This window comes from Sinomicrobium endophyticum (assembly GCF_052983315.1).
This window is the reverse complement of the sequence record NZ_JBRKIS010000022.1, coordinates 230,685-274,457: the sequence shown is the minus strand read 5'-3', so window position 1 is coordinate 274,457 and position 43,773 is coordinate 230,685. Positions and strand designations below refer to the sequence as shown.

Sequence of the window (43,773 nt, the reverse complement as noted above, 5' to 3'; positions counted from 1 at the left end):
CCACCAGGAACAACTCCGGGTTAGGAATAGTGTTCTGGAAGGCGCAAGGGAGCTTCGTAAGGGCCATCCTCGGCTGGGTTGTAGGAAGCTCTATGCGGAGCTCAAGCCTACCGGGATGGGTCGGGACAAGACCGAGGCCTTATTGCTGAGTCATGGCTTTAGGTTAAAGCGCAAGCGCAACCGTTACCGTACCACTTATGGGGGGAAGCATTGGTATCCTAATCGGATCACTGATTTACAACTAACCGGGATCAACCAGCTTTGGGTGAGTGATATTACCTATATCGCTGTATCGGCTAAGAAGCCTTATTACCTGACCTTGATCCTGGATGTGTACAGTAGGAAAATCAAAGGCTGGAGTTTGTCAGCCACCCTGACCGCAGAGGATACTATAGTTGTAGCTTATAGGGAAGCCCTGGCCACGACTGCTAAAACCGAACGGAAACAACTCATATTTCATTCGGATAAAGGCAGCCAATACGTTTATAAGCGATTAGCTGAGTTACATACAGAAAATCAGGTACAGCCTAGCATGGGCGGTAAAGCCTGGGAGAATGCTCATGCAGAATCTTTAAACGGCATATTAAAAAATGAATATATCGATTTTGACCACTCCCATATCAGTTTAAAACAAGGGAGAATATTGATAAAAAAAATCGTAGAAAAGTACAATTATCAACGTCCACATGGTTCACTAAAAAATATGAAACCTGTAGAATTTGAAACCTTTGTTCAGGGGTTAACCCCTGAACAAAAACCGAGATTTAAGATTAATTATTAACCAGAAAAAAGGCAACCATATTCAGGCATGCCCATATAACCAACCTTCAACTTGGCACCTGCAACCTGAAAACCTGTAACCCCGCAGGAATTTTTAGCTAACACTCAAATATCGGAATTATGAAACACGCCACATTAGCAGGGTTCTCCTGCTGGTGCCCCATTACTATTGCCTTAATTTTACTTAGCCTACCGGTGTCCCTTAAAGCATCACTACCTTTTCAATCTTTCACTCAACACCAAATTACCGGGACGGTAACGGACGGTAACGGGAAGCCTTTGGGTGGTGTTAATATCATCATTTCCGGAAAACGACAAGGGACGATTTCTGATTTTGACGGAACGTATACTATTATGGCTTCTCCTCTGGATACTTTAGTATATTCCTTCGTTGGATTTAAGACGTTGGAGGAAAGGGTAGGAGGTAGGCTTACTATTGATGTGGTGATGGAGGAGGATGTTACCGCTTTGGGAGAGGTCACGGTGAATGCGGGGTACTATACGGTAAAAGAGAAGGAACGGACGGGGAATATATCCCGGGTTACCTCTGAAGAAATCGAGTTGCAACCGGTAGTAAGCCCTATACAGGCTCTACAGGGCCGCATGGCCGGTGTGGAAATTTTACCGGGAGGGAGCCAACCGGGAATGGCCTCTACGATTCGCATCCGGGGACAGAACAGTTTGCGTGCAGAAGGTAATTTTCCATTGTATATTATAGACGGGGTTCCCCTGAATTCCACTCCGATGGAAAGCAACAGCCTTTTGGGGAGTACGGGTATAGATCCTTTAAACAATCTGAACTTATCCAATATAGAAAGTATCGAGGTATTAAAAGATGCCGATGCTACGGCAATTTATGGCTCCCGGGGGGCTAACGGGGTAATTTTGATCACTACCAAAAGAGGGCAACAACAAAAGACGGAAATAGAAGCCCGGATATATGCAGGTATGGCTACAGTGCCAAATAGGTTAGATTTGCTCAATACGGAGCAATATCTGCAAATCCGGAAAAAAGCTTTTGAGAACGATGGTGTAGTACCCGATGCATCCAATGCTTATGATTTGGTCTTATGGGACCAAAACCGGTATACCGATTGGCAGGATTTCTTTTTTGGTGGTACTTCATACATTACGGATGTTAATTTAGCGGCCTCCGGAGGTAATGAAACCACTTCTTTTAGAATAGGAGGTTCTTACCATAAGCAAGGAACAGTATATCCCGGAGATTATGACTATAGCAAGCTAACCGCGGGATTGCATCTCAACCATACTTCGGAGAGCAAAAAACTGGGCATTGACCTTTCGGTAAATTATGGGATGGATACAAACAACCTGGTAGGGAATGTGAATGTATCCTCCAATGTATTTATGTTGCCACCGAACGCTCCTGCTGTTTTTAATGAAGACGGTAGCTTGCATTGGGTAGCATGGAACGAGGCAGGTGCGGACAATCCTTTAGCCGGCTTTTATAATACCAGTAAGACACAGGCAGGTAATCTGGTGTCCAACCTGGGAATTTCTTACCAGCTCTTATCCGGGCTTAGCCTCAAAACTAATGTAGGGTATTCGTATTTCCATAGCCAGGAATTGATGAAAATGCCTAAAAGATCATACAATCCTTCGAATTGGGGAAATATAGACCATAGGTCCCTACATCTACAATCCGACAGGAAATCCTGGATTATAGAACCCCAGTTGGTATATAGTACGAAGATCGCGGAAGGAAAATTGGATGCACTGTTGGGAGGAACTTTTCAGAAAAGTAAAAACAGTAGTTTAGGTGTACAGGGTGTAGGCTATGTAGCCGAATCGTTAATCGGCAATTTAGATGCCGCAGAAAGTATGGTCAATGGAACCAGCCAAAACACCGCGTATGCATATAGTGCCCTGTTTGCCCGTTTGGGCTATAACTGGAAGCAAAAATACTTTATAAACCTTACCGGGAGAAGGGATGGCTCCTCCCGTTTTGGACCAGGTAAGCGTTTTTCAAACTTCGGTGCCGTTGGTGGTGCCTGGATATTTTCGGAAGAACCTTTTATTCAGAACAATATACCGTTTTTAAGCTTTGGCAAATTACGGGGAAGTTATGGTACTACCGGGAATGACCAGATCGGGGATTACGGTTACCTGGATGCTTATGAAGCCACACCCGGCCCTGGTGGATTATATCCTACCGGGCTTTCCAATCCCGATTATTCCTGGGAGATTAATAAAAAGCTGGAAGCAGCCATAGAACTGGGTTTTCTTGCGGACCGGATAAATCTCGGTTTGAGCTGGTACCGCAACCGTTCTTCCAACCAGTTGGTAGGCTACCCGCTCCCGGGGCTTACCGGTTTTCCTACGGTCCAGGCCAATTTACCGGCTACCGTAGAAAATACAGGTTGGGAGGTGGAAGTGTCTTCCCTGAATATCCGGTCTGAAGATTTCCGTTGGCAAACCTTTTTTAACATCAGTTTTACTGAAAATAAACTGGTTAGTTATCCTGATATTGAGCAATCTTCCTATGCCAATACCTACCGTGTGGGACATCCGCTCAATATTTCACTGCTGTACAGGTATGAAGGTGTTGATCCGGAGACAGGCTTTTATAGTATAGCCGATATCAACGAAGATGGCCGGCTGGATTATGAAGACCGCGTGGTGATTTGGGACCGGGGCCGGAAATTTTTCGGAGGAATAAGCAACAACATAAGCTATAAGAATTTTTCCCTCCAATTTTTATGGGAGTTTGTCAAACAAGAAGGGAAGATAAGTTCGCTTATGGAGGCAGGTCCGTATGGGAATTCACGTATGGAGGTAATGCAGGCGCTTCAAGAGGGAAGCAAGTTTCAACGGATTTCACAATCTTCACAGGCTACTACGGCTTATTCTAATGTCTTAAATACCGTTTTCCTTGTTGAAGATGCCTCCTTTCTACGGTTAAAAACACTTTCCCTGGGATATTCGATTCCCGCTGAAGTGTTACAAACCACAGGGATAAAAGGGTGTAAACTTTTTCTGAATGGTCAAAACCTGATCACGCTTACCAATTATAGTGGAATGGACCCGGAAAGGCCCGGCCCGGGAACCTCATTTGCCGGACTACGTACGATAACTTGTGGGGTGCAACTAAACTTTTAAAAACATGGATATGAAATTATCAATATATATTAAACGGTTCGTAATCATAATGGTTTGTTGTTGCATGGTTTCCTGTGAAAGTTTTGTAGAAGTAGACGCACCGGATCATAAAATAGTGAGTGAAGCGGTCTTTGACGATGATGCTATGGCCATTAGTGTTATGACTGGTATATACAACCAGTTATTCAGGGCTTTTTTCAGTAGTGGCGGATCGGATAGCGTTACTGCTCTGGCCGGACTGTCTGCCGATAATTTGCGGTGCATAAGGACAACAGACCCTACCCGCCTGGAATTTGAACAAAACGAAATTTTGCCCAACAACCCCAGGAACCTTAATGTATGGACCAGCGCCTATAATATCATTTATATGACAAACTCCTTATTGGAGGGATTGACAAATTCCGGAAAAATTACGGAAGAAATCCGTAACCAATTGGAAGGAGAAGCCAAATTTGTTCGTGCCTTTACTTATTTCTACCTGGTTAATTTATACGGCGGAGTCCCTTTGGTATTAACTACCGATTATAGGGTAAATGCGTTGGCTGTAAGGGATACGGAAGAAGAGGTTTATCAGCAGATTATAGAAGACCTGGAAGATGCCATGGATAAATTAGAGGAGAACTATATAAATGGGGAACGCACCCAGGTCAACACTTTTGTTGTTATGGCATTACTGGCAAGAGTAAACCTTTATCAGCAAAATTGGGAAGAGGCAGAGAGACTAAGTACCCAGGTGATTTCCCAGGCAGGTACTTATGAAATACTGGAAGATCCTGACCAGGTTTTTCTGGCCAATAGCCATGAAGCCATTTGGCAGCTATCTCCTGTTAGCAGGGGGAGTGCTTCAACGAATACTAATGAGGGGAGTATTTTTATTATTAATCCCAGGATAACAGCTTTATCACACCTAAAATTGTCAGACGATATCGTAGGGACTTTTCAATCCCCGGATAAACGTTTATCGCATTGGGTGGGTTTTCATGAGGGACTGGCTGTCCATTATGCCTATAAATATAAGATAAGGAACAGTACAGCAGATATTACCGAATATTCCATGGTACTTCGATTGGCAGAACAATACCTGATACGGGCTGAGGCCAGAGCTATGCAAGGCAAGCTAAAGGAAGCCATAGCAGACCTGGATGTGATACGAAACAGGGCAAACTTAGATCTAATATCAGATATCAATCCGGGAATAGATCAAGAGGCTTTGCTGGAGAAAATCATGGAAGAAAGAAGGAAAGAGTTTTTTACGGAATGGGGCCACCGGTGGCTGGACTTAAAGCGTACCGGAACTGCCAGCGAAGTCTTAGGAACGGGCCATCGGTTATGGCAGGATACCGATATACGGTATCCCATACCGGAAGAAGAGCGGATAAAAAACCCGAATCTCGGCCAAAACAATGGGTATTAATTTAATCATAGTACAATTAGCATATGGACGCTCTATATAGATTGCTCATTTTTGTTACAATTATCGTATGTTCTTTTACACCTGCGATGGCACAATCGGAGCCTGGCCCTATGGCCGACACTTTACTCCTGGATAACAGTATAAGACATGGACGTTTACCTAATGGTTTTACGTATTACATGAAATCACTAACCAAAGATCAACCCAAGCTGTATTTAAATTTTTACGTAAAGGCAGGGTATAACCAGGAGGATAAAGGGCAGCTCAACCTGGCCCATGCCCTGGAACATCTGGCATTTGAAACCACGGAAAATTTTCCTTTAGGATTATTTAATACCCTGGAGGTCGGGTTGTATCGCTTTAACGGAAGCACCGGCTCAAAAGGTACGAATTATAATTTTGATGTGCCGATAAACAATGTAGCGATTTTGGATACCGCTTTTCTATGGTTTAAAGATATTGCTACCGGGCTTACCTTATCCGATACCGATATTGACCATATCAGGGAAGAGTTACGACAGGAATTCCTGCTAAAGAACGGCAAAGATTTAAATAAGAGATTTGCAGAAGCAAATTTGCAAGCTGCGTTATTTCCGGGAAGAAAAAGCCGTGACCATTTTTTTGAGCACCTAAAAGCATTTAAGCCAGAAACATTAAGGCGTTTTTATAAGGATTGGTATCGCCCGGATTTGATGGCGTTAAGCGTCATCGGAAACATAAAGGACCTGGATGCGATGGAAAGGAAAATAAAAGAAACCTTTTCCGATATTCGTCCCCATAAGAATCCGAGGATACATGTGGATTTTGATTCCATCTATTTTGAACGACCGTCTCAGTATGTTGTTGTGGAAAAGCCAACAGGGGCAACTTCATCCATGCACAATGGTGATGTTGAAATTCAATTATTTTTCAGGGCCCCGGATGTGGCCGAAAAAATGCATACGTTGGATGGCATTAAAAGGTTAATCCGGTTACAACTGCTGATCGCCTTAGTAAGTGAACGTCTTAACGTAGCTACACATGCCTATAACTCTTTTTATGCAGGTGCTTTCGATCCGTACACATATGGTGACTTCCCTCCGACATTAGGCATTAAGATCAATGCAGAGCATTATGAAACAAGGACAGCATTGCAGCAGACAATACAAGTATTGCACCAACTCCAAAAATATGGTGCTCTTGAACAGGAATGGACTACTATTAAAAAAGAACGGCTTCAATCCATAAACAATACGGACAGTGCGTATGCCAAATATTGGGTCAATGAAATAGGGAACCAATTTTTACATGGACAAGCCCTACCATCTAATAAACAAGCCCTTTTAAAAAAGTGGCTATCTGATCTTTCTTTAGGAGATTTTAATGATTTTGTTCGTGAGTTTCTCTCCAAGACGCCGGAAGATATCGGCATCATAGTCCCTACCGGGGATTAAGCGTTGTCCTATGGAGAGCAGGAAATACGCTCCCGGATAAAAAATGCTTTTAAGAAACCGGTACACCCTTACATGCTACCTGAAACACCTACTGTGTTGATGCCCGTTGAGAAGACTGTGGGACTAAAGGAGAAAGGCTATATAGATAAAGGCATAGGAGAATCCGGGGCCAGGGAACTGGTTTTGGATAATGGCATACAGGTGGTCTTAAAATCCTATATACCATCTCCGGGGGTATATAGTGATAAGATTATGCTGCATGGCTTTAGCCCGAAGGGAGCCTCTTGTGCTTCCAAAGAAGATTATTATGCTGCCCTGCTGGCTCCGGGTATTGTGAAAAATGCCGGGGTGGGGGCTATGGACAAGTTTATGTTAAAGCGTTTCCTTTCAAACACCAGTATTTCGGTTTCTCCGTATATTGGATATTACGAAACGGGAATAACAGCAAACGCTGCCTTGAATGATGTGGAAAAAATGCTGCAACTGATTTATCTCTATATTACTACCCCACGTAAAGACCAGGAAGCTTTTAAAGACTGGAAACTGGAAGAACAAAAGTCCTATTATAATTCCTCCTCTAACATCATCCAGGCAGATTTTTATAATGCTATTGGAGAAATTACCGGGGACAGTTCGGTGAGAAGAAACCCTTTGAGCAGTAAAAGAGCCCTTCAAGGAACAAAACGTTTTAGAGGTATAAAGCAAGCCAACCTGGATAAGGCCTATGAAGCATACAAAAGTCTCTTTGGTCATGCCAAAGATTTTACATTTTTAATCAGTGGAGCGTTTGCTATGGATTCCGTATTGCCTTTAGTACAGAAATATTTGGGGAACCTTCCCGATATATCCGATTCACCTCAGTGTAGCCAGAAGCCGGCAAATACCGACGCCCCTTCTAACGGCCTCTCATACCATGAAATACCGCCCCCGGATTATCAAATGCATAATACCAGTTATAGTTTGCGCTTTATGTCAAAAGCATCTGATATGGATGATTGGCGGGAGGAGATAAAAATACGAGCTTTGGGTAGAATTGCCATGCTAAAAGCCTGGTCACTGCGCTTTGAAAAGGGATATTCGTTATATGACCTAAGTGCATCCGGACAGTTAAACAAGGATAAATCACGATATGAAATCAGTATTAACTTTAACTGTGAATTGAAGGAATTGCCATTACTGCGAGGGGACAGCAAAAAGATTATTCACCAAATAAAATCAGGCCAGGTAACACGGGAAATACTTCAAAAAACATTTAAGGAACTAAAATCTGCGTATAATCAAACAAACGCCACGACCCCAAGGGAAATGCAACATAGACTTTATAACCATTATCGTTATGAGTTGTCCTGGGTCGATTCTGTTGAAGCTGAAAACTATATTGAATCGTTAACCCTTAAAGATATTATGGATGCCGCTAATGTATACTGTAAGGAGGAAAACTTATTTGAATTTGTAATGAAAAATTAAAAAAACGTTTTGCTGAAGGCCACTTTCGGATATTTTTATAAACAATATCCCGCCAGGAAAATTCTTGACGGGATAGTTAATCAAAATTAAAGGTCAATAATGTTGCCATCACCTACTTTTGCAGTTTGAGGGTCCTCGGCATCATAAACCTGATGAACCTGGCCATCAATTCGAACCTGGCAAGGTTCATTTCCTTCACCACAGTTCAGTTCAACATCTAATGGTTCAAATTCACCATCTACCAAAATATAATCGGTAGTGGGGTCGCTTAATGTCATGGTGGCAAATGCCATTCCAATGGCCAATATAAAGGCCGACATCGGTAAAATCAATTTAAGACGTTTCATGACTAAAAAAAATAAAAATTACACCTACTCTATCAGGTTTTCGGCTTCCCCTGTATGTATTGCGCAATACATTTTTTATACTCGGATAATATTCATTTTTCCGGGATTGATATAAGCAGTCCCCTGAACACAGTAAAATTAGAACCGGGTTTTACGACACGAAAGAAAAAAACGGTAAAAATTCTGCAAACCCGGTCAAAACCTTTCCGTTTTTTTCCTTTTTATGTTAAAGTTTAGCTTTACTTGTTTTTCAGGTATCGGCTAAGGGCATAGCGGAAGGATCGTTCATCGTTGTAACCGACAGATAAGTAAACATCCTTTGCTCTTAAATCATTGTGTTCCATTTGCGCAATGGCGTCGGTGATCCTGAGTTTGCTATAATATTCGTGCGGAGTTATACCATACTCGCGTTTAAAGTGGTTGCGGAGGGTACGTTCGGTAACATGAAATTGCAAAGCGAGGAATCTGGCATTTAGAAGGCTGTTCCGGTATTGGTCATCCAGGTACATCTTCACCCGGTAGGCTAGTTTGTGGTACTGTGGCCCCAATACGGAATTATAGTGCCCCAGTATATACGAGAGGTACTTGCGCAGGTTGCCGTCCAGCGCGCCTGCATTGTTCCTGGAGTAGCTATACACCTTATAAAGCCAGCACTGTACCTTACGGTCTATAGGGCAGGGATGCATAAGGTAGTAGGGCCTGGAACTATACTTGAATTTTTCGAGGATATATTGGAGACCGGGAAAGTCCGTGCTGATGCTTTCCAGCCATTCCGGGGCCATATTTACAAACAGAACGGTGTGATGTCCTTTTCCGGTATGTGCCGTATACTGTCCTCTTCCATAATAGAGCATGGCAAATGTATTGGTCTGTACCTGGGTAACAGGGCACCTGTTCCCGGAGGTAATGGACAGGGTACCGCCAAGCATAAAATAGAGGAACAACTCTCGCCTGGGAATTTTAAACCGGACAGCCATGGGCCTGTTGGCCTTGATCTCAAACATATCGATATAAAATGGGGAACAGTGCATTTGCTGGCTTAGGATCTCCATCTCCCGTAAACGGTAGTAATGGCACCGCTCGGCAAAAGAGATCGGGAATCGGCACCATTCGGGTAGTTTTTCGATGGGGTTGGCATATATTAATTCTTGCGGTTTAAAGACCAGGTTGTATGGTGTTTTCATAGCATAGGGGTTTATGCTTTGCCTGACACTGAGAGTCGAACGTTTTAAAATTTAAGGACTACACTCCGGCTGCTGGCATATTGAAATAAAATTACTGCTTTCAATATTAAAACCGGTATCCTAAGTGGATACAAAAAGTATAACGGGGGAATACTTTTGTGTAAGGTTTTTAACAATTTCGCTTACATACACGTCGTATTTCAGAGGTCTAATTCTCGAAACTCCGAACTTGAAATGGGGGTCTTATTTAAAACAGGCTCCAAAAACAATATAAAGTTCCCAAATCCAAAACGAAAACATTTATGCCAGAAGGAGAAAGATTTATCGCTCAGGGAATTTTTTGGATAGGAAAATTGTTAATCGATGTGTTATCTTTAGGTTTTAAGGGATTTTTCGACATAGTCGATACAAAATCCCAATTTAGGGGGTGTTCTATTTATATAAAGGAGAAAAATCAGGTTCACTTAATTTCTTTTTGGTCGAGCCCTTTGGTGCTTTGACATGCTTAGCTGGAAAGAACGGATAAAGTGAGCCACCCAAAACGGATAAAAATGGGCAGTGAAAATTTTGTTACCTAAAAAATAAAAAACCCAGTGAAATCAGTACTTCATAAGGTTTTACGTATCTTGTGTGAATTTAAATGAATTATCATCAAGATTCTTGCCTTGCAAGATTCGGGTCGTTCGGTTTCTGATCTCAGCCGGGAGCAGGGCATCAGTCAGGCGACATTTTACAATTGGAAGGGTAAGTATTCGGTGGTACAGCGTCCCCAGTAATGGTTTTGTCCATCGCTAAGCATTGGCTCCCCGTAATTTTTCAGTTTATGGGCCAGCCAGAGGGTTACTATCCACCATTCATAGATCTCCCACATCTACTGTTCAGCATTTTGCAGGGCTTCAATATCATTTTCAAGGGCAGAGATACGGCTGATTAAAGCGGCATTATCCGGCTCGTCTTCCAGTTTTAATTCCGCTTCCGGAAGCTCTTCAGACCAGGTTTCCAGTTGGTCGTCTTTTTCCGTTTCACAGTAGGTATTTCCCGCTGCATCCCCACAGGTGCTTCAGCAGCCCTAAGCCTACCTTTGTACAATGATTCATGTGTAGATCAAACTTTTTGGTATTTTAAAAGTATGTACACGATGCGTACATCGTTTATACTTTGTTTTAAGTTTAGGAATAAATTCTTGGTAATTTGGTATATGGGAATCGGACTAAAAAATCGGTTTTCATATTAAGCCTTGTTAATCGGAAATAGGTCACCTTCTTGCGAATGTCCTATACCATAGCCGGAAGGGAACAACCCAGCTAGCAGACAGGCTCCCTCCCTGTGATTCATTTTTTTGTTGTATTCATAAGAGAGGAATTGGATATTTATTGCTTGTCTTTATCTTTCCGAAAATAATCTTCCATTTTGAGCAACAAACTGATAATCCCTGGACTCACCTTCATACTTTTCAGAAGGGATTAAGGATAAACGACGAAGGAACGCGGGAATGATATTTTCGAAATTTATCTTAAACAAACAGGAATAGGTCTTAGTAGAATTGAGAGAGTAGAATATGTATTAGGTGAACTATATAAAAAGTAATTTTTTACCTGATTACGGAAATCCATAATGAAGATCCCGAATATTCACTTAATTTTATCTGAAAACCATTACAATATAAATTGTTTTGGCCTCATTGATCCTTACTGCTTCCCGTCTGGTGTTTTTTTACCAGGGAGTTGTTGCTCTGATTTTTATATTAAACCTGCTCCAATTCATCATATTATGAACATTAAGAAAATTCTTCAGAATGAATTCCGCTACCCCTTTCCCTGTTTTAAAAATCCGTATGTAGACACCTTGCAACACATTACGGATAATGAATGGATAGACGGGGCCTATCTTTATCTCTACCAGGAGAATGAAGCCGTTCGTAAAAAATACAAAAACACCCGAACGGCGCATATTGCTTCACATTGGTTTCCCACAGCGGGCCACGAACGCCTTTTGCCGGTATGCCGGCTGATGCTCTGGACGCTGTATAACGATGATATGTACGAGGAGATCACCCCCGAAGAACTTCCTTTCATACGCGATCGTTCCCTGGCTGTGCTCAATGGAGAGATGACAGGAGAAAACTCCCGTATTCCCTTGGAGCCTTTACTAGGCTCTTTAAGAAAAGAGTTCTTGCTATACCTCGCCCCGGCTTCCTACAACAGGTTTGTCACCATGATAAACCGTTATTTTCACGGTTTGGAAAAGGAGTTGATATATAAAGCCAATCATGAATATCCTGGCATTGCCGAATGCCTGGCCATAGGGGAAGCCTCCCTTTGTCTTTATCCGTTTTTGCAACTTACGGAGATCGACACCGGGGTGACCTTGCCCGATGAAATTCATGACCACCCTGTGATCAGGAGGTTACAGGCCCTGGCCAGCCGGATGATGCTTTTGTACAACGACGTGCAGTCTTTACAGAAAGACCAGCTTACCGGGGGGATTTATTACAATATGGTAAAAGTCATCGAACATCAGAAAGGGATCTCCCTCGAAGCAGCCTGCGCCGAGGATATCCGTATGCATAACGAGGACCTGAAAGAATTTTTAATACTGCAGCGAAAACTTCCCGATTTCGGAGAGTGGCATAGCGCTGTAGTTAATTGGGTACACTATATGAGTATGACCCTGAGCGGATGGAAAACAGTTTCCTTTGATCTTGCCCGTTACAATACGGCAACAGGATTTCCCTCGGCGGACATGTTAAAAAACAACCGGAACATTATAACTTAAAAATTCGTAATATTAAAAATCGACACCATGCAAAAAGCAATACAGATCCCCAAACCCACCTATCCCTGGCCAACCATTCAAAGCCCCTTGAGCGGCACTTTTTACGAAGAAGAGAACAACTGGTATGACCAGGATTATCAATTTTTATCATCAGAAGCGCTGGCGAGATATAAAAAAATGCGATTGGTTGACGTCGGGCCTTATATGGTACCTACAATTACCGACCGGGACAAAGTGCGTGCTATTGCGCGTTTTGTAATTTACATGACAATAACAGATGATTATGTAGAACTTTTGCCGGTAGCTGAAATAGAAGCTTTCAGGGACCGGATTTTTGATGTAATGATGGGTGACGAGCCCCGGCCGGAAGAAATGGGGATACTTCGTCAAATGCAAACCGGCAGAAAGGAATGGATCGCCCTCGGGATGCCTGAATTCTGGGTAGAACGGATAGCCAGGAATTATAAGTACCGCTTTATTGCCGATGGGATCATGGAGGAGTCACCGTATAAGATCAGTAAAGACATTCCTCCTGTTTCCCTCTTTCATTTGATTCGCGCCAATTCTATTGGAATGATACCATTTATTGATCAGATTAGCCTCTTAACCGGTTTTGCTTTGCCTGACTATATTTATAATCATACGGTTATCCAGCGCCTGGTAATGCTTGAGGCCATAATTGTTGCACTTCAAAATGATTTTGCCAGTATCAAAAAGGAGATACCGATAGAATCAGAGATGTTCAATATCATTACATTATTACAGCATCATAACAAAATATCTTTTGATGAAGCCTGTGCGGAAGGGATGAGGATTCATGATGAATTTGTAGATGAATTTGTAACATTATCAAACCATCTTCCGGATTTCAGTCCGTATCAAAAAGAAACAGAAGAGTTTATTTACTACATAAAACTAATGATCAGTGGTTTGAATTCCTGGTATTATCGAAGTGGAACACCACGGTATGAACCAGGGGGGTATCCTGTACCACCAAAAAGGAATGGTGAAACGGATCAAGATTAAGTTTGATATCGTTCCCAAGAGCGGGGTGGGGATAAATGTTATTCTTCCTTCCTAGCGGGATATAGATGAAGATTATATTCTTTTTCAGGATTGAACTGCCGGTTTTTTTAGCATCTTGACAGAATGAGGGAGAGGATATTATGTATCTCACAAATCTTAAGGTGTCATTGGTATGATGTTTGTTTTTTCCTACATTTAGTATGGTTAAATATTTATGAATTTATACTCGGATGTTGACCCAAAAGAAATCACATAATATATGTTAAAATATTTTTGTTTTAACCAGTCAACGGATTCTATTTTATAATCAATACAGATGAAAATACTTACCTGACTTATAAACTTAAAACTGATTTTTCATGTATGATAAAGCCCCAACTTATTCAGACAGAAACGATTCTTCTTGTCAAAAAGGCATAGCCATAGTAGGCATGTCCTGCCGTTTTCCCCGGGCATCTACATTATCGGAATTCTGGGAATTACTGAAACAAGGTAAAAACACGGTTACCTCCATACCCAAAGAAAGATGGGAGGTGGCGGATTTTTATGACCCTTCCCCCGAAGCCGTGAATAAAACCCATCAACGGGAGGCTTCGATGCTAACGGATATTCACGATTTTGACCCTTTGTTTTTCCGTATTTCCCCGGCGGAAGCTGCCGAAATGCACCCTTCCCAGAAATTAATGCTGGAACTGGTATGGGAAGCTATAGAAAATTCGAATATACCGTTCGATAAAGTACAGGGAAGCCGGGCCGGAGTGTATATAGGAAACATATGGAATGATTTTGAACATTATTGCCGGCAGAAAAATGCGTTGGTATCCTCACATTCTGCATTAGGACGGGCTGCCAATATAATTGCCAACCGGATCTCGTTTGTTTATGGTTTTACCGGCCCCAGCCTGGTCGTGGATACCGGTTGTTCCGCCTCCCTGGTAGCCCTGCACCTGGCATGTAGGAGTTTGTGGGAAGGAGATACGGAACTGGCTGTTGCGGGTGGGGTCAACCATCTTCTCGATCCCGGGCAGTATGTTTTGCTTTCGAAATTCGGCGGATTGTCTGTACAAGGACAATGCAGTGCATTTGACAAGGGGGCGGACGGTTTTGTTCGCGGAGAGGGCGGAGGGGTTCTCCTGTTAAAAGAATTGTCCCGGGCAGAAGCGGATGGAGATATGATCTATGCCGTTATACGCAATACGGCCGTCAATAATAACGGCCATAATGCAAACTTGCCAGCTACCAGTATCCCTGCGCAGGAACAATTGCTCCATAAAATCTATAAAGAATGTGGAATAGCCCCGCATGAAGTACATTATGTGGAAGCTCACGGAACCGGTACTAAAGTGGGAGATCCTACGGAGGCTAAAGCCCTTGGAACATTTTTTTCCAGGGAAAGAGAAGAAAACAAGTTGTACATTGGTTCTGTAAAAACAAATATAGGGCACCTGGAAGGCGCGGCAGGTATTGCAGGGGTGATAAAAGCGGTACTCTCCATGCAACACAAACAGTTACCGGCAAGTCTCCACTATCGGACCCCGAATCCCGATATTCCCTTCGAATCCCTCAAACTTGCGGTACAGCATCAACTCACTTCGTGGCCTGTTCTTAACGGGGAACGTTTGAAAGCCGGGGTCAATTCCTTCGGATGGGGAGGGACCAATGCCCATGTGATCCTGGAAGAATACCGGGAAAGTTACGCTATTACAAAGTCCCCTGCACCGATTACCCGAACAGGGTATTGCCTCCCGGTCTCGGCTAAATCCACAGCGGCCTTAAAAGATTATACAAGGGCTTATGCCGCAATATTAAAAAATGCGCCGGACACTGTTGTTCGGGATATTTGTGTTGCATCCGCTATGTTAAAACCGGCTTTTGATCACCGGGTATTATTTACGACAGAGCACAGGGATGAATTGCTCGAAGCACTGGAAAATTTTGCACAGGGGACGGAGGAGATCATCCCCCTTAATCTATCCTCATCCATAAATAAGTTGGTCATGGTGTTTCCCGGGCAAGGAGGACAATGGATTGGCATGGGAAAGGAACTTCTTAAAAAAGAGCCGGTGTTTAAAGAGGTCATAGAAGCCTGTGCCCGGGCTTTCCGTTCCTACACGGACTGGAACCTGGTGGAGGTGCTGCAAGCTACTCCGGAGATCAACCGTTTACAGGAAATCGATGTCATCCAACCTGCCTTGTGCGCCATACAAATTGCGCTGGCCAGACTTTGGATGTCCTGGGGTATATACCCGGATGCGGTAATGGGACATAGTATGGGGGAGGTGGCAGCTGCACATATTGCGGGGATATTATCCCTGGATGATGCCGCCCGTATTATTTGTAAGCGTAGCGCCCTGATGAAAACAGTGAGTGGTAAGGGAGGGGCGATGATGGTCACGGAACTGTCCTATAAAGAAGCCAGTGGATGGATAGAAAGGGAATACCCGGAATTGTCCGTTGCCGTAAACAACAGTCCCAGGTCTACCGTATTGGCGGGAGACCAAAAAGTTATGGATAAGGTCAAATCCGTACTGGAGCAGCGGGATATTTTCTGTCGGCAGGTAAAAGTGGATGTGGCTTCCCACAGTAGGCAAATGGACCCGCTTACAGGAGAACTCAAGGAAGCACTACAGGATATTAAACCACAACCCGGAACAATCCCGGTTTTCTCTACTTGCCGGAATAAGATAGTAGACGGGGAGGAACTTCATGCAGATTACTGGGTGGATAACCTGCGAAATACGGTACAGTTCACTTCTGCTATGACATATTTGATGAATGAGGGATATACGGTTTTTATGGAGATCGGACCCCATCCCGTGTTGTCGAACGCGATAAAGGAGTGTGCCGGAGATTTTAAAAAACAAATAATTACGGCAGCCTCGCTTTACCGGGAAGAACCGGAACTGCCATCACTGTACAGAAACCTGGGAAACTTATACGAACAGGGATATACTATAGATTGGACCCGTTTTTACGGTACCACCAAGGCACCGGATGTGGTATTGCCGAATTATCCTTTTCAGCGCGAACATTTTGAGATCAAAGACAGGTCTCACCTGGTGACCGATACCGGAAAAAGTCCCCGGTTCCCGTTAGAGGGGAAGGCCATACCTCTTGCCGATTCCGAAGATACCCGCTACCTGGAAAGGCAAATCAGCCTGGAAATGTTACCTTTCCTAAAAGATTTCAGGATTAATGATGCTTTTGTCATCCCCGAATCGGTTTATATCGAAATGCTCTTACAGGTAGTAGGCAAAGAGAACACTACAGATGTTCCAGTTATTACCGGGCTACATTTTTTGAAATCCGTTATTTTACCACTAGAAGGATGTATAACCATACAATTCAAGTTAGATCGTCAGGATAAAGGTTTTTCGTTTAAATTCTTTGTAAAGGCCGATCATATATATGATGACGGTCAATGGGAACCGGTTGCTATGGGAAAGATTGTTTTCCGGTCACAGGCTGAATTACATTTCACAAAAACTGTAGAGCTCCTCCGGACGGATGAAATTCCCGAGGCATTATCTTATTACAATGCCCTTCGAACACTGGGATTAGATTATCAGGGTTCGTTCCTGGGACTTCGGGAGATCGGCAAGAATGACAGGTTCCCGGAAGAGGTACATTTTCGTATCCGGCCGGACAAGCACATCCTGGAGTCCGCAGATAGCTATCGGGTACATCCGGGATTACTGGATGCTTGTTTTCAGCCGATATACTATACAGCCATAGAAAATACCGGAATACAACCCGGGCGGGCTGCATTTCTTACAGCTGCGGAAGAAATAACAATAGCCGGTATTCCGGATGGTGCCCAGGAGTTGTATGGAAGCATTGTATTCGGAATACTGAAAAATGAAGAAGGGGGAGGGACGACCATTTCCGCAGATATAGCTATTTATGATTATACCGGAAATCCGGTACTGAAAATAAAAAAACTGGAAGGAAAACTACTTGGAGAACAGCTTGCACAAGACCATTATTTAGGGACCTTTTCTCATCCGGAACAAGATGAAGAACAGGATAGTGAAGAATTCCTCTCCCGTTTTCAATCCCTTTCTTCCAGGGAGGAAAAGCAGGAAGCGGCAGAGCAGCTGTTGGTGAAGCATGTTGCGGGAATCACCAAAATACCCCCGGGCCGTATCCGCCCTTCCGTAACATTTAAAGATGTCGGCGTAGATTCGCTTATGACCCTACTGCTGCGCAATGACCTGGAGGAAGAACTTTCCTTGAAATTACCGGTCTCCGCCTTCTGGTCTCATCCTAGCATAGCGGCTTATGCTGCACTGATTGTGGGTATTATGGATAATCGGGAAGATAAGGAACATTCTTTAGCTACAGGCACGAATAAGGTGGCTGTGGATATTACGGATTGGCTTGTTATTTCCCGGCCTCGTCCGGAATCCCGATACAGATTGTTTTGCTTTCACGATGCCGGGGGGGATTCTTCTTTGTTTCGGGGATGGGAGCACCTGTTAGGGACAGATATAGAACTGGTAGCTGTGGAACTGCCGGGGCGGGGAACGAGGTTAACTGAAAATGCCTATACGGATATACATCGGCTTGTTACCGATATCATATCGGAACTTTTACCGATCCTGGATAAACCTTTCCTGTTTTTTGGTCACAGTATGGGGGGATTACTGGCATTTGAGATTGCAAGGGAACTTAGAAACTTACATTATAACTTGCCCGAAAAACTGATCCTTTCGGGAATGCCCGGGCCTGTGAATTATTTCCCCCGGGAAGTAATGAGTACATTTAACGATACAGAGCTCACCGGGATATTTCCACATCTAGAAAAAATTCGACACCAGGATAAGGAATTGTTTCAATTGTTGATAAAACGCTTACGGGACGATTTGCTTCTACTGAATCGTTACCGTTATGTCCCGAAGCAAAAGTTGCCTGTTCCCCTGATAACCATTCATGGCAAGGAAGACCAGCGTGTTAACAGGGAACAGGTCGAAGAATGGCGTTTTGAAACCTCACAACCGGTTAAAGTGATTTCCAGGCCGGGAGGACACCGCTACCTGGAAAATGATCGTTTGTACCTAACCGCTATGATAGCGGAGGAAGTAAGAGCGCTGGTACCGGATAAAATAGTATTATAAAGAATAAGGCAACTATCGAAGCACATGTTTTTATTCAGGCATTTATTGAATGAATTATGTAAATAACTGACCAATTATGACAAATAGATTTATTAAGGAAGAAATTGTAGGTACCTGGAAACTGCTTTCATGGGTATATTACGATAATGATAACAAACCCGTTCACTATTTCGGAGAAAGTGTTGAGGGGATATTAATGTATGATAAGAGTGGCTTGATGAATGCGCAGTTAATGAGGCCGGAACGCCCTCTTTTCAATTCCACTTCAATCAATAGTGGTACTCAGGAGGAAATACGCATGGCTTTTGATGGCTACCTGGCTTATTACGGGAAGTATGAGGAAACACGCCCCGGTGAAATTGTACATACGGTTGAGGGCAGCCTGCTTCCCAATTGGATTGGGAGTAAGCAAGTGAGGTATGCCCGTGTTGAAGGGGACGAACTTCTTATATATACGCCTCCCATACCTTCCCAACAGGGAGAGGTTGTTTTTTACCTGAAATGGGTGAGGATTTCCGGGTAAGGTATTTGGAAATTAAGGGAGGCTTTTTATTGCGATCTATCGAGACCCATTGCTTCGGGGCAACAGGTATGCGGATAAGTTTAAAATCAAGGGTGAATTTTTAATTTAACTATTGGTCCCATAGTTGTTTGTGGTCATTCGAGCGTAGTGGTCATGAGGCGTTTGATTGATCTGCTGAACATTGAATTGGTCCGATCGTTCATGAAAATGCAAGATCAAAAATACCTGGACAATCTCAGGATAAAGACAGAAGACGGGAACTAACATAATAAAGGGCGTTTGCCAAATGAATGCTACGGTGGCACACCAAAATATCTTTAACAATCCTTATTCAAAATGATGGTTGCTTATTGATCCCGAAAGCGAAGGGGCGATAAAAAGATGAAAGAGGAGAGGATCTGTCTTTTGGATAAGCTTATCTATACTTAGTTTAAGAAGGGGGTCAGGAGATATAAGGGGCAAAACATAGGCATGTCCGAAGTCCACCTGTTCCCAGGAAAGTTGTAGGTAATCTTCAGGACGTACAGTTGGTGGTGGCGATGAATACTACCCCACAATACGGTAGACCCGGGAGCCTTGGATGTTATGGAATAGGAGGCTTCCGATGGCCCTAATGCCTTCATAAGGTCGGCCACACCTTCCGATAACTCACTACCTCTCTGGTCAAAGTCATAGCTATAATGAAGTTGCGGAGCTTTTCCTTTTAAAGGATAGCGGGTATATGTGGTGATGTAAACAGAAGGTATTCCCCCTTAATGGCGAAAGAATTTCATTTTTGGTATAGGTCCAACCTGCTTTGCTGAAGTCCGGCTGTAGATCATAGACTTCATTATCTTTCAAAGACAGTAATTCCAAGAGTTCCAGGTCCGTTTCTGTAATCTTTATTTGAACTCGTCTTGAGTTGTCGTATTTGAGCGAAAAGTCGTGCTTTTGTTCACTAATGAAGTAATTTTGGATCCCGATTTTATCGGGAGCATAGCAGCGTTACGGTTCGAGAAAATTACGAAATTAGGGGAGGCAGGAACGTTAAGAAAATGTCTGGTGGACATTTTTAGCGACTGGCCAGACTGCCACTAGGGCAATGATTTTGTAGGTAATAGAACAACTCAAGACGAGTTCTTTGTATGTCTGATAAAGCCGGGCGCGAAGGAGAAGAAATTATTCTGGATAAAATTTTTTCCATATTATGTCGATGATCGCCTTGAACAGGAGGTGTTATGGTCAAAAGAAGAAGACTATCTCCCAAAATCGGACTTCCAAATCCGGGTTTAAAAGTTTCCAAACGGTAGCAAATAGTATCAGCCTGAATTATCGATCCATACTAAACTACTTTATAAACAGAAGCACCAATGCCTCTGCCAAATCCTTTAATACCAAAAGAAAAGCCCTTAGAGTACATTTTAGAGGGGTCAGGAATACAGAGTTTACCTATTCAGACTATCTAGAATTTTTTGCCTAGTCCACAAATTTTGGGAATGATCCGAACTAATTCTGTCAGTAAAATTGTCAGTATAAAAAACAAAAACCCTGTAAAATAAATACTTTACAAGGCTTTTCTGTACTCGGGGCGGGACTTGAACCCGCACGAACATTGCTGCTCATTGGATTTTAAGTCCAACGTGTCTACCAATTCCACCACCCGAGCGTAAAATTAAATTATTTCAACAACTCCGGTGATTGAGCGGAGCCGAGATCGAGCGAAAAACGGGATTCGAACCCGCGACCTCCACCTTGGCAAGGTGGCGCTCTACCAACTGAGCTATTTTCGCATTTTATAAGAACGTACCCTTCCGGGGATTATCGCGGATGCAAATTTAACGCTTTTCTATAAATAGCAAAGAATTTTTTAAAAAAAGACTGCTTTTTTAACCGTTGCTATCCCGCTTTTTTGCACCGAATCTACAAGACTGTTGAAAGTGAAATGATTATACTTCCATCCTGTACTTGTTATTATTTGGTTTTGATAAGCATACGTTTTATTTCGTTCAGTTTCATCAATGCTTCCACAGGGGTCAGCGTATCGATATCCGTATGCAATATTTCTTCGCGGATATCTTCGAGAAGGGGATCATCCAGGTTAAAGAAGCTCAGTTGCATATCGTCCTGGGTCGATTTCAGGCTGTCGGATAATTCGCTTGCGGAGTGGGACTTCTCCAGTTTTTTAAGGATTTTATTTGCTTTCCGGATTACCTGTTGTGGCATTCCGGCCATTTTGGCTACATGAATACCAAAGCTGTGTTCGCTACCCCCCGGAACGAGTTTACGCAAGAAGAGTACCTTGTCTTTCAGTTCCTTTACCGATACGTTGTAGTTTTTTATACGGGCGAAGGTCTCGCTCATCTCGTTAAGTTCGTGATAGTGCGTGGCAAAAAGTGTTTTTGCCTTTGAGGGATGCTCGTGCAGGTATTCGGAAATGGCCCATGCTATGGAAATTCCGTCATATGTACTGGTTCCCCGGCCTATCTCGTCCAGGAGTACCAGGCTGCGTTCCGAAATATTGTTCAGGATGGAGGCCGTTTCGTTCATCTCTACCATAAAAGTGGATTCTCCCATAGATATGTTATCGCTGGCACCTACACGGGTAAATATCTTGTCTACAATACCAATACGGGCTTCATCGGCAGGGACAAAACTTCCCATCTGTGCGAGGAGAACGATAAGGGCCGTTTGTCGTAGTATGGCCGATTTACCACTCATGTTGGGCCCGGTAATCATAATGATCTGCTGTTCCTCCCGGTCCAGGAAAACATCATTGGCTATATACGCTTCGCCTATGGGCAGTTGTTTTTCAATAACAGGATGCCTTCCGTTCTTTATCTGCAATTCGAAAGACTCTTCAATCTGCGGGCAGGCGTAATGGTTTTCTCCCGCAAGTTGGGCGAAGCTGCTGAGGCAATCCAGTTGCGCTACCAATGCTGCATTGGCCTGTACGGGAGAAATGAACTGTTTCATCCACTCCACCAGTTGCGCGAACAATTTTTGTTCTAACTGGAGTATTTTTTCTTCGGCCCCCAGTATTTTCGCCTCGTATTCCTTAAGTTCTTCCGTGATGTAGCGTTCCGCGTTTACCAGGGTCTGTTTTCGGGTCCATTCTTCGGGAACTTTATTTTTGTGTGCATTGCGGACTTCGATATAATAGCCGAATACATTATTGGAATCGATTTTCAGCGAAGGGATACCTGTCCGTTGCGATTCCCGTTCCAGCATCTGGTCGAGATAATCTTTGCCCGAAAAGGCAAGGTTTCGTAACTCGTCCAGCTCTGCGGAGAACCCGGAAGCTACGGCATTGCCTTTGTGTATGTTTACCGGGGCTTCTTCGTGCAGGGTCTCTTTGATCTTGGCACGCAGGGTATCGCATAAGTGTAGCTTGTCGCCCAGCGATTTCAAGGCTTCTTCCCCGCTTTCCGATGCCAGGGCCTTTATCGGTACGATGGCTTCGAGGGAGTTTTTGAGCTGAATGACTTCCCTCGGGTTGATCTTTCCCGTAGCTACTTTGGAAATAAGCCTTTCGATGTCGCCGATCTGCTTCACCTGGTTTCGTATTTTCTGCAATATGGCGTCGTTGTCCAGGAAATACCGGACTACATGGTGCCGTTGCTTTATTTTTCCGGCATTTTTCAGCGGCAGGGCCAGCCAGCGTTTCAGCATACGGCCTCCCATTGGTGAAATGGTTTTATCAATAATGTCAATGAGCGTTACGGCATTGGTAGCCGTAGAACTATACAGCTCCAGGTTGCGCATCGTAAAGCGGTCCATCCATACATATTCGTCCTCCGCGATCCGGTTTACGGAAGTAATGTGCTGGAGCTGGTTGTGCTGGGTCTCCGAAAGGTAATGCAAAGCCGCACCAGAAGCAACGATGCCTTCTGCAAGGTGATCTATTCCGAAGCCTTTTAGCGAACTTGTTTTAAAATGGTTCATAAGTGTTTCCAGGGCGAAGTCTTCCTGGTATACCCAGTCTTCCATAAAAAAGGAATGAAAGTCGTTACCGAATACAGAAAGGAATTCCTGTTTGTTTTTCTTAGATACCAGTACTTCACTCGGATTGAAATTCCGCAATAGCTTGTCCGCGTATTCCGCACTTCCGCGGGAGGTCAAAAACTCCCCCGTGGAAATATCCAAAAAAGCGAGCCCGATCTGTTTTTTACCGAAATGCAGGGCACAGAGAAAATTGTTAGTCTTGGCATGTAAAATATCGTCGTTCAGGGCCACACCCGGGGTTATGAGTTCGGTTACGCCCCGTTTTACGATCTTTTTGGTGAGTTTGGGATCTTCCAGCTGGTCGCAGATAGCCACGCGCTCACCTGCTTTTACCAGTTTGGGCAGGTAAGTGTTGAGGGAATGGTGTGGAAAACCGGCCAGTTCACTTCGATCCCCGCCATTGTTACGGTGGGTCAGTACAATGCCCAGTATGCCGGCGGCCTTTACGGCATCTGCCCCGAAGGTTTCGTAAAAATCCCCTACGCGGAACAGGAGCAGGGCATCCGGGTATTTTGCCTTGATCTGGTTGTACTGCTTCATTAACGGCGTTTCCTTCTTACTTTTTGTAGATGCCAAGCTGTTTATAGTTTATAGGTTTAATATACAAAGCTTAAGGTTTTTAACTTTTCTGCATTGATACTTTCTTTCCTCAACGATCTTAAAGTTATGTGTCAAAATAAGGCCTGTCACCTTGTTTTTTCTCTCTCTATCTTTCCGTCACTTTGATAAGGGCGAATTTATGAATAATTTTATCCGTTTGAAATTTTTGTTCGGAGGAAAAGATCTGATCCCCGGGTTTTATATTGGATGACAAAAGATTAATTTTGCTCTGCATAGTCGAACGAAAAACAGGAAGTATGCGAAAACTGAAGAACAGCGAGCTGGGACGTTTACAGGTGGAAGAATTTAAAAGCACGGTAAAAACGCCTTTGATCGTCATCCTTGACAATATAAGAAGCCTTAATAATACCGGGTCCGTATTCCGCACAGCCGATGCCTTCCGGATCGAAAAGATATATCTGTGCGGTATAACAGCCACCCCTCCGCATAAGGACATCCATAAAACCGCTCTTGGCGCTACGGACAGTGTAGATTGGGAATATGTGAAAGATACCCGTGCGCTTGTGAACAAACTAAAAACGGAAGGTGTTGTTACTGTGGCTATAGAACAGGCAGAAAATGCGGTGATGCTTAACGATTTTGTTCCGGAAACCGGGAAAAAATATGCAGTGATCTTCGGGAACGAGGTAAAAGGGGTGGCGCAGGAAGTCGTGTCCGATTGCGATGAGGTTATAGAAATACCACAATACGGCACCAAGCATTCCCTCAATATTTCGGTAAGCGCCGGGGTAGTGGTATGGGACCTTTTTAATAAGATGAAAACGGCACATAAATAACAGGAGGGAAGCATGGTTTTTTATGATAAAACTTTTGAGAATACGGATTTTTCCGTGAAGCCGCCGGAAAAAGGGGAATATGAGGACTGCTCGTTTGTACGCTGCAACTTTTCGCATGCGGACCTGTCCGGGATCGATTTTTTCGAATGCCGTTTTTCGCATTGCGATCTCAGTATGGCAAAGCCGGTACATACTGCTTTTCGGGATATTTGTTTTGAACATTGCAAGATATTGGGAGTCTCTTTTGACCGGTGCAATGACATACTGCTTGCTTTCCGCTTTGAAAATTCCGCTTTGGATTTTTCTTCTTTCCACCGTATGAAATTAAAAGGGACTCACTTTAAAGACTGCAAACTGGAAGGCGTGGATTTTCGTGAATGTGATCTTCAAAACGCCGTTTTTGAAAACTGTGACCTCGCCGGGGCGGTTTTTGAGAATACTAACCTGGAAGGCGCCGATTTCCGGACCTCGTTCAATTTTTCGATAGACCCGGAAGCAAACCGCCTTCGGAAAGCAAGGTTTTCTATGGATGGGGCAGCAGGGTTACTGAAGAAATACGGGGTTATCCTGGAATAAAACAGTTTCTTATTCTTCCGTGGTATAGGCCTCGTTGTATCCGGACCATATTTCGTAGATCGGTTTTCCGGCAGAGCTTTTTCCACTATGGTGCCATTTGCCGTCTTTAACTTCGTAATTGAATTCCAAAGAAGCGCCGACCCTGCTGTTATCCCTGGAAAAAAATGTAATCTGTTCCGTATACTTTCCGTCCCGGGCAGTGTAAGTACCACCGCCGGTACCGTGGAATTCTTTGGTTTTGGAATTAAAGGCAATCCATTGGAACCTCCCGCCGCTCAAAATTTTTACGGTTCGGCGATCGCCAGGGGTCATTTCACTAATTTCTCCTTCCGGGTTGGCCCTTCCGGTAATGACCCAGTTCCCGGTTAGGTCGTCTTTCTGGTCGGAAATCCTGGTCCATGTTTCGGTGTCGCCGTTTGCTTGTTTCAAAACGATCTGCTTATCCGTAGCGGTCAGGAAACAGGTTTGTTTCTTACCTATCTTTTCCGGATCGGCCGTATAAAAGTCCGGTATTTCCGTGTATTGGTCACCTTCCAGGATATATTCCCCTCCGCCGGTATCCGTAAACGCATTGCCTTCCTTTTTTTTGCCTCCAAAAGCAAAATATCCGTCCTGGTATATACGGATGTATTCCATATCATTGATTTCCGTTCCGTTTTTGTGGGTCAGTTTCCACGCACCCTCCATTTTCTGGGCGTACAAGGTTCCGAGAGAAAAGAATATCAGTAGTAAAGCAGGTATATGTTTCATGATTTCAGGTGTTTGCTGTAAAGAGTAAAGATACATTTTTTATTTTTTCACTCATGAGGAACAATTAATCTTTAAGGAATTCCATTATTTTGAAAGAGGTCCTTGAGAAAATATATAATTTCCGGGACATGATATTAGGGCAAATGCATTATATAAGGGAAGACAGATGAAGGGGATGAAACATTTGGAGACAAAGTGACAAGGCGACGAGGGGTGTTGGTGCTTTATAGTGATTGGTTGTTATTGATGAAGATTGCCCTTCGGCTGCGCTCGGGAACCTGATAAAGATAGAAGATATTGGGTGCTAAGTTTGGGAGTCCCGATATATCGGGATGGAGTTCTGGGGTTTTGTAGGGAAGGTTTCCTGTTTCAACTCCCTAACTAACCAACTCCGAACTAATCAACAACCGGGAAACTGGCAAACCGGTCACCGGCAACAAACCTTAAACATAGAATTACTCAACTATAATGCGTTTTCCCTGGATATGATATGCTTTTCCGGATAAAGTATGGAGAATACACTATTTTTGTCAGAGAAAACCGGAAAGAATGTCTTCTGTGGAAATTAGAAATGTAAAAGTCACCCGTTACGTCACTCCCCTGAGAGAGGGTGGGTCACTGCCGGCAATTGCGGAGGCCGACGACGGATTTAAGTACGTGGTGAAATTCCGCGGTGCCGGTCACGGGGTGAAAGCCTTGATCGCGGAGTTCCTGGGGGGTGAAATTGCCCGGAAACTGGGATTTAAAGTTCCGGAGATAGTATTTGCGGAATTGGATGAAGCCTTTGGCCGTACCGAGGGAGATGAAGAGATCCAGGACCTGCTCCGCGAAAGCCAGGGACTCAACATAGGTATCCACTTTCTGTCCGGGGCCATTAACTTTGATCCCGTAGCCGTTAAGGTGGACGATGAACTGGCGTCTAAGATCGTTTGGCTGGATGCCTTTATTACGAATATAGACAGGACTTTCCGGAATACCAATATGCTTCTCTGGCACAAAGAGGTATGGCTTATTGACAACGGGGCCGCTTTTTATTTTCACCATTCCTGGAACAATTGGGAACAACAGGCAAAGACACCTTTTACTTACATCAAAGATCACGTATTACTTCCGCAGGCGGAAATGCTGGATGAAGTGAACGGAGAGTTCCGGGAAATACTGACGGATGAAGTACTTAAGGAGATTGTGGACCTCATACCGGAAACGTGGTTGTTGTGGGAACAATCGGAAGAAACACCGGAACAGATACGCGAGATATATTTTCGCTTTTTAACCACGAGACTGACTAATTCCGAAATTTTTATAAACGAAGCAAAGAATGCGAGAAATGCTGTTGTATGAATATGCGGTAATAAGACTGGTGCCCCGGGTAGAGCGGGAAGAATTCCTCAACGTTGGGGTGATACTCTATTGCAAACAAAAGGCATTCCTGAAAACGTTATATCATATTAATGAAGAGAAACTAAACCTTTTTACATGTGAAACGGCCATAGAGCAACTGATGGAAAACCTGGAATCCTTTGATAAGATAAGCAGGGGGAGTAAAGACGGCGGCCCGATAGCCCGGCTGGACCTGGCTTCGCGTTTCCGATGGCTTACGGCGATGAGGAGTTCTGTTATCCAAACCTCAAGACCACATCCCGGCTTTAGCGCCGACCCGGAAGAAACTTTGCAACGTCTGTTTGAAGAACTGGTGCTGTAAGGGAAGTACAAGTTACGGAGTTTTAGTTCGGAGAGATCTTTCCGGAAAGTCCGTTTTTTGCATTTATACAAGTATTATCTTGCCTGCATCTCCTGGAATCCCTTGGTGAATATCTGCGTTTTCATCTACTCCTCCATGACTCCAAAACTAATAAAAAAAGGGACTCAATTGCTTGAATCCCGGGGGGTGGATTATGAAAAAGTTAGTTAGTTAGCTTTAATAATGGTACTAATTTAAAATAACCTTTTTTAAAAATGCAAATAAAAGTTAAAAAAGTTATAATTTTTACATTTCGTCCTTGAAATTGTGTATTTTGTCGATGAGGTAATAGTAGTCATTTTTGTTCTGAACAAAATCCACTTCTGAAACATCCAGTATCAGTACATTTTGATACTGATGGGTTTTAATAAAATCCAGGTAGCCTTTGTTTATCTTTTCCAGGTAATCGGGCGGAATGTTCTGTTCGTATTTTCTTCCCCTTTTTTTGATGTTCTGCAATAATTTATCCGTGTCCTGATGGAGATAAACATATATATCCGGTTTGGTAACCTCCCTATACATAAGGTCGAATAATTTCCGGTACAGCCGGAATTCGTCTTCTGCCAGGGTAACATTGGCGAATATTAACGATTTGAAAATGTCGTAATCGCTTACCATAAAATTGGTAAACAGGTCGGGTTGTGAGGTGTCGTCCGTGAATTGCTGGTAGCGATCGGCCAGGAAAGACATTTCGAGAGGAAAGGCATAGCGGTTCCGGTCTTCGTAAAACTTTGGCAGGAACGGATTGTCCGCAAAGCGTTCCAGGATAAGCTTGCCGTTAAAGTCTTCTGCTATTTTGGTGGCCAGGGTAGTTTTTCCGGAGCCTATGTTGCCCTCGATAGCAATGTAATGAAGCGAGGAAAAAGGGTTTTTCTCCGCCGGTCGTAAATCGTATGAAGTCCTGTCAATTTCACTGTTATCCGGGCATTCTTCCAGTAATTGTGCTACTGTTTTTTGCAGTTCCGGATGTATCTTGCCGGGGGCGATATCTGCCAATGGGCGTAACACGAATTGTCGGTTGGAGATCTGCGGATGGGGGATGATAAGATTATTCTGTTCTATGGTTTCGTCCTCATAAAACAGAATGTCAATATCGATGGTCCTGGGTTGGTACCCTTTTTCCCCGGAGCGGACCCTTCCCAGTTTTTTTTCCGTTTCCAGGATGTGGAATAGCAATTCCTGCGGTTTCATGGAAGTGTCCACGGCAATACACGCATTCAGGAAATCTTCGCCCGAAAAACCCCAGGCAGGTGTCTGGTATACTCCGGAAGAGGCTGTGACCTTCAGATCATTGCCCTTTTCCAGGTATGTTACAGCGTTTTGAAGGTTTTGTATTTTACTCCCGAGATTACTTCCTATGGATAGATATGCGCGTTTCATTGTGCAAAATAACTAAAAGAAACCAACATAAACGAGATAATGATCCTGTAAAAATCCGGACAAGGTTTAAATGCGGTTGACTTAAATTGCTTTCGGGAAGTAAACAGATATCCTTAGCCAGGAGACATAGCCCTAAAAACCTCTCAAAATGAACAAGAGCTCACAAAAACAACCTGTTCTCCGGACGATTGGTCTTCCCCCGTTTAGCAACTTTTGGGCATGATTTTTAATTCCGTTCGTCCTTATCGCAATTCATAAACCGAAAAGATTATCTTTGTGAAGCATAGTACATAAGTACGTGCGAAACGAGTTTTTTTACTGCAAGTAATACGTGATTGAACAATGAAATTTTTAAGAAATCTGTTAGCGTCTGTTTTAGGGTGTTTTATAGCCCTTGGCGTATTGTTTTTTATGTTCCTCATCTTTGTGAGTCTGGCTGGTAGCCAGGACAATGTAATAACCGTACGGGATAAATCCGTATTGGAAATAGGTATCGACCAGCCCCTGAGGGACTACGGAGGTAAATTTGATTTTACCGATTTCGGGATGAAATATGAGAAGTACGACGGCCTGAATCATATACTGGAGGCGATAGAACAGGCAAAGACCGATACTAAGATCAAAGGGATCAGCATTAGCAGTAGTTATCTTCCTGCAGGGATGGCACAGACCAAAGCCATACGAAATGCCCTGAATGATTTTAAATCTTCCGGAAAATTTGTATATGCTTATGGGGATTTTTATTCCCAGAAGGATTATTACCTGGCTTCCGTAGCCGATTCTGTTTTTGTGAACCCCGTGGGAGACATAGATTTTAAAGGTCTGTCTACCGAGGTACTGTTTTTCAAAGACCTGCAGGAAAAGTCCGGTATAAAGCTGGAGGTGATACGTCACGGTAAATATAAAAGTGCGGTGGAACCGTTCCTGGATAATAAAATGAGCGCGGAAAACAGGCACCAGATATCCGAATTATTACTTTCCGTGTGGAATTCCATGCTGGAAGATATCTCCGATAGCCGGGGTATACTTCCGGACAGCCTCAACAGTATAGCCGATGATCTTGGGGCAAGGACTCCGGCAATGGCGCTTTATGCGAAACTGATAGACAGGATCGCGTATTTTGATGAGTATGAGTCTTCCCTGAAACTGGCAAGCGGGATAAAACAGGATGAAAAACTGGAGTGTATAAGTATGCGGGAGTATTCCGAATATGCTGCGAAAAAGGTTAAAAAGACAGGAAAAGACAAGATTGCGGTGATTTATGCCGAGGGGGAAATTGTTTACGGTGAAGGCAGTAAGGATTATGTAGGGCAGGGGATTATTGTAAAGGCCCTCAAAAAAGCCAGGGAAGACGACAAGGTGAAAGCCATCGTTCTCCGCATAAATTCACCCGGGGGAAGTGCACTGGCTTCGGATATCATATGGAGGGAAGTGGAGATCACGAAAAAGGATAAACCCGTAGTCGTATCTATGGGGAACCTCGCTGCTTCGGGAGGATATTACATCGCTTCCGGTGCGGATAAGATATTTGCCGAGCCCACCACCATTACCGGATCGATAGGTGTATTCGGTATGCTGCCCAACTTTAAGGAACTGGCAGACCGGATGGGTATACATGCGGAACATGTGGTTACCAACGACCAGGCTCTCGGGTACAGCATTTTTCAGCCTTTGTCCGAAGAATACGCAGAAGTGACCAAAGAGAGCATAGAAAATATTTACAGCACTTTTATAGGCCATGTTGCCGATGGCAGGGAAATGACCGAGGAAGAAGTGGATTTCATTGCCCAGGGAAGAGTTTGGAGTGGTACGGAAGCACTGGAAATTGGTCTTGTTGACGAAATAGGCGGACTGGAAAAAGCTGTAGAATATGCAGCGGAAGTTGGTGGAACAAAAGAATACACCGTACAGGATTTTCCGGTGTACACCACAAATATCCAGGATATAATGGATAAGTTCATAGGTGTCTCTATTGGCAGGAGTAAAGAAGAGATTTTAAAAGAAGAAATAGGAGAACAGGCTTACCAGATATTGCAAAAGATTAAAGTATTGTCCGGGCAGAAAGGAGTACAGGCCAGACTGCCGTTCGAACTTATCATGCATTAAGATATTTAGGTAAAACAAAAAACCGTCTTACGGCAAAGCCGGAAAACCTCCATAGGTTTTCCGGCTTTGAATAGTAGTTCTGACGGTATTACAGATACTTTTTTCGTGTTTTCCCACAAAAATCATTTGCATGCAACAACATAAAGCCGCATACCAGTTATACCTGTATCTCGCCGCATTGTTTATCACCTCCCTGGTGGTTTCCAATCTTATCTTTCAAAAATTCTTTTACTGGTATCCTTTCGGAGAAGTCAACATTTTCGGGTCCCGGATATTTGAGATTTCTGTAGGGATATTACCGTATCCTGTCACCTTTCTGATCACCGACCTCATTTCGGAAATATTCGGTAAGAAAAAGGCAAATCAGGTAGTTACTGCCGGTATTTTTGCCTCATTGTTCTCCCTGCTTATCATTTATGTTTCCACAGTTGCCCCTGCGACGGACTGGTCGCCTATAGGAGATGAGATATTCCGCGATGTGTTCGGGCGTACCATACTGGCCGTAATGGCTTCTATGCTTGCTTACCTTGCCGCACAATACGTGGATATCCATATTTATCATTTCTGGAAAAACTACACCAAAGGAAAGCACCTGTGGCTCCGGAATAATTGTTCGACCGTTTCGTCTCAGGTTATCGATACTATGACGGTACTGCTCCTGCTTTGTTCTTTTGATGTTATTGCCTGGGAACGGTTTACCGGATTGCTGATAGGAGGGGTACTGTTCAAAATGTTAATAGCCTTGCTGGATACCCCGTTTTTGTATTTTTTTGTATATATTATCCGTAAGCGGTTTCACCTGGAAGAAGGGGAGGAAATCCAGTTACCCTGACCGGATCGTATCTATATAAAAGAAAGTCCTGAAAGTATAAGAATAATGCAAGGCATACTATAGCGTTAACTCAAAAAAAATAAAAGCAATGAAAATTAAAAAGGGATTAAAGATAGCCGGGATCACGATCGGTATACTCATACTCTTACTTGCGGTAACCCCGCTTTTATTCAAGGATAAAATAACAGCACTTATCAAGGAGAACATCAATAAGAACGTAAATGCTACAGTCGATTTTAAAGATGTGGACATAAGCCTTTTGTCCGGATTCCCGAAAGCCAGGGTCGCCCTGAACGAAATATCCGTGATCAACCTGGCTCCCTTTGAAGGAGATACCCTGTTCTATGCCGATGAAGTTTCCATAAAAATGGGAATAGGAGAACTGTTTAAGGGAAGCGGAATGCAGATAAGCAGCTTTGCCGTTGACAAGGCCAATGTAAATATCCTGGTGAACAGCGAAGGGAAGGCCAACTATGATATAGCGAAGGAAAGTACGGATGATACCGGTGGAGAAGAAACTCAGGCAGAAGGAGAAGATTTCAGTTTCTCGGTACAGCAATACGATATAAGGGACAGCCGTATCTCTTACCTGGATGAAGAGGGGAAAATGCAGTTTGTCATGGAAGAACTCAACCACTCGGGCAGCGGGGACCTTTCCCTTATCAAATCGGAACTAAAGACCAAAACAAATGCCCTGGTGTCTTTTATGATGGACAGTACGGCCTATATCAGCAAAAACAGGGTGGATCTTGATGCTGTTATCGGCATAGACCTGGAGAAGAACCGCTATTCTTTCCTGGATAACACTTTATTATTTAATCAGCTCCCCCTGGTGTTCGACGGCTATGTACAGCTCAACGAAGACAACCAGGAGATCGATATAACCTTCAATACCCCATCATCCGATTTTAAGAATTTCCTCGCGGTTATTCCTGAAGCTTATTCCAGCAATATAGAGAATGTACAGACGACCGGGAATTTTGAAGTAAAAGGAGAAGTAAAAGGTATTGTGGATGCTACGCATATTCCCGCTTTTGATATAAAAATAGCTTCGGAGAACGCGTCCTTCAAATATCCGGACCTGCCCAAATCGGTTTCGGATATAAAGCTGGCTACGGAAATAGTTAATAAAACCGGGCTCACCAAAGATACCTATGTGGATATTCAAAAACTGTCTTTTCGTATAGATCAGGACGTTTTTAATGCCAATGCCAGGTTAAACAATATAACCGAAAATATGCGTGTAAATGCCAGGATAGATGGAAAACTGAACCTGGCCAATCTTTCTAAAGCATATCCTTTTCCTATGGAGGAAGAACTCAGCGGTATTTTGGTAGCGGATATCACTACGGCTTTTGATATGGCCTCCATTGAAAACCAAAAGTATGAGAACACCAGGAATTCAGGGACGATGGATCTCACCGGGTTTACCTATGCCTCTTTGGAAATGGCCAACCCCGTTAGTATCAGCAAAGCCAATGTAACCTTTAATCCCGCAACAGTAAAGCTCAATACTTTTCAGGCAAAAACCGGGCAGACCGATCTGAACGCCACAGGAACCATTAACAATATGATGGGCTTTATGTTCAATAAAGAGAAGATAGAGGGCAGCTTTACACTGTCATCCGACACCTTTTCCCTCAACGATTTTATGGTAGCCGAAGCAGAAGGTGAGGGAACGTCGGAAAAACAGGAGACAGGAAAAAAAGACGATGCGAAAACCGAAGAAAAAATAAAAATACCTTCATTCCTGGATTGTACGGTCGACGCATCGGCCAATACGGTGTTGTATGATAACCTGAAACTAAAAGATGTAAAAGGGACCCTCATAATACGGGATGAAAAAGCAACTCTTAAAGATCTTAGATCCAGTATATTCAACGGGCAACTGGCCATAAACGGGGATGTGTCTACAAAAGAGGCTACGCCTACATTTAATATGAAGATGGATATCAGCAATTTTGATATCGCCGAGTCTTTCCAGGGACTGGACCTGCTGAAAGCCCTGACCCCTATTGCGGGTATATTGCAGGGAAAACTGAATACGGACCTGTCCCTTTCCGGTAACCTGAACGACGACCTGACGCCTGTGTTGACCTCCGTTTCCGGCGATGCCCTGGCCGAGGTGCTGACTTCTGGGATTGACACCAAAGATTCCAAATTACTCAGCGGACTGACCAGTAACCTGAGTTTCCTGGACATGAACAAGTTAAATCTTCAGGATATTAAAACACATTTATCCTTTGACAATGGAAAAGTAAACGTAAAACCGTTTCATGTAAAATACCAGGATATAGACATCGAGGTAGCGGGAAGTCATGGTTTTGACAAAACTATGGCCTATAAAGCCACGTTCAATGTTCCTGCAAAATATCTCGGGAAAGAAGCAAGTAACCTGCTGGCCCAACTGAATGAAACGGAAAAAGAGGGAATGACTGTTCCGGTTACCGCAACCATAGGCGGAACCTATACCAGTCCGTCCGTTTCTACCGATATGAAATCTGCCGTTACGGCATTGACACAACAGCTCATTGCCAAGCAAAAAGACAAACTGGTCGGCCAGGGCAAGGATGCGGTAGGCAATGCGCTGGGTAACCTTTTGGGAGGAAAAAGCAAGGACAGCACAGCAACGGACACTACGGCAGCCAAAAAACAGGAATCTGTAAAAGAAGCTGCCAAAGATGCTTTACAAGGACTGTTCGGGAAAAAGAAAAAGGATACGACCAATTAAAGTCGGAAGCACGAAGTTAGAAGTATGAAGCGTTTAAAATAACGTGATTTTTTATTTGGCTCGATAAGTGAGATTTAATTTCCAGGCCTGTTCGGAGCTTATCTAAAGGCTTGCATCGGGACACGAGGCAGCAGACGATTGCATTTGAAATCGGATTTACATTAAAATCCTTCTAACTTCGTGCTTCTAACTTCGTACTTTTTCAATCGTACTTCCTTTTTATAAACCACAAATCCTCCAGGCTGATGTTCAGGGTAATAAAATGATAGTTTTCTTTGATGAGAACGGTGGATAATTGTCCTTTTTGCCCGTAAGAATACGAGATATTGAGCATAGAGTTCGTATTGGTATTTATCGGAAGCCCCAGTCCTGTGGTAATGGCATATCCCCCTACTTTTTTATTGTTGATGGAAAGATGGCCGTTATCCGAAGTAAAACCTCCCCGAAACTGTACCCTGTCTATATATTCCGGTGACCGGGCATTTTTCATGTATTCGGCCCCTATACTGAAAATATCTTGATCTTCATATTTGCCAATGTTGTCTGTTTGATTGGTAGAACTCCAGAAATTCCTTTTGTAATCCGCATTTACGGAAAGCCCTTTGAAGGGGGTGAAATAAATGCCGACACCTAATTCCGTCGGGAGTTTGAAGTCAGGAATATTTTCGCCTTCTTTGTCTTCAACAGTTACACCGGTCCCGTCCAGGGTCTTGGTAACGGTCCTGTCCATAGTGCCGTCAAGAGAAACCGGTAACTGAACGGTACCTCCGACAGAGAAATTCTTTAAGATGTTGTACTGGAAACCCAGTCCCAGCCGTACACCGTTATAGAACGAGGTTTCATTCATCTCAAAATAGCTGCTTCCGATATAGAAGAATTCGTTCTCTTTGATACTTCCGAATAAATAAGAGGCGCTGGCCCCAAGCCGTATTTTATCCGAAAGCAGATAGCCGTAATTGACTTTCATATCATTCAGTCCGCCGGAACCGTTGATGGTACTTTCGAATTTTTGGTCCGACCCCTCTATATTGGAAGTGACCCCTAATAGGGTATATCCCACATTGGTATACGGAATAAGAGTGACTCCTATACCCGATCTTTTCGAAAGGGAAAAGGCAAAAGCGAGGTTCGAAAAATTAAAGCTCCATTTGCTTTCGTCATTTATTTTATTCGAATAATGATTGTACTCCGATTGAAACCCCACATCAAAAAGAAATGATTTGTCATATATGGAGGCATAGGATGCGGGGTTGAGGTTGTTTATCCCGGTGCTTCCGGGCATGGCTATTCCACCACGGCCCAGAGCATTGTACTTTCCTACATTCGCCTGGTTGATTATACCCAGGCCGTACATGGAATAAGGTGATCCCGTAAGGCCTTCGGATTGGGCATTTGCAGAAAGGAAACAGCATATAATGCATGTGGAAAAAATGATCTTCTTCATATTTATCGTGTGTTTTTGACCTGTGAAATCCGGAATATCATGAGAGGATTACTTACTCCTGATTTTCATCATAAATGGTATACAAGAGTTCCAGGGTAGCTTTGTAGTCCCCGTTGTTTTCCCCGTTAAGCACCATACGGTTTACGGACGAACTGTACTGGGATGGGATGAGGATGAGAGAACTCCGGTCTTCCCGGGTGGCTGTCATGAGGCGTTCTATATAGGTGCCCAATGGGATTTCGAAATACAGTTCGTTAAACTCCTGGTTTGCCCGGTTCAGTACGGCCAGTAATGCAGTAGATTCTGAAGTTGTAAGCTGTTCGGTAATGTCGTTGTTCTGGTCCACTACAAATATGTTGAGTGTATCCTTCAACGGGAGGTGTTTGTCATAATACGCGTTAGTAGGTTTTATTTTCAGTACTGCATTGAGTACTGTTCCCGTACCCTCAATGTCATAAAGGGAACGGATAGACGGGAAGCGAATCCTGGTGGTGATACCCGTTCCGGACTGAATAAAAACCTTATTTCCGGTTTCGGCACTGGGTAGTAGTGTTTTTCGGGTGGTAAGCTGGCTGAAAGGTGTTTCGCTGTCTTCGGAAACGATGCTGTTAAAAAAGGTTGCGGGGCTGTTCCCGGTAGTAATGGCAAAGTCGGTATATTGTACCGTAGGTTCTTCCGTTTCCCGGGTGGAATAGTAAATCCTCAGGTAAGTTTTGTCCGACGATGTGTTAAATCCGAGGACGGCGCCGCCATCACTTTCTCCGGGTTGCAGGGTAAGGCCTTTAAAATATTCCCGTAGCTGGTCGTTGGTAGTAATATTCTTTTTCTGTATTCTTTCGAAAAGTTCTTCGCCGAAGGTATCGTCCAGTTTAATTTCCACGGAATCTTTTCCGCTCAAAGGCCTGGGATTAAAAATAATTTCTCCGAGACTTTCCGTTTCATGAGCTATGGACTGCCCGTTGTAAAAGGAATTTCCTTCCACTGGTTTTACACGGGCTGTAAGTCTTTTTACCTGGATGGAAGAAGGTTGAAGGGTGTCATTGTAATAATATTTGTCGTACCCGAGAAACAGGGAGATGCTGTCATATAACGCTTCGTTGTTTATGTTGTAGCTTGTCGGTAATAATTCGAAATAACTCGATGCCGTAGTCCTCCCGAAAACGGTATCCGGGTACTGACCTATCAGTATTCGGGTAGCATCCGATGTGACCAGGCTGTCGAATTTAATGGTAGACATTTCTACTGTAAGGGTATCGATATACAGAACCCTTATGTTACTGTCGGTAAAATCTTCACCGGCCTCAAAGTCGGTATCGTAAGCATTGTCGTCACCGCAGGACCATAAAAGTACGGACAGGCAGAAAAATAATACGTATCGCATATAATAATGATTTTGGGCAAAAATAACCGGGTTGACATAGGGTAAAAATGAAAATCGACCATTGCGGATGTTACCTATACCAATACCCTCTATTTATCTATCAGATCACATAAGTGGATCTCATCCGTAAAACCTCCCTTTTGGTATATAAATAGGCAGGGTTTATCTATTCCGTTTTTGCCCGGGAGGGGTGCGGTGTAGATTTGTTCAAAAAATTGGTGAAAGCAGTAGTAATCATTGTATGTCTTTTCCTGGTGACCGCCAGGATTTCGGGGCAGGAGAAATTTCCGGAAATGATCCAATTGGAGTACAATATAAATAAATCGGACGAAGGAGTGAATATTTACGAAACCCGGATCGGGGGAAGTAAAGTCTTCTCTGCGGGAAGTTTTCGTATTGGTGTAGCGGCGGATATTCGAAAGTTTGATATGGATTATACCTACACCTCACCGGCAACGGATGAGATGCATTTTACGGAAGTATATACGCTGAAACCGGAGGTGTTTGTTTCTTATCTCCTGGATGAAGTCTGGTCGTTTACCGCTTACGTTCAGCCCGAAATAGCATCCGATTTTCACGGAGACTGGACCGGTGAAGGGTTTAACCTGGGGTACGGGGCATATTTTACCAGGCTGTGGAAGCAACCGGGAGGAGTTGTTTCTTCCCTGGTTATAGGAGGTGAATATTCCACGGCATTCGGAAAGCTGCGGTTTGTGCCCATATTGAACTATAAAAGGAGAATTAACGAACATTGGGCATATGCCGTGGGGTATCCGTATACGTACCTGTCCTGGAAAATTAACCCGAAACATACGGTAAGGCCTGTACTGGACCTGGACTCCTTCTATGCAGGCGTCAATGCCGTTACGGGGTATTTTGCACAAGCCGAAGAGCAGTTGTACAAGCTGAGTTACCTGAATCTAAATGGAAGGATAAACTATGAATACTATTTTAACCGGGGCTGGAACCTTGTGGCAGGTTTTGGGTATACCATATATAACGAGTTGGATCTTTACCGGGACGATACCAGAACCCATACCTATGATATGGTATCTTCCCTCTATATATCACTGGGGATTAAGTATAAATTTTAAACTAAATAACAAATGAGAAGAACAAAGAAAAAAAATCCGGATTTTATCGTGTACAGTGCCTCTCTGGTTTTTTTCCTGATGTTCCTGGCCGGTTGTTCCAGCGACGATGAGGAAGATATGGGGAACTGGAAGACCCGTTCTGTTTTTGACGGGAAACCGCGAAGTAGTTCCGCTTATTTTTCCATAGGGAATAAAGGATATACCGGAACAGGATATGACGGCGATGATTATCGTACCGATTTCTGGGAATATGACATGGACGGGGATTACTGGATACAGAAAGCAGATTTTCCGGGTACGGCCAGAAGTGCGGCAGTAGGCTTTGCCATCGGCGGAAAAGGTTACGTGGGGTCCGGTTATGACGGGGTTAACGAACTGGGAGATTTTTATGCCTATGACGCAGGAGGCAATTCCTGGGCATCTATAGCCGATTTTCCGGAAAATCCGAGGAGAGAAGCATTGGCCTTTGCAGCAAACGGATACGGATATTTCGGTACGGGAACCGACGGGGATAACGATAGAAAGGATTTCTGGAAATATGATCCGTCTGCCGACACATGGACCGAGTTGTTTGGCTTCGGAGGAGATAAAAGGAGAGGGGCCACCAGTTTTAGCATCGATGATAAGGTGTATATGGGAACGGGAGTTTCCAATGGGGTTTACCTGAAAGATTTCTGGGTTTTTGATCCCCAGTCCGAAAGCTGGACCAAATTGCTCAACCTCGATGAGGAGGACGATTACAGTATAGTGAGGAGCAATGCCGCAGGTTTTTCCATAGGTAGTTACGGATATATTGCCTGTGGTACCGCTTCCGGAACCCTGAACTCTATTTGGGAATACGACCCGATGTATGATATCTGGGAGCGAAAAACGGGATATGAAGGTACTTCCAGGCAAAGTCCGGTGGTCTTCTCTAATATGGCAAGGGCCTTTGTCGGGCTGGGACGTTCCGGCAGTCTTTACCTGGACGACATTAAAGAGTTCTTTCCGTGGGAAGAATACGATGAAGACGATTAGTGATGTGTACCGTTCCCGGGCCTTCGACCGTAAATTAATACTTGTCAAAGGTGTAAACAAACGGATGGTGAAAGCTACGGAAAGGGGCCTGGAGAATCAGAAAGTTACATAACATGAACATTATCGATCGGGAATATTTGTTGTCCGTCCGGAACCATAACAATGAGAATGCATATGAGAAGAAAGAGAGTCTTAGTCCTGTGGGGAATACTACTCACAGGTATTGCGGTAATTTACCTGTTTTATCCGCAAAAAAGAGATGAGATAACAACGGAAGTTGTTGAGGTTCCGGGTGGATACGGATATTTGGTAAAAAGCGGAAACAAAGTACTTATCCGCCAGGAAATAATACCTGTAGTACAAAAGATATCTCCTTTTTGTACCTATAACGATGCAAAAGCCGTAGCCGGCCTTGTCAAACAAAAAATGATGGAAAAGGAGGGCCCGGCAATTACTAAGGAAGAGTTAAAAGCACTTCACGTACGTTTAAATTGTTTAGATTTAGCCAATTAAAAGATAGTGAAGATGGGTGTTCTTGCCAGGGTACTGAACAGGAAAAATCTGAAAGAGATCGCCATACATGTCGCCGTATGGGTGTTTTTTTTTATAGTGCTCAATTATCAGATATATTCCGAAATACGATATATTCCGAGAGAAATTCTCTACAGAACGCTATATCGTACCCTGTTGAACATAGGTTTGTTTTACCTTAATTACGCTTACCTGGTTCCGAAATTTTTGTTAAAGAAAAAGCTTTGGAAATACATTCTTATATCGTTGTCCATTATAGTATTCAATGTAGTACTGATCGGGGGGATTGATGCGCCACCCCTGGGAGCAGTAACCATAGTCAAAAGGTTTGATCCGGCAGACGACCTTACCGCGACGGATAGTACTTTTCACACTCCTCCTTCGGCATCTGATTCCGTTCGATCGGGAGTAAGTGAAAATATAATGCCCCGGGATACACTGCGGCCGGGAATAAGGCGGGGATTTCGCAGGGCAACCCCGGCCATACATGCGGGGAGGACAGATATGTGGCGCTTCCGGCTTTTGATGTCTCTCAGGGCAGCAGCAGTAGTTGGTATGTATTTTGTCGTCGGTGCGGCCATTAAGATATATATGGAGTGGAAAAAAGGAGAGACGATACGCAACCAGATTCAATCGGAAAAGATCACTTCTGAACTACAATTTTTAAAGGCACAGCTCAATCCGCATTTCCTTTTCAATTCCCTGAACAGTATTTATTCCCTTTCGGTAAAGAAGTCCAACGATGCGCCGGAAGCGGTGATTACACTTTCGGATCTTATGCGTTATATGCTGTATGAAGCCAACAGGGATATGGTCCCGCTGGGTAAGGAACTGGAATATATTAAGAATTATATAAGCTTGCAAAGACTGCGGCTGTCAAACGGAGAACAGGTAACCCTTAATATTTACGGCAATGAGAGGGATAAAAAAATACAGCCGCTTTTGTTTATTTCCTTTATAGAGAACGCTTTCAAGTACGGCACGGACTATAAGGGAAGGACAGTAGTAAAGACCGTGATCTCCATAAAGGAAGATGCCATTCATTTTTACGTCCGGAATATTATCGGAAGGTATAAGAAAAACGATAAGAGTTCCGGGGTAGGACTACAGAACATACGGAACAGGCTCAACCTGCTGTATCCGGATTCGCATACACTGGACATAGTGGATGACGGAGAGACTTTTACAGTGAGTCTAACTCTAAAATTTGACAAAAAATGAAATGTGTAATCATCGATGATGAACCCCTGGCTATCGATGTCCTGAAGGACTATTGCGAAAAAATACAGTTTATGGAGGTTGTTGGCACATATACCAATGCTCTCGATGCCATAGCGGTAATAAAGGAAAGGGAGGTAGACCTTATATTTTCGGACATAGAAATGCCACAGATAAGCGGTATTGATTTTATTCATTCCATGGACAACAAACCACTGTTTATTTTTACGACTGCTTATTCCCAGTATGCGATCGAAGGTTTTGAACTGAATGCGGTAGACTATCTCGTAAAACCCATTCCCTATCACCGCTTTGTGAAAGCCGTGGTAAGAGCTAAAGAATTGATGAGTTTTAAAGAAAAAGACAAAAACATGAGACCACATATTTCACCTTCCTGCGGAACTCCGGAGGGACAGACAGGATATATTTTTGTAAAAGCGGATTATGAAAACGTAAAACTGGATATAAACGATATTGTTTATATACAAGGGCTCAAAGACTATCTTAAAATCCATATGAACGGGGTAAATAAACCTGTTTTGACCTTGCTGAGTTTTAAGGATTTTCTGGAAAAAGTTCCGGAAGGACAGTTTTTACGTATTCACAAATCTTTTGTGGTTAACATAAGCTATATCCGTTCCGTTCAGAAAAACAAGGTCATCATAAACGATAACCGGATTCCGATAGGAGAAAGCTACAAGGCAGAGTTTATGGAACGACTGGGACTTTAGAAAAGTTTATGATTTACGATGTACGATCAATCCCGAAACAGCACCTCCGAAATTATAATTCACAACTCAATTTACGGTCAGGTTTACCACATATCCTTCACTTCCCCTTACATTGAAAACCGTATTGTCTTCAAAGATGAGGTACTGCCCTTTAATTCCTTTTAGTTTCCCCGAATATTCCGGGGTTTTGTCGAGGTTGAGGCTTTTTACTTTTTGCGGGTACTGCAGCACCGGGTAATCTATGGTGCAGATCTTTTGATTGGTGTCCAGGTAGTACGGTTTTACTTCTTCCGGAAGAAAATCGTCGAGGCGGTCTTTTTCTATTACCAGGTCAGCATCTGCCAGGCTGTTGGTAAGCATTTTCCGCCAGTTGGTTTTGTCGGTCATGTGCTCTTTCAGGGCAACTTCGGTTATTCCGGCAAGGTAACGGTTGGGCACTTCCACAACTTCGATGGCCTGGTGTGCTCCCTGATCGATCCACCGGGTTGGCACCTGTGTTTTCCTGGTCACACCTACTTTTACCTCGCTGGATAGTGCCAGGTATACCACATGTGGCTGTAACTGTACCTGTTTTTCGAAGTCCAGATCCCTGTCCTCTTCGTCCAGATGGGCCTTGCTGAGTTCGGGACGCATTATCCAGTCTCCGGCAGAAGCGGTTTCATAAAAACAGCTTTTACAGAAGCCCTGGCGATAAATGGGCTTGTCCAAATGACAATTCAGGCATTCGTAGGAAACAAAAGATAACTTTACTTCTCTGTCCAAAAGTTGATTCATATGGATAAAGTCGTTTTTAAAAACCAGGTAGTAGTTTATGGGACTGGTAAATTCGGTCTTCATTTTTATAAGGACACCTTGGTACATGGTAAAGTTTTTTAGTATTTTTATTCCCTGTCAATATAGAAAAGGACTGTAAAAGTACGCAAAAATGTCGATTCCGTTGTTTAATTCCATAGCTTCCTGGTGGCTGAAAAAAAGGTTTTACCAGATGGAACTCTTCCTGAAATACCCGGAAGAAGTTCAGGTTGAGTTATTAAATCAGTTACTTATAACCGCAAGAAACACGGATATAGGGAAGAAGTACGGGTTTGAGACCATAACTACCTACGAACGTTTCAGGGAAAATGTACCCATAAATAAGTATGAGGACATCGAGCCGTATATAGAAAGATCGAGAAGGGGAGAGCACAATGTTTTCTGGCCCACACCTATCCGGTGGTTTGCCAAGAGCAGCGGTACTACCAATGCGAAGAGCAAATTTATCCCGGTGAGTACGGAATCCCTGGAAGATTGTCATTTTAAAGCGGGAAAGGATATGCTATCCCTTTACTTTAATAATAATGAAGATTCCAAACTGTTTACCGGGAAGAGTCTCAGGTTAGGAGGAAGTAAGTCCCTTTATGAAGACAATAATACCTTTTTCGGGGATCTGTCTGCCATTATTATAGACAACCTTCCTTTCTGGGCTGAGATGAGCAGTACGCCAAGCAATAAGATTTCGTTGATGAACGAATGGGAAACAAAACTGGAAGCCATTATCAGTGAAACAGTCCAGGAAAACGTGACCAGCCTGGCCGGAGTGCCGTCATGGATGCTGGTATTGCTCAACCGGGTACTGGAAAAGACAGGCAAGGATAACCTTTTTGAAGTGTGGACTAACCTGGAGGTATATTTCCACGG

The 43,773-nt window shown here is 43.6% G+C and carries 32 protein-coding genes and 2 tRNA genes (1 of these 34 cut by a window edge); 24 read left to right on the top strand and 10 right to left on the bottom strand.

What is annotated here, in order from left to right; genetic code table 11:
- From ACVBDU_RS08230 to ACVBDU_RS08210, 5 genes are all read left to right on the top strand, one after another.
- Positions 1-781: IS3 family transposase (locus ACVBDU_RS08230; protein WP_447178419.1), on the top strand; the 781-nt coding region annotated here is incomplete at its 5' end.
- Between the two features lie 119 nt (positions 782-900).
- The gene (locus ACVBDU_RS08225; protein WP_447179274.1) at positions 901-3,900 is read left to right on the top strand and encodes a SusC/RagA family TonB-linked outer membrane protein; all 3,000 of its coding nucleotides are present in this window, start codon (positions 901-903) and stop codon (positions 3,898-3,900) included.
- Positions 3,901-3,910: 10 nt separating this feature from the next.
- Complete coding sequence (locus ACVBDU_RS08220; RefSeq protein ID WP_447179273.1) at positions 3,911-5,314, top strand: RagB/SusD family nutrient uptake outer membrane protein; 1,404 nt, start codon at positions 3,911-3,913, stop codon at positions 5,312-5,314.
- 110 nt (positions 5,315-5,424) lie between these two features.
- Positions 5,425-6,747 carry a M16 family metallopeptidase gene (locus tag ACVBDU_RS08215; protein ID WP_447179272.1) on the top strand — a complete coding sequence of 441 codons (1,323 nt, stop codon included), beginning with the start codon at positions 5,425-5,427 and terminating at the stop codon, positions 6,745-6,747.
- Positions 6,748-6,819: 72 nt separating this feature from the next.
- On the top strand, positions 6,820-8,214 hold the full coding sequence (locus ACVBDU_RS08210; RefSeq protein ID WP_447179271.1) for a M16 family metallopeptidase: 1,395 nt from the start codon (positions 6,820-6,822) through the stop codon (positions 8,212-8,214).
- An 86-nt stretch (positions 8,215-8,300) separates the two neighbouring features.
- Here ACVBDU_RS08210 and ACVBDU_RS08205 read toward each other — a convergent pair whose 3' ends face one another.
- Both ACVBDU_RS08205 and ACVBDU_RS08200 read right to left on the bottom strand, forming a co-directional pair.
- Positions 8,301-8,561 (bottom strand): DUF6520 family protein, encoded by a 261-nt coding sequence (locus tag ACVBDU_RS08205; protein ID WP_447179270.1) that lies wholly within the window; start codon positions 8,559-8,561, stop codon positions 8,301-8,303.
- Between the two features lie 239 nt (positions 8,562-8,800).
- Positions 8,801-9,745: a helix-turn-helix domain-containing protein gene (locus tag ACVBDU_RS08200; RefSeq protein ID WP_447179269.1), complete on the bottom strand. Its 945-nt coding sequence runs from the start codon at positions 9,743-9,745 to the stop codon at positions 8,801-8,803.
- 644 nt (positions 9,746-10,389) lie between these two features.
- Between ACVBDU_RS08200 and ACVBDU_RS08195 the strand changes: the two genes are divergently transcribed.
- The 6 genes from ACVBDU_RS08195 (at position 10,390) to ACVBDU_RS08170 (ending at position 20,645) form a co-directional block, all read left to right on the top strand.
- Positions 10,390-10,521 carry a transposase gene (locus tag ACVBDU_RS08195; RefSeq protein ID WP_447179281.1) on the top strand — a complete coding sequence of 44 codons (132 nt, stop codon included), beginning with the start codon at positions 10,390-10,392 and terminating at the stop codon, positions 10,519-10,521.
- Between the two features lie 994 nt (positions 10,522-11,515).
- Positions 11,516-12,520: a terpene synthase family protein gene (locus ACVBDU_RS08190; RefSeq protein WP_447179268.1), complete on the top strand. Its 1,005-nt coding sequence runs from the start codon at positions 11,516-11,518 to the stop codon at positions 12,518-12,520.
- Positions 12,521-12,547: 27 nt separating this feature from the next.
- Positions 12,548-13,546: a terpene synthase family protein gene (locus ACVBDU_RS08185; RefSeq protein WP_447179267.1), complete on the top strand. Its 999-nt coding sequence runs from the start codon at positions 12,548-12,550 to the stop codon at positions 13,544-13,546.
- 359 nt (positions 13,547-13,905) lie between these two features.
- On the top strand, positions 13,906-18,663 hold the full coding sequence (locus ACVBDU_RS08180; RefSeq protein WP_447179266.1) for an alpha/beta fold hydrolase: 4,758 nt from the start codon (positions 13,906-13,908) through the stop codon (positions 18,661-18,663).
- Positions 18,664-18,739: 76 nt separating this feature from the next.
- Positions 18,740-19,186 carry a lipocalin-like domain-containing protein gene (locus tag ACVBDU_RS08175; RefSeq protein WP_123216775.1) on the top strand — a complete coding sequence of 149 codons (447 nt, stop codon included), beginning with the start codon at positions 18,740-18,742 and terminating at the stop codon, positions 19,184-19,186.
- 1,186 nt (positions 19,187-20,372) lie between these two features.
- Positions 20,373-20,645 (top strand): transposase, encoded by a 273-nt coding sequence (locus tag ACVBDU_RS08170; protein WP_447179265.1) that lies wholly within the window; start codon positions 20,373-20,375, stop codon positions 20,643-20,645.
- A gap of 100 nt (positions 20,646-20,745) precedes the next feature.
- On the opposite strand, the gene ACVBDU_RS08165 is transcribed toward ACVBDU_RS08170, so the two are convergent.
- From ACVBDU_RS08165 to mutS, 3 genes are all read right to left on the bottom strand, one after another.
- A tRNA-Leu gene (locus ACVBDU_RS08165) sits at positions 20,746-20,831 on the bottom strand.
- Between the two features lie 51 nt (positions 20,832-20,882).
- Positions 20,883-20,955: transfer RNA gene (locus tag ACVBDU_RS08160), tRNA-Gly, on the bottom strand.
- A gap of 181 nt (positions 20,956-21,136) precedes the next feature.
- Positions 21,137-23,707, bottom strand: coding sequence for a DNA mismatch repair protein MutS (gene mutS, locus ACVBDU_RS08155; protein WP_447179280.1), 2,571 nt, complete (start codon positions 23,705-23,707; stop codon positions 21,137-21,139).
- 317 nt (positions 23,708-24,024) lie between these two features.
- On the opposite strand from mutS, the gene ACVBDU_RS08150 reads away from it, so the two are divergent.
- Positions 24,025-24,564 (top strand): RNA methyltransferase, encoded by a 540-nt coding sequence (locus ACVBDU_RS08150; RefSeq protein ID WP_447179264.1) that lies wholly within the window; start codon positions 24,025-24,027, stop codon positions 24,562-24,564.
- Between the two features lie 12 nt (positions 24,565-24,576).
- The gene (locus ACVBDU_RS08145; RefSeq protein ID WP_447179263.1) at positions 24,577-25,140 is read left to right on the top strand and encodes a pentapeptide repeat-containing protein; all 564 of its coding nucleotides are present in this window, start codon (positions 24,577-24,579) and stop codon (positions 25,138-25,140) included.
- A gap of 9 nt (positions 25,141-25,149) precedes the next feature.
- On the opposite strand, the gene ACVBDU_RS08140 is transcribed toward ACVBDU_RS08145, so the two are convergent.
- Entirely contained in the window at positions 25,150-25,890 is a 741-nt protein-coding gene (locus ACVBDU_RS08140; RefSeq protein WP_447179262.1) for a DUF4488 domain-containing protein, read from the bottom strand.
- A gap of 549 nt (positions 25,891-26,439) precedes the next feature.
- Between ACVBDU_RS08140 and ACVBDU_RS08135 the strand changes: the two genes are divergently transcribed.
- Together ACVBDU_RS08135 and ACVBDU_RS08130 are read left to right on the top strand one after the other, a co-directional pair.
- A complete protein-coding gene (locus ACVBDU_RS08135) occupies positions 26,440-27,231 on the top strand; it encodes a HipA family kinase (protein ID WP_447179261.1) in 792 nt (263 codons plus the stop codon).
- On the top strand, positions 27,209-27,592 hold the full coding sequence (locus ACVBDU_RS08130) for a DUF3037 domain-containing protein (RefSeq protein WP_447179260.1): 384 nt from the start codon (positions 27,209-27,211) through the stop codon (positions 27,590-27,592). The genes ACVBDU_RS08135 and ACVBDU_RS08130 overlap by 23 nt, the downstream gene beginning before the upstream one ends.
- Before the next feature lie 285 nt (positions 27,593-27,877).
- Here the strand turns inward: ACVBDU_RS08130 and folK are convergent, their stop codons facing one another.
- Positions 27,878-29,011 (bottom strand): 2-amino-4-hydroxy-6-hydroxymethyldihydropteridine diphosphokinase, encoded by a 1,134-nt coding sequence (folK, locus tag ACVBDU_RS08125; RefSeq protein ID WP_447179259.1) that lies wholly within the window; start codon positions 29,009-29,011, stop codon positions 27,878-27,880.
- Positions 29,012-29,353: 342 nt separating this feature from the next.
- Between folK and sppA the strand changes: the two genes are divergently transcribed.
- From sppA to ACVBDU_RS08110, 3 genes are all read left to right on the top strand, one after another.
- Positions 29,354-31,117 (top strand): signal peptide peptidase SppA, encoded by a 1,764-nt coding sequence (gene sppA, locus ACVBDU_RS08120; protein ID WP_447179258.1) that lies wholly within the window; start codon positions 29,354-29,356, stop codon positions 31,115-31,117.
- A gap of 130 nt (positions 31,118-31,247) precedes the next feature.
- Positions 31,248-31,949 carry a queuosine precursor transporter gene (locus ACVBDU_RS08115; protein ID WP_447179257.1) on the top strand — a complete coding sequence of 234 codons (702 nt, stop codon included), beginning with the start codon at positions 31,248-31,250 and terminating at the stop codon, positions 31,947-31,949.
- Between the two features lie 88 nt (positions 31,950-32,037).
- A complete protein-coding gene (locus tag ACVBDU_RS08110; RefSeq protein WP_447179256.1) occupies positions 32,038-34,680 on the top strand; it encodes an AsmA family protein in 2,643 nt (880 codons plus the stop codon).
- A gap of 202 nt (positions 34,681-34,882) precedes the next feature.
- Here ACVBDU_RS08110 and bamG read toward each other — a convergent pair whose 3' ends face one another.
- Both bamG and ACVBDU_RS08100 read right to left on the bottom strand, forming a co-directional pair.
- Entirely contained in the window at positions 34,883-36,124 is a 1,242-nt protein-coding gene (bamG, locus tag ACVBDU_RS08105) for a BamG family beta-barrel-assembly machinery protein (RefSeq protein WP_447179255.1), read from the bottom strand.
- Between the two features lie 52 nt (positions 36,125-36,176).
- Positions 36,177-37,505, bottom strand: coding sequence for a DUF4270 family protein (locus tag ACVBDU_RS08100; RefSeq protein WP_447179254.1), 1,329 nt, complete (start codon positions 37,503-37,505; stop codon positions 36,177-36,179).
- A 218-nt stretch (positions 37,506-37,723) separates the two neighbouring features.
- Between ACVBDU_RS08100 and ACVBDU_RS08095 the strand changes: the two genes are divergently transcribed.
- The 5 genes from ACVBDU_RS08095 to ACVBDU_RS08075 all read left to right on the top strand — a co-directional run bounded on the left by ACVBDU_RS08095 (position 37,724) and on the right by ACVBDU_RS08075 (position 42,096).
- Complete coding sequence (locus ACVBDU_RS08095; protein WP_447179253.1) at positions 37,724-38,599, top strand: hypothetical protein; 876 nt, start codon at positions 37,724-37,726, stop codon at positions 38,597-38,599.
- A gap of 12 nt (positions 38,600-38,611) precedes the next feature.
- Positions 38,612-39,616: a Kelch repeat-containing protein gene (locus ACVBDU_RS08090; RefSeq protein WP_447179252.1), complete on the top strand. Its 1,005-nt coding sequence runs from the start codon at positions 38,612-38,614 to the stop codon at positions 39,614-39,616.
- Between the two features lie 174 nt (positions 39,617-39,790).
- Positions 39,791-40,129 (top strand): DUF4907 domain-containing protein, encoded by a 339-nt coding sequence (locus ACVBDU_RS08085; protein WP_447179251.1) that lies wholly within the window; start codon positions 39,791-39,793, stop codon positions 40,127-40,129.
- A 12-nt stretch (positions 40,130-40,141) separates the two neighbouring features.
- Positions 40,142-41,368 carry a sensor histidine kinase gene (locus tag ACVBDU_RS08080; RefSeq protein ID WP_447179250.1) on the top strand — a complete coding sequence of 409 codons (1,227 nt, stop codon included), beginning with the start codon at positions 40,142-40,144 and terminating at the stop codon, positions 41,366-41,368.
- Entirely contained in the window at positions 41,365-42,096 is a 732-nt protein-coding gene (locus tag ACVBDU_RS08075) for a LytR/AlgR family response regulator transcription factor (RefSeq protein ID WP_447179249.1), read from the top strand. The genes ACVBDU_RS08080 and ACVBDU_RS08075 overlap by 4 nt, the downstream gene beginning before the upstream one ends.
- A gap of 66 nt (positions 42,097-42,162) precedes the next feature.
- Here the strand turns inward: ACVBDU_RS08075 and ACVBDU_RS08070 are convergent, their stop codons facing one another.
- Entirely contained in the window at positions 42,163-42,957 is a 795-nt protein-coding gene (locus ACVBDU_RS08070; protein WP_447179248.1) for a DUF2797 domain-containing protein, read from the bottom strand.
- A gap of 64 nt (positions 42,958-43,021) precedes the next feature.
- Here ACVBDU_RS08070 and ACVBDU_RS08065 point away from each other — a divergent pair, with 64 nt between their 5' ends.
- Positions 43,022-43,773, top strand: the 5' end (the start) of a protein-coding gene (locus tag ACVBDU_RS08065; protein ID WP_447179247.1) for a GH3 auxin-responsive promoter family protein. The gene runs 805 nt beyond the window's last position; 752 of the gene's 1,557 nt are visible here — the first part of the coding sequence; the start codon lies at positions 43,022-43,024; its stop codon lies off the right edge, out of view.

Coding starts and splice junctions, on each gene's coding strand:
- ACVBDU_RS08225 (WP_447179274.1), top strand. CDS start 901: ATGAAACACGCCACATTAGCAGGGTTCTCCTGCTGGTGCCCCATTACT.
- ACVBDU_RS08220 (WP_447179273.1), top strand. CDS start 3,911: ATGAAATTATCAATATATATTAAACGGTTCGTAATCATAATGGTTTGT.
- ACVBDU_RS08215 (WP_447179272.1), top strand. CDS start 5,425: ATGGCCGACACTTTACTCCTGGATAACAGTATAAGACATGGACGTTTA.
- ACVBDU_RS08210 (WP_447179271.1), top strand. CDS start 6,820: ATGCTACCTGAAACACCTACTGTGTTGATGCCCGTTGAGAAGACTGTG.
- ACVBDU_RS08205 (WP_447179270.1), bottom strand. CDS start 8,561: ATGAAACGTCTTAAATTGATTTTACCGATGTCGGCCTTTATATTGGCC.
- ACVBDU_RS08200 (WP_447179269.1), bottom strand. CDS start 9,745: ATGAAAACACCATACAACCTGGTCTTTAAACCGCAAGAATTAATATAT.
- ACVBDU_RS08190 (WP_447179268.1), top strand. CDS start 11,516: ATGAACATTAAGAAAATTCTTCAGAATGAATTCCGCTACCCCTTTCCC.
- ACVBDU_RS08185 (WP_447179267.1), top strand. CDS start 12,548: ATGCAAAAAGCAATACAGATCCCCAAACCCACCTATCCCTGGCCAACC.
- ACVBDU_RS08180 (WP_447179266.1), top strand. CDS start 13,906: ATGTATGATAAAGCCCCAACTTATTCAGACAGAAACGATTCTTCTTGT.
- ACVBDU_RS08175 (WP_123216775.1), top strand. CDS start 18,740: ATGACAAATAGATTTATTAAGGAAGAAATTGTAGGTACCTGGAAACTG.
- ACVBDU_RS08170 (WP_447179265.1), top strand. CDS start 20,373: ATGTCGATGATCGCCTTGAACAGGAGGTGTTATGGTCAAAAGAAGAAG.
- mutS (WP_447179280.1), bottom strand. CDS start 23,707: ATGAAGCAGTACAACCAGATCAAGGCAAAATACCCGGATGCCCTGCTC.
- ACVBDU_RS08150 (WP_447179264.1), top strand. CDS start 24,025: ATGCGAAAACTGAAGAACAGCGAGCTGGGACGTTTACAGGTGGAAGAA.
- ACVBDU_RS08145 (WP_447179263.1), top strand. CDS start 24,577: ATGGTTTTTTATGATAAAACTTTTGAGAATACGGATTTTTCCGTGAAG.
- ACVBDU_RS08140 (WP_447179262.1), bottom strand. CDS start 25,890: ATGAAACATATACCTGCTTTACTACTGATATTCTTTTCTCTCGGAACC.
- ACVBDU_RS08135 (WP_447179261.1), top strand. CDS start 26,440: ATGTCTTCTGTGGAAATTAGAAATGTAAAAGTCACCCGTTACGTCACT.
- ACVBDU_RS08130 (WP_447179260.1), top strand. CDS start 27,209: ATGCGAGAAATGCTGTTGTATGAATATGCGGTAATAAGACTGGTGCCC.
- folK (WP_447179259.1), bottom strand. CDS start 29,011: ATGAAACGCGCATATCTATCCATAGGAAGTAATCTCGGGAGTAAAATA.
- sppA (WP_447179258.1), top strand. CDS start 29,354: ATGAAATTTTTAAGAAATCTGTTAGCGTCTGTTTTAGGGTGTTTTATA.
- ACVBDU_RS08115 (WP_447179257.1), top strand. CDS start 31,248: ATGCAACAACATAAAGCCGCATACCAGTTATACCTGTATCTCGCCGCA.
- ACVBDU_RS08110 (WP_447179256.1), top strand. CDS start 32,038: ATGAAAATTAAAAAGGGATTAAAGATAGCCGGGATCACGATCGGTATA.
- bamG (WP_447179255.1), bottom strand. CDS start 36,124: ATGAAGAAGATCATTTTTTCCACATGCATTATATGCTGTTTCCTTTCT.
- ACVBDU_RS08100 (WP_447179254.1), bottom strand. CDS start 37,505: ATGCGATACGTATTATTTTTCTGCCTGTCCGTACTTTTATGGTCCTGC.
- ACVBDU_RS08090 (WP_447179252.1), top strand. CDS start 38,612: ATGAGAAGAACAAAGAAAAAAAATCCGGATTTTATCGTGTACAGTGCC.
- ACVBDU_RS08085 (WP_447179251.1), top strand. CDS start 39,791: ATGAGAAGAAAGAGAGTCTTAGTCCTGTGGGGAATACTACTCACAGGT.
- ACVBDU_RS08080 (WP_447179250.1), top strand. CDS start 40,142: ATGGGTGTTCTTGCCAGGGTACTGAACAGGAAAAATCTGAAAGAGATC.
- ACVBDU_RS08075 (WP_447179249.1), top strand. CDS start 41,365: ATGAAATGTGTAATCATCGATGATGAACCCCTGGCTATCGATGTCCTG.
- ACVBDU_RS08070 (WP_447179248.1), bottom strand. CDS start 42,957: ATGTACCAAGGTGTCCTTATAAAAATGAAGACCGAATTTACCAGTCCC.